Annotated in this window: 52 protein-coding genes (2 of these 52 cut by a window edge); 17 read left to right on the forward strand and 35 right to left on the reverse strand. The window is 44.4% G+C overall.

The annotated features are described in order from the left end of the window. Both tsaB and ffh read right to left on the reverse strand, forming a co-directional pair. Nucleotides 1–505, reverse strand: the 5' portion of a protein-coding gene (tsaB, locus tag ACTXGE_RS07940) for a tRNA (adenosine(37)-N6)-threonylcarbamoyltransferase complex dimerization subunit type 1 TsaB (RefSeq protein WP_443542896.1). 167 nt of this gene lie to the left of the window's left edge; the window shows 505 of its 672 coding nt (coding positions 1–505); it begins with the start codon at nucleotides 503–505; its stop codon lies beyond the left edge, outside the window. Between the two features lie 166 nt (nucleotides 506–671). Further along, complete coding sequence (ffh, locus tag ACTXGE_RS07945; RefSeq protein ID WP_443542898.1) at nucleotides 672–2,231, reverse strand: signal recognition particle protein; 1,560 nt, start codon at nucleotides 2,229–2,231, stop codon at nucleotides 672–674. A gap of 316 nt (nucleotides 2,232–2,547) precedes the next feature. Between ffh and ACTXGE_RS07950 the strand changes: the two genes are divergently transcribed. Next, complete coding sequence (locus tag ACTXGE_RS07950) at nucleotides 2,548–3,339, forward strand: cytochrome C assembly family protein (RefSeq protein WP_443542977.1); 792 nt, start codon at nucleotides 2,548–2,550, stop codon at nucleotides 3,337–3,339. Nucleotides 3,340–3,406: 67 nt separating this feature from the next. On the opposite strand, the gene purU is transcribed toward ACTXGE_RS07950, so the two are convergent. After that, entirely contained in the window at nucleotides 3,407–4,273 is an 867-nt protein-coding gene (purU, locus tag ACTXGE_RS07955) for a formyltetrahydrofolate deformylase (RefSeq protein ID WP_443542979.1), read from the reverse strand. 159 nt (nucleotides 4,274–4,432) lie between these two features. Next, a complete protein-coding gene (locus ACTXGE_RS07960) occupies nucleotides 4,433–6,712 on the reverse strand; it encodes an Ig-like domain-containing protein (protein WP_443542899.1) in 2,280 nt (759 codons plus the stop codon). A 460-nt stretch (nucleotides 6,713–7,172) separates the two neighbouring features. Between ACTXGE_RS07960 and rpmB the strand changes: the two genes are divergently transcribed. Further along, the gene (gene rpmB, locus ACTXGE_RS07965) at nucleotides 7,173–7,409 is read left to right on the forward strand and encodes a 50S ribosomal protein L28 (protein ID WP_317199079.1); all 237 of its coding nucleotides are present in this window, start codon (nucleotides 7,173–7,175) and stop codon (nucleotides 7,407–7,409) included. A 53-nt stretch (nucleotides 7,410–7,462) separates the two neighbouring features. Continuing rightward, the gene (rpmG, locus tag ACTXGE_RS07970) at nucleotides 7,463–7,618 is read left to right on the forward strand and encodes a 50S ribosomal protein L33 (protein WP_010201403.1); all 156 of its coding nucleotides are present in this window, start codon (nucleotides 7,463–7,465) and stop codon (nucleotides 7,616–7,618) included. Between the two features lie 96 nt (nucleotides 7,619–7,714). Here the strand turns inward: rpmG and ACTXGE_RS07975 are convergent, their stop codons facing one another. The 10 genes from ACTXGE_RS07975 to ispH all read right to left on the reverse strand — a co-directional run bounded on the left by ACTXGE_RS07975 (nucleotide 7,715) and on the right by ispH (nucleotide 17,474). Continuing rightward, complete coding sequence (locus ACTXGE_RS07975; protein WP_317199080.1) at nucleotides 7,715–8,026, reverse strand: hypothetical protein; 312 nt, start codon at nucleotides 8,024–8,026, stop codon at nucleotides 7,715–7,717. A 144-nt stretch (nucleotides 8,027–8,170) separates the two neighbouring features. Further along, nucleotides 8,171–8,482 carry a hypothetical protein gene (locus tag ACTXGE_RS07980; RefSeq protein ID WP_443542901.1) on the reverse strand — a complete coding sequence of 104 codons (312 nt, stop codon included), beginning with the start codon at nucleotides 8,480–8,482 and terminating at the stop codon, nucleotides 8,171–8,173. Between the two features lie 98 nt (nucleotides 8,483–8,580). Continuing rightward, a complete protein-coding gene (locus ACTXGE_RS07985) occupies nucleotides 8,581–8,997 on the reverse strand; it encodes a hypothetical protein (RefSeq protein ID WP_443542903.1) in 417 nt (138 codons plus the stop codon). A 73-nt stretch (nucleotides 8,998–9,070) separates the two neighbouring features. Then, nucleotides 9,071–9,757 carry a ribulose-phosphate 3-epimerase gene (rpe, locus tag ACTXGE_RS07990; protein ID WP_443542905.1) on the reverse strand — a complete coding sequence of 229 codons (687 nt, stop codon included), beginning with the start codon at nucleotides 9,755–9,757 and terminating at the stop codon, nucleotides 9,071–9,073. Nucleotides 9,758–9,807: 50 nt separating this feature from the next. Continuing rightward, on the reverse strand, nucleotides 9,808–10,038 hold the full coding sequence (locus tag ACTXGE_RS07995; RefSeq protein WP_317199273.1) for a TIGR03643 family protein: 231 nt from the start codon (nucleotides 10,036–10,038) through the stop codon (nucleotides 9,808–9,810). A 456-nt stretch (nucleotides 10,039–10,494) separates the two neighbouring features. Beyond that, nucleotides 10,495–11,385 (reverse strand): S-formylglutathione hydrolase, encoded by an 891-nt coding sequence (gene fghA, locus ACTXGE_RS08000; RefSeq protein WP_443542906.1) that lies wholly within the window; start codon nucleotides 11,383–11,385, stop codon nucleotides 10,495–10,497. Between the two features lie 48 nt (nucleotides 11,386–11,433). After that, nucleotides 11,434–12,885: a C13 family peptidase gene (locus ACTXGE_RS08005; RefSeq protein ID WP_443542907.1), complete on the reverse strand. Its 1,452-nt coding sequence runs from the start codon at nucleotides 12,883–12,885 to the stop codon at nucleotides 11,434–11,436. Nucleotides 12,886–13,122: 237 nt separating this feature from the next. Further along, nucleotides 13,123–15,105 carry a molecular chaperone HtpG gene (gene htpG / locus ACTXGE_RS08010; protein WP_443542909.1) on the reverse strand — a complete coding sequence of 661 codons (1,983 nt, stop codon included), beginning with the start codon at nucleotides 15,103–15,105 and terminating at the stop codon, nucleotides 13,123–13,125. A 289-nt stretch (nucleotides 15,106–15,394) separates the two neighbouring features. Next, a complete protein-coding gene (locus ACTXGE_RS08015) occupies nucleotides 15,395–16,210 on the reverse strand; it encodes a thioesterase family protein (protein WP_317199087.1) in 816 nt (271 codons plus the stop codon). Between the two features lie 307 nt (nucleotides 16,211–16,517). Next, on the reverse strand, nucleotides 16,518–17,474 hold the full coding sequence (gene ispH / locus ACTXGE_RS08020) for a 4-hydroxy-3-methylbut-2-enyl diphosphate reductase (RefSeq protein ID WP_317199088.1): 957 nt from the start codon (nucleotides 17,472–17,474) through the stop codon (nucleotides 16,518–16,520). 278 nt (nucleotides 17,475–17,752) lie between these two features. On the opposite strand from ispH, the gene gmk reads away from it, so the two are divergent. From gmk to ACTXGE_RS08060, 8 genes are all read left to right on the forward strand, one after another. Beyond that, complete coding sequence (gmk, locus tag ACTXGE_RS08025; protein WP_317199089.1) at nucleotides 17,753–18,379, forward strand: guanylate kinase; 627 nt, start codon at nucleotides 17,753–17,755, stop codon at nucleotides 18,377–18,379. Nucleotides 18,380–18,572: 193 nt separating this feature from the next. Continuing rightward, nucleotides 18,573–18,833, forward strand: coding sequence for a DNA-directed RNA polymerase subunit omega (rpoZ, locus tag ACTXGE_RS08030; protein ID WP_435949524.1), 261 nt, complete (start codon nucleotides 18,573–18,575; stop codon nucleotides 18,831–18,833). A 353-nt stretch (nucleotides 18,834–19,186) separates the two neighbouring features. Next, nucleotides 19,187–21,370: a RelA/SpoT family protein gene (locus ACTXGE_RS08035; RefSeq protein WP_317199091.1), complete on the forward strand. Its 2,184-nt coding sequence runs from the start codon at nucleotides 19,187–19,189 to the stop codon at nucleotides 21,368–21,370. A 36-nt stretch (nucleotides 21,371–21,406) separates the two neighbouring features. Further along, complete coding sequence (locus tag ACTXGE_RS08040; protein WP_443542911.1) at nucleotides 21,407–21,787, forward strand: RidA family protein; 381 nt, start codon at nucleotides 21,407–21,409, stop codon at nucleotides 21,785–21,787. Between the two features lie 114 nt (nucleotides 21,788–21,901). Beyond that, nucleotides 21,902–24,148, forward strand: a complete 2,247-nt coding sequence (locus ACTXGE_RS08045; protein WP_443542913.1) for a primosomal protein N' — start codon at nucleotides 21,902–21,904, stop codon at nucleotides 24,146–24,148. A gap of 98 nt (nucleotides 24,149–24,246) precedes the next feature. Further along, the gene (locus ACTXGE_RS08050) at nucleotides 24,247–25,416 is read left to right on the forward strand and encodes a cation diffusion facilitator family transporter (protein ID WP_443542915.1); all 1,170 of its coding nucleotides are present in this window, start codon (nucleotides 24,247–24,249) and stop codon (nucleotides 25,414–25,416) included. Between the two features lie 133 nt (nucleotides 25,417–25,549). Next, on the forward strand, nucleotides 25,550–26,254 hold the full coding sequence (locus ACTXGE_RS08055; RefSeq protein WP_443542916.1) for a hypothetical protein: 705 nt from the start codon (nucleotides 25,550–25,552) through the stop codon (nucleotides 26,252–26,254). 50 nt (nucleotides 26,255–26,304) lie between these two features. After that, nucleotides 26,305–28,221: a monovalent cation:proton antiporter-2 (CPA2) family protein gene (locus ACTXGE_RS08060; protein WP_443542918.1), complete on the forward strand. Its 1,917-nt coding sequence runs from the start codon at nucleotides 26,305–26,307 to the stop codon at nucleotides 28,219–28,221. A gap of 47 nt (nucleotides 28,222–28,268) precedes the next feature. On the opposite strand, the gene ACTXGE_RS08065 is transcribed toward ACTXGE_RS08060, so the two are convergent. After that, a complete protein-coding gene (locus ACTXGE_RS08065; RefSeq protein ID WP_443542919.1) occupies nucleotides 28,269–29,198 on the reverse strand; it encodes a pilin in 930 nt (309 codons plus the stop codon). Between the two features lie 373 nt (nucleotides 29,199–29,571). Between ACTXGE_RS08065 and trmB the strand changes: the two genes are divergently transcribed. From trmB to ACTXGE_RS08080, 3 genes are all read left to right on the forward strand, one after another. After that, nucleotides 29,572–30,387 (forward strand): tRNA (guanosine(46)-N7)-methyltransferase TrmB, encoded by an 816-nt coding sequence (trmB, locus tag ACTXGE_RS08070; protein WP_435949535.1) that lies wholly within the window; start codon nucleotides 29,572–29,574, stop codon nucleotides 30,385–30,387. An 896-nt stretch (nucleotides 30,388–31,283) separates the two neighbouring features. Continuing rightward, nucleotides 31,284–32,345, forward strand: a complete 1,062-nt coding sequence (gene recA, locus ACTXGE_RS08075; RefSeq protein ID WP_443542921.1) for a recombinase RecA — start codon at nucleotides 31,284–31,286, stop codon at nucleotides 32,343–32,345. A gap of 23 nt (nucleotides 32,346–32,368) precedes the next feature. Continuing rightward, the gene (locus ACTXGE_RS08080; protein ID WP_317199100.1) at nucleotides 32,369–33,451 is read left to right on the forward strand and encodes a regulatory protein RecX; all 1,083 of its coding nucleotides are present in this window, start codon (nucleotides 32,369–32,371) and stop codon (nucleotides 33,449–33,451) included. A gap of 92 nt (nucleotides 33,452–33,543) precedes the next feature. Here the strand turns inward: ACTXGE_RS08080 and ACTXGE_RS08085 are convergent, their stop codons facing one another. From ACTXGE_RS08085 to ACTXGE_RS08110, 6 genes are all read right to left on the reverse strand, one after another. Beyond that, nucleotides 33,544–34,260 (reverse strand): YidB family protein, encoded by a 717-nt coding sequence (locus tag ACTXGE_RS08085; RefSeq protein ID WP_435949537.1) that lies wholly within the window; start codon nucleotides 34,258–34,260, stop codon nucleotides 33,544–33,546. A 174-nt stretch (nucleotides 34,261–34,434) separates the two neighbouring features. After that, nucleotides 34,435–34,911, reverse strand: a complete 477-nt coding sequence (locus tag ACTXGE_RS08090; RefSeq protein ID WP_443542924.1) for a hypothetical protein — start codon at nucleotides 34,909–34,911, stop codon at nucleotides 34,435–34,437. Between the two features lie 48 nt (nucleotides 34,912–34,959). Then, nucleotides 34,960–35,241, reverse strand: a complete 282-nt coding sequence (locus ACTXGE_RS08095) for an FAD assembly factor SdhE (RefSeq protein WP_443542925.1) — start codon at nucleotides 35,239–35,241, stop codon at nucleotides 34,960–34,962. Nucleotides 35,242–35,295: 54 nt separating this feature from the next. Further along, complete coding sequence (gene folP / locus ACTXGE_RS08100; protein ID WP_443542927.1) at nucleotides 35,296–36,207, reverse strand: dihydropteroate synthase; 912 nt, start codon at nucleotides 36,205–36,207, stop codon at nucleotides 35,296–35,298. A gap of 131 nt (nucleotides 36,208–36,338) precedes the next feature. Further along, nucleotides 36,339–38,234, reverse strand: coding sequence for an ATP-dependent zinc metalloprotease FtsH (ftsH, locus tag ACTXGE_RS08105; RefSeq protein ID WP_317199105.1), 1,896 nt, complete (start codon nucleotides 38,232–38,234; stop codon nucleotides 36,339–36,341). Nucleotides 38,235–38,552: 318 nt separating this feature from the next. After that, entirely contained in the window at nucleotides 38,553–39,185 is a 633-nt protein-coding gene (locus ACTXGE_RS08110) for an RlmE family RNA methyltransferase (RefSeq protein WP_317199106.1), read from the reverse strand. Nucleotides 39,186–39,533: 348 nt separating this feature from the next. Between ACTXGE_RS08110 and ACTXGE_RS08115 the strand changes: the two genes are divergently transcribed. Then, a complete protein-coding gene (locus ACTXGE_RS08115) occupies nucleotides 39,534–39,845 on the forward strand; it encodes a YhbY family RNA-binding protein (protein WP_317199107.1) in 312 nt (103 codons plus the stop codon). 151 nt (nucleotides 39,846–39,996) lie between these two features. Next, nucleotides 39,997–40,677, forward strand: coding sequence for a DOMON domain-containing protein (locus ACTXGE_RS08120; RefSeq protein WP_443542930.1), 681 nt, complete (start codon nucleotides 39,997–39,999; stop codon nucleotides 40,675–40,677). An 83-nt stretch (nucleotides 40,678–40,760) separates the two neighbouring features. Here ACTXGE_RS08120 and ACTXGE_RS08125 read toward each other — a convergent pair whose 3' ends face one another. Further along, entirely contained in the window at nucleotides 40,761–41,480 is a 720-nt protein-coding gene (locus tag ACTXGE_RS08125) for a CHAP domain-containing protein (protein WP_443542931.1), read from the reverse strand. A gap of 246 nt (nucleotides 41,481–41,726) precedes the next feature. Between ACTXGE_RS08125 and ACTXGE_RS08130 the strand changes: the two genes are divergently transcribed. After that, nucleotides 41,727–42,242 (forward strand): hypothetical protein, encoded by a 516-nt coding sequence (locus ACTXGE_RS08130; RefSeq protein ID WP_435949544.1) that lies wholly within the window; start codon nucleotides 41,727–41,729, stop codon nucleotides 42,240–42,242. A 286-nt stretch (nucleotides 42,243–42,528) separates the two neighbouring features. Here ACTXGE_RS08130 and lpxC read toward each other — a convergent pair whose 3' ends face one another. The 13 genes from lpxC to ACTXGE_RS08195 form a co-directional block, all read right to left on the reverse strand. After that, nucleotides 42,529–43,446: a UDP-3-O-acyl-N-acetylglucosamine deacetylase gene (gene lpxC / locus ACTXGE_RS08135; RefSeq protein WP_435949545.1), complete on the reverse strand. Its 918-nt coding sequence runs from the start codon at nucleotides 43,444–43,446 to the stop codon at nucleotides 42,529–42,531. A 324-nt stretch (nucleotides 43,447–43,770) separates the two neighbouring features. After that, nucleotides 43,771–44,967, reverse strand: a complete 1,197-nt coding sequence (gene ftsZ / locus ACTXGE_RS08140; RefSeq protein WP_317199112.1) for a cell division protein FtsZ — start codon at nucleotides 44,965–44,967, stop codon at nucleotides 43,771–43,773. 153 nt (nucleotides 44,968–45,120) lie between these two features. Continuing rightward, the gene (ftsA, locus tag ACTXGE_RS08145) at nucleotides 45,121–46,413 is read right to left on the reverse strand and encodes a cell division protein FtsA (protein WP_317199113.1); all 1,293 of its coding nucleotides are present in this window, start codon (nucleotides 46,411–46,413) and stop codon (nucleotides 45,121–45,123) included. A gap of 107 nt (nucleotides 46,414–46,520) precedes the next feature. Further along, nucleotides 46,521–47,345, reverse strand: coding sequence for a cell division protein FtsQ/DivIB (locus tag ACTXGE_RS08150; RefSeq protein ID WP_443542934.1), 825 nt, complete (start codon nucleotides 47,343–47,345; stop codon nucleotides 46,521–46,523). Between the two features lie 290 nt (nucleotides 47,346–47,635). Further along, on the reverse strand, nucleotides 47,636–48,700 hold the full coding sequence (locus ACTXGE_RS08155; protein ID WP_443542936.1) for a D-alanine--D-alanine ligase: 1,065 nt from the start codon (nucleotides 48,698–48,700) through the stop codon (nucleotides 47,636–47,638). A gap of 18 nt (nucleotides 48,701–48,718) precedes the next feature. Beyond that, a complete protein-coding gene (gene murC, locus ACTXGE_RS08160; RefSeq protein WP_443542938.1) occupies nucleotides 48,719–50,158 on the reverse strand; it encodes a UDP-N-acetylmuramate--L-alanine ligase in 1,440 nt (479 codons plus the stop codon). A 67-nt stretch (nucleotides 50,159–50,225) separates the two neighbouring features. After that, nucleotides 50,226–51,311, reverse strand: a complete 1,086-nt coding sequence (murG, locus tag ACTXGE_RS08165) for an undecaprenyldiphospho-muramoylpentapeptide beta-N-acetylglucosaminyltransferase (protein ID WP_443542940.1) — start codon at nucleotides 51,309–51,311, stop codon at nucleotides 50,226–50,228. A gap of 259 nt (nucleotides 51,312–51,570) precedes the next feature. Beyond that, the gene (locus tag ACTXGE_RS08170; RefSeq protein ID WP_435949549.1) at nucleotides 51,571–52,011 is read right to left on the reverse strand and encodes a DUF2147 domain-containing protein; all 441 of its coding nucleotides are present in this window, start codon (nucleotides 52,009–52,011) and stop codon (nucleotides 51,571–51,573) included. A gap of 58 nt (nucleotides 52,012–52,069) precedes the next feature. Then, on the reverse strand, nucleotides 52,070–53,035 hold the full coding sequence (gshB, locus tag ACTXGE_RS08175) for a glutathione synthase (protein ID WP_443542941.1): 966 nt from the start codon (nucleotides 53,033–53,035) through the stop codon (nucleotides 52,070–52,072). A gap of 60 nt (nucleotides 53,036–53,095) precedes the next feature. Continuing rightward, the gene (gene pyrE, locus ACTXGE_RS08180; RefSeq protein ID WP_443542942.1) at nucleotides 53,096–53,782 is read right to left on the reverse strand and encodes an orotate phosphoribosyltransferase; all 687 of its coding nucleotides are present in this window, start codon (nucleotides 53,780–53,782) and stop codon (nucleotides 53,096–53,098) included. Nucleotides 53,783–53,848: 66 nt separating this feature from the next. Then, a complete protein-coding gene (locus ACTXGE_RS08185) occupies nucleotides 53,849–54,844 on the reverse strand; it encodes a hypothetical protein (RefSeq protein WP_443542943.1) in 996 nt (331 codons plus the stop codon). Between the two features lie 342 nt (nucleotides 54,845–55,186). Further along, nucleotides 55,187–56,032 (reverse strand): SDR family oxidoreductase, encoded by an 846-nt coding sequence (locus tag ACTXGE_RS08190; RefSeq protein ID WP_443542945.1) that lies wholly within the window; start codon nucleotides 56,030–56,032, stop codon nucleotides 55,187–55,189. Nucleotides 56,033–56,093: 61 nt separating this feature from the next. Continuing rightward, a protein-coding gene (locus tag ACTXGE_RS08195; RefSeq protein WP_443542947.1) for an Lnb N-terminal periplasmic domain-containing protein crosses the window boundary here: on the reverse strand, nucleotides 56,094–57,671 show its 3' portion. 519 nt of this gene lie beyond the right edge of the window; 1,578 of the gene's 2,097 nt are visible here — the last part of the coding sequence; its start codon lies beyond the right edge, outside the window; its stop codon occupies nucleotides 56,094–56,096.

Here is a 57,671-nt window from a genome sequence, read left to right on the forward strand (position 1 = left end):
GCAGGGTTAATAGTCCAGCGCCGTTACCCGCGATAGCAAAATTTAGCTCAGTCTGCGTGTCATAATCTAAAAGTTGCTCAGTTTCTGTAGAGACTGGCTGCATGATGTCGTCTACTAATGAGTATTGTCCAAAATAAACTTGCTGCATACGCGCATCAAGAGCGCTATAGACTGACTCGATACCATATTCTTGGTAGGCAGCTTGCGCGATTGCTTGCAAGCTAGATACCCCAACGCAAGGCAAATCATGCGCCACCGACAGCGCTTGCACCACAGCGGTATTAATACGGATACCGCTAAAAGCACCTGGCCCGCGATTAAACATCAAGGCTTGAATGTCAGCAAGTTTAAGCTGATTAGCTTGCAAAGCGGCGTCTATCATCGGTAGTATCTGCCGAGTTTGCTCACGCTTACCTTTTTCAGTCTGGCTAAAGATAACTTCACCGTCGCGGCCCAATATCGCAATTGAGCACTGATCAAATACCGTATCTATCGCTAAAAACATATGACCTCAGCTTTGGCTAGGAGCACCTAAAAATAGCGCCTATGATAACATTTAGTGTGCATACTATTTGCAAATTTGTTCTGGCGCATCTTCGAAAGCCATACTCATAAAAAGCCCCAAAACTGACATGAGCTTGGGGCTTATCAAAATGATATTTTCTTATCAACTAAAAGCGTTTTTTAAAGTCTTTTGGTGCTTTATTCTGCATCTCTTGCATCTGCTTTTGCATATCTTCCGCGCTTGGCATATTGTTGGGATCAAGTCCCATTTGCTTTGCCAGCTGCGCTTGATTCACGTCTTTCATGCCGCCTTGACCCTTAGCTTGACCACCACCGAATAAGGGACCACCACCACCGCCGCCGCCTGCAGCGCCGCCGCCCATCAGACCTTGCATAGATTTCATCATTTTACTGATGCCTTCAGGTTTTGAGATCATCTTCATCATTTTTGCCATCTGCTTGTGCTGCTTGAGCAAACGGTTAATGTCTTGAATCTCTCTTCCTGAACCTGCGGCAATACGGCGTTTGCGGCTTGGGTTGATTTTGTCAGGGTTTTTGCGCTCATATGGCGTCATCGAATTGATCAAGGCTTCCATCTCGCGCACCTTTTCTTCAGGCTTAGCGTCTTCAACCGCCTTTTGCATATCAGAGCCGCCCATACCTGGCATTTTATCTAAAAACCCTGCCATGCCGCCCATACTTTTCATTTGCTGAAATTGAGTCAGTAAATCCTCTAAATCAAAATCGCCACCTTTTTGCATTTTCTTAGCCATTTTTTCGGCTTTGTCGCGATCAATCTTTTGCTCAACTTCTTCAACTAGACTTAAGACATCACCCATACCGAGTATGCGCTGGGCAATACGCTCTGGATGGAATAATTCAAGGGCATCGAGCTGCTCACCGCGGCCCAAGAACTTAATAGGTTTACCCGTAATCGCACGTACGGATAACGCCGCACCCCCACGAGCATCGCCGTCAGTCTTGGTTAGGATAACACCTGTCAGAGGCAGCGCATCATTAAAGGCTTTGGCGGTATTGGCGGCATCTTGACCCGTCATCGCATCGACCACGAACAGCGTCTCTTGAGGATTGACCGCCGCAGTAAGCGCTTTGATCTCATCCATCATCATCTCATCAATAGCTAAGCGACCCGCCGTATCAATGATTAAGATGTCTTGATACTGAATCTTCGCCTCTTCTATGGCGCGGCGAGCGATATCAATGGGGTTCTCATCCGTCGTTGAATTGACAAACTTAGCACTTACTTGTCCGGCGACTTGCTCAAGCTGTTTGATGGCAGCGGGGCGATAGACGTCAGCCGATACCAGCATGACTTTTTTCTTTTGACGCTCCTGCAAGTATTTAGCCAATTTACCCGCAGTCGTCGTTTTACCCGCACCTTGCAGGCCCGCTAGTATATAAACGACAGGCGGCTTACCCGTCATCTCAAGCGCTTGATTAGCGCTGCCCATCATTTCGGTCAACTCATCATGGACAATCTTGACAAAAGCCTGCCCTGGGGCTAACTCTTTGAGCACTTCTGCGCCCAATGCCTGTTCTTTGACGCGTTTAACAAAATCACGAGCAACAGGCAAGGCAACATCCGCTTCAAGCAGTGCCATACGTACTTCACGCAGCGTGTCTTTGATATTGTCTTCAGTCAATTGACCGGTGCCGACGACATTACGTAGGCTCGATGAGAGACGTTCGGTTAAAGTATCAAACATATATAATTCTCGATTGGGAGTTAATTTTTTATTTAACTAAATGCTAAGTTCTAAGTTCTATTGTCATGATGAGATTTAGGAAGTCATTCATTTAATGAATATGATTCTCAATTGGCTTTCATTTTATGATAAATTGAACGATTATTCTAATCATATCATTTTAGCGCTTACTTGGCAGTGATTCTATTTTACGCTATGTTTCTTAAAGCTTTTATACCACTATAGCCATCTGTCACGGCGCTAGGTTTAGCTTGGTTTAAACAGCGATTAAGTGTCTGTCCTACCACCGCTATTGATAATTTATGAGGCACCATCTGTGTTACTTGCGTTTTTGATAGCTAGCCTATCTTATCTTGTGGTCAGTATTTATATTAGCTGGTCACTGACGACCAATAAGCCTATTCATAAAAGCATTACCTTGAGCTTACTGCTGATTGGTATGCTCGCGCACGTGCTGCTACTCTCGCCTGATATTGTCACTTTATATGGATTAAACTTTAACCTATTTAATACGATAAGCTTAATCGGTCTGTTATTTTTATTCTTCTATACTCTATTTTCGCTGTATCGACCTATTATCAGCCTTGGAATTTTAGCCGCACCTATTGCCTTTATCGGTGTCACAGTCGGCTATTTTGGACGTGCGCCTTATCGCCCGCTAACAGATATCGGTATTGGACTAGAGGCGCATATTATACTCTCCTTTGCCGCTTACTGCGTACTGTTCATGGCAGCGGTGCAAGCGCTATTTTTAAGACTGCAAAACCGCGAGCTTAAGCATCAGACCATTCATCGTTTTTGGGTCAATAAACTGCCGTCATTACAAACGATGGAAGGTCTGTTGTTCGATATGATCTTGGTCGGCTTTGTACTGCTCAGTTTTGCACTAGGCATCGGCTTTATCTATGTCGAGGACCTGATGGCGCAGCATATCGCGCACAAAACCGTTTTTAGCGTACTATCTTGGCTGTTATTTGGCGGGTTACTGATTGGACATTGGCGCGCAGGCTGGCGCGGCAAACGCGCGGCTAATATCACGATATCAGCCTTTGTATTACTAGCGATAGGGTTTGTAGGCAGCAAATTTGTATTAGAGCTGGTGTTATAGATCAAGATTAGCGCTTAGCACACTCGCTATACTGAGCGCTATTTCTTATTTATCATGCAAACGGCTGTCAGTTAAACACCACCGTCTTGTTGCCCGTAACGATAACGCGGTTTTGTACATGCCAGTTGACCGCGCGCGCCAGTACATTACGCTCGACATCACGGCCAATCGCTCGCAATTCCTTTACGCCTTGTCTATGGGTGACGCGGTGTACATCTTGCTCGATGATTGGCCCTTGATCCAATTCTGCTGTGACATAATGCGCCGTTGCGCCGATGAGCTTGACCCCTTTATCAAAGGCTTGTCTGTAAGGGTCTGCGCCAACGAAAGCTGGCAAGAACGAATGGTGAATATTGATCACTTGCATCGGCCAGCGCTCAATAAAGTCTGACGACAATATCTGCATATAGCGCGCTAGTACCAGTAGATCATTACCCGCCATCAACTCATGAATCTGCGCTTCGGCATCGCTCTTATTATCTTTGGTCACGGGCACATAATAAAAAGGAATACCGAAGTTTTCCACTGCTTGGCGCAAATCCTCGTGATTGCTAACCACTGTGGTAATCTGACAATCAAGCAAACCGCGCTGATGCCGCCACAATAAATCGAGCAGCGCATGATCAAACTTCGAGACCAAAATACCCACCTTCGTCTTAATCGCATTGTCATGTAACCGCCACGTCATCTCATAGCGCTTGGCAACGGTATGAGCAAAGCTTGCCTCAAAATTATCGATAATCTCGCTGAGACCTGCTAAGGCAAACTCCAAACGCATAAAGTACTGTCCGCCTTCATGTGCGGTTGAATATTGATCAAGCGCAATAATATTACCGCTATAGCGATGAATAAACTCTGATACGGCTTGAACGATACCCGCTTGATCGCGGCATTTGATTAGGAGGGTTGCGGTGTCTGACATAAGGTATCCAATTTAAAGATTAAATCTATAATAAGTTAAGATTGTCTGAGATATAGCCGGTCGGCTATTTTATTGTGTTTTAGCAATTGAGTTGGTGGTATTTCGTTATTAAAATTATGAATGCAAAAACCCCCAACACGTTGGGGGTTTTTAAATTTATGCGAGTTAAAGCTATCTTGATACAAACGTAATATTTTTAGTAGAAGTAGTAGCAGAGGGTGATGGTGTGGTCACTGATAGTTTCAGCTGATCGTTAGGACGACAGCCACTATAAGTAAAGGTATAGCTGACCGCGTTGTCTCGCACCTTACCAAATCTACCGTCTCCTATACTAACTCCAACACCTAGATCAACAATGTTTGGCACCGTTTCAAAACCAGATACTAGCTCAGCTTCGCATGTAGAGCTAGTATCTGCTACCGTTAATGACGCGTCTGCTGGCACATTGCCTCTTGGCTCCGAACCTATACCATCAGAGCCAATACCTACATTAATAGAAGAAGAACCTGCCTTTACGACAGCTGTAGTATTTGGCTCAGCGTTAGAAACGACAATTCTATCACCCGTAATAACAACAGTAGGAGAGAAACTGGTTTTATCTACAGCTGAAATACTGACACTCGTTCCTGACGGCATACTGACCGTTTGAGCGCCATTACCATACATTTTAAAATCCACCTTGATAGGTGTATCTAAATTATTTAGCGGATTCGCTCGAAGTTCGTCTCCTAATCTTGGGAATAAAGGACTATCAGACGCTAAACCTAGTACAACTTGAGAACGTAGTATAGCCTCAAGTTGGTTATCACAGGTTTGGTTGATATTAGGGAACGAAAAGAATGATGGACCACAAGATAAACTGCCAGCGTTGCGACGATATACAAATTCGCCTAAATTAGAATCGTACTGATTATTCTCATTATCATCTCTAAAGAAGTCACCGATATTTCTAATCAAGGAGTCAACGCCTGCGGTATATAAATTATCGCCATTAGTATCTCTATAGCTCTTATCACCCTCTACATAAGCGATAACAGAGATACGATTATCTACAGGACGTGGGTTTTGTGTGCTAAATTCAACACTACACTGACCGTTGTTAGTGGCGCAATTTGGAATCACTCTACCGCCTTCACTGATAAAACTGACCACTGTACCATTAGGCACAGGGTTTCCCACTCTATCGACCAATCTTGCGGTAATAGTAGCGGTATCTCCATCAGTACCGACTGCCAATACATTTTTGCTTAACGAAAGACTAAAACCGTTTTGTGTAGCACGTCCGGTTGCTACTGAAACATTTTTTGACAGTGCAAATATATTGCGATTTGATAGTAACGTTGCTTTTATTTCTACAGGACCAGGTAATGCACTAGGGTACAAGTCAACAACCACTCTACCTTGCGAGTCACTAGTTACTATCTCAGAATTTTGGTTGCCTAATCTCACAAAACTAAAATCGTTCGGTGCAAATACTTTACTAATCTCAACTCTTTGATTGGCAGCAGGTCGACCGTTGGCATAAACAGTGAACTCTATCTTTCCAGATCTAGATGATCCGCTATTATTTGCACCTAGTCTAGTCTCCTCCGTAGTGGTATACACTATAGAGTTTGCTTCTATACCTTCAATATTTACAGTAAGCGTTCTTTGCACATTGGGATTATTTGCTGAAGTTATAGTAATCGTTTGTCTACCCTCACACAAATTCCCATTACTATCTATTGCTTGGTAGTTAGCTATAACATCACCTTGATTACTTGAAACAACACTGTCGTTATCAAAACTACCACAACTGGTATCGAAATTTACTGCAATGTCATTCTGATTGGCATTGCTACTAGCATCTTTTGTTTTCAATGTGATGTTAGTATTGCCACCTGACTCTAAGTTGGTAGAAGATATAAAGATGTCAGCGAGCTGAACCTCTACAGACTGTAATGAAAAATTATAACCTGGCGTTGTATCTGTTAACCCATTAGCACTAACTGTAGCGCTAAGCTGATAGCTACCTGTTGTTGTGTTATCTAAAGGTTTAACCGATATACTAGCTTCGCCACTTTCATTAGTTAATATGGCAGCGTTACTAGTTCCAAATGCTACTCCTTCACCTCGAAAAGTCACTAAAGCATTATCAATAGGTGTATTCGTCTCATCAGTTACAACTACTTTAGCACTAACTCCAGCAGAGGTAATAGTACGAGTCACATTTCCATTAGTATCTGTCAAAGTTATAGGCGTTACATTGACTTCACTAACAGGCACTGTTGGCTCACCGTTGCCATCGCCATTATTTCCATCGCCGCCTGTACCTGGCTGCGTTACACCCGTATCAGGTTCTGGAGCAACAGTATCCGTACCACCTCCACCGCAGCCAGCTAAAGTCAGTGCTAAGCTTAGCGCTGTGAGCTGAAAAAATTTGGAAGTAGTGGTATGCAAAAGATATGACATGGTCTTGCTCCGCGTTAGCAGTATTTGTTTTTTGAGCCTTTCAAATAAGCATAAATGAAAAGTAAACAACTCATTGAAATAAGTTATATATTACAAACTGTATAAAATTTATGACAGTAACTTTACTGACTTTTATATTAACTTACAACTGTTAATTAATCTTTATCGTCAAATAATCAATCACATACGCCTGCGATTTTAGAGTATAATATGCGCCGTATACCGTAATAAATACGACAAAATAATTTGAGTATCTGCTCATTTTGTGGTATAAATGTCGGCTTTAAAATTTCTGAATTGATCGCTCTGTCATTTGCCTTTAGATGATGGAGATGTCAGCTCAACCTTCATATAGATTCGTTTGGTGCAAAACGACGATTGCTGTGTCCATGCCGCAAAAACGTCAATATGTCCAGACTGGTATGGGTAGCCCTCATACCTCACAGATTAGGAGTTCCCCATGGCTAGAGTTTGCCAAGTGACCGGAAAGCGCCCTATGGTGGGTAATAATGTTTCGCATGCAAACAACAAGACCCGTCGCCGCTTTTTACCAAACCTTCATAACCATCGTTTTTGGGTAGAATCTGAAAACCGTTTTGTTCGTCTACGTATCTCAACTAAGGGTATGCGTACTATCGACAAACTAGGTATTGATAAAGTATTAGCAGATATGCGCGCACAAGGCCAAAAAGTTTAAGTTTGACTTAAACTTGGGCTAAGTGCTCTGCCACCATTTAAAGGATCGTTGTCATGAGAGATAAAATCAAGTTGGTATCAACTGCTGGTACTGGGTATTACTACACCACTACCAAGAACAAGCGTACTATGCCTGGCAAAATGGAGATCAAAAAGTTTGATCCTAAAGTTCGCCAGCATGTTATTTTTAAAGAAGCAAAAATTAAGTAAGCTTTGTTTCTTTAAAACAAAAAAGGGTTTATCAGTAGATAAACCCTTTTTTTTACTTAACTTTTACTCAATAATGTTATTTAGCTATAGTATCATTTAGCTATAGTGCTTTGGCTCTTTATCGTACACATGCGCATGCCACTGGCTCATCTGCTTTTGCATGATGACTTGAATAGCGGCGTGTATCATGTGTTGACCGATTGCTTGAGTATCGCTACCTAGTAATTCTTTAAGCTTTTCTGAGAAGTCTATAGTCATCAGCGGCGCGCCCTCTTTTTCAGTATCGCGCAATAATAGTTTGCCATTATCGCCCTCCACCAACTCCAAGGTCGTCTCTTTAGCAAATCCGTTGAAATGATCGCTACTGTCATGATCCACTTCTATCTCATTATCACTATCATATGGCATTAATTAGTATCCTTATTATTCCCTGTAAAGTAGCCTCAATGTAACTGCTAACAACGCTAGGGAAAATCTATTATAGTCATACAATGGACGCTTTGACGCGTAATTTCAAGAGGTGTGACACAAGTCTTGTAAACGAGAAAGGTTTTAGCGCCAGTAACGTAATTTGGCTAAAGTAAATAAGAATGCCACAAACATCCCTAGATAATAGGCAAGCTTAAGCTCAAAAGTCGGATCACGAAGTTTAAAAGGAAGAACCAGAGTTGCTGTCGCGGTAGGCAGTATGATGAGCATTAAAAGCCAGCTCTCAAATACACCAAGCCAGCTTTGCAAGCCCTCACCATGACTCAGTGCTGACAGCCCTAATAATAAACAGGCAATGATCAAAGCGATGAACAGACCGTTGGGTAAGTCTTTTGGAAAAATAACATCGGTGATTTTAGTGCGTTGCTTTTGCATGCAAGTGTCCAGTTATGATGAGACTCACAACTTATTGAATAAAATAGAAATAGGAAGTATAAAGCTAGATAAAACTACATTATTAACGGTAAGCTTTATTAGCTGTAAGTACCCATCAGCCATAGCATAGAGACACAAGCCGTCAGCCAGCCAAGGCTCAGCGCGTTTCTCGTCTCAATATTCATGCCTTTGACCTTGTTCATCACGCGCGAACCGAGCCAAAATAATAAAGGAATGCCAAGTACAAAAGCAGGTACGACAATAGCAGCATGACGGAGTACGCTGCTAGGATTATCACCAATCATCAGGCGAAAGCCATAACCTGCCAAGCTCAGTACCAGGGCAAAGACTGCCAGACCAATAGTGATACCCTTAGGAACTAGGCTTCTAGATTCAAGACTTTTAGCAGATTGATTAGGCTCATAAGTATGCACGCTTTGCGATAAGGTTAAGTCATCACTTGGCGTTTGGGAGCTACTAGTTTGAGAGCTACTAACGGTATTTTGCGTATCCATATATCACCTCTTGCCATAATAGTTATGCTACTACAAATAGCATCTTACTTATTGTACCACCTATCGCTTTGCTCTATTTTTGTACTAACGCCAGCTCTTCACGCATAGCGCTAATAGCCGCAGCGTAGTCCGCTTGATTAAAAATCGCCGAGCCTGCGACAAACATATCAGCGCCCGCCTCAGCGATAGCACGGATATTATTTGCCTTGATACCGCCATCTACCTCTAATCTGATATCTCGACCACTAGCGTCAATACGCTGGCGCACTTCGCGGACTTTATCTAAGGTGCTGTCAATAAATGACTGACCGCCAAACCCTGGATTGACACTCATAAGTAGTATCTGATCGACTTTATCCATCACATAATCTAGATAATGTAGCGGCGTTGCAGGATTAAACACCAGACCACATTTAGCGCCGCCATCTTTGATCAATTGCAATGAGCGATCGATATGAGCACTGGCTTCTGGATGAAAGGTAATAATGCTCGCATCCGCCTGCAAAAACTGCTCAATCATACCGTCAACAGGCGATACCATTAGATGTACATCAATGGGCGCATCAATACCATAGTCTCGTAGCGCCTTACATATCATGCTACCAAAGGTCAGATTGGGGACATAATGGTTATCCATGACATCAAAATGAATGACATCCGCATCTGCATTCATTACATTCTCGACCTCCTCGCCCAAGCGCGCAAAATCAGCGGATAAGATTGAAGGAGCGATTAGGTACGGCTTAGCAGGACAGATCATAATAGATTACCTTTTGAGCATAATTTGATAAGATTTTTGGTTATTAATGACTATCGGGGTTTGTACTGAGTTTTGCAATAGGCACGGCCGATTTCAAAGCCGCGCTTGGCCTGATGCTTGGTATCACGCCCAGTGACGCGCTGACGCCACAAACGAAACGAGGACGGTTTAAGCTCTTTTCGCATCAAAGTAATCACATCAGCTTCACTAAGACCAAAACTATGCTCTATCGCTGAAAATGGCGTTCTATCTTCCCATGCCATCTCAATCAAGCGTGACATTTGCACTGCATCTAACGCTTTGCTACCTGACGCGTCTATCTCATTTAATAACAAATCAGATTGACTCTCTAGCGCCGCCTCATTTTGTTTTTGCTCGATTGCCTTATCCATATCTGCTTGCATAATCGCTAGCGATGAGTTGCCATCATCTATTTGAGTATCTGCTGATAATGATGAATGTTCTACCATAAAGATTACCTTTTTAAGCATCATAGTAAGTATGATTTTCAGTAGCAATCATAACGCGAATGACAAAAATCTGCCGACTTATCTAGCGACAGTGCAGTCATAAAAACACCCTTTAAATCTAAAAATAGGGTGATTTATCAATTAGATAGCCAGTTATAATAAAACACAAAGTTAGAATCAAGCGTCGCTGCAGTTATAAGACAATTTTGCCTAAGATATTGGTAAATACTTAGATGCTTAGATGCTTAGAGTCGCAGTTAGCAAAATTTAGGCAAGCTGCGCCATACGCCAATGATGCCAAATATGATCATTAATCACCGTTTGAATAAAGTAATAACTGTGATCATGACCCGCTTGATAGCGCAGGGTTAATGGCTGCTCAGCTTTTTTGCAAGCTTGCTGTAATTTTTCTGTTTGCAATTGATTTTGAGCTAAAAAATCGTCAGCTGCACCTTGATCAACTAAAATGCTGGCATACTGCTTGCCAACTTCGCTAATCGTATGCGCCGCGTCCGCTTGCTTCCAAAGCGCTTTATCATCGCCAAAGTATTCGGTATAAGCTGCCTGTCCCCAATCAGACTCACTAGCTGCGCAAACTGGCGATAATGCTGAGACACTGACAAACTTACCTGGAAACTTGAAACCAAGCAATAACGCGCCATGCCCGCCCATAGAGTGACCTGTAATACCGATACTGCTAATAGCAAACTCGCTACGCAGTAGATCGTATAGCTCATCGACAATGTAGCTTTGCATATTGAAGTTCTCCGACCAAGGCGCTGTTGTCGCATCGACATAGTAGCTCGCCCCCTGCCCCACAAAATAACGCTCATCGTTTGGCACCTCAACCTCATCGCTGCTACGAGGTGAGGTGTCAGGTGCGATAAATATCATGCCAAGCTCGCTACATTTTTGTTGAAAGTGGGCTTTGTGCGTGACGTTATCAGCATTACAAGTGAGTCCTGATAAATACAAAATTGCAGGGCAGCGTTGTCCTGCCAAGGCCTCATCTGGCAAATAAATACTAAAGGTCATTGGCGTCTTAGTTACCACAGACTCATGACGATAATAGTGCTGCTCGCCATCAAAACAGCGGTTCACACTGACTTGCGTCATCTGCGAGTTACTCGCCAATTTTTGTGCATAAGAATTATTCATAATAAGTATCCTTTTATTGTAGTTAGAAAAAGACTTGTTTATATGGTTTTATTTAACTATGGGCACTGTTTTAGACATACTATTTTCGATATCATCAGCACCGCTATTGTTATTATTGCTAAGCGCTGGACGCTGGTTGAACAAGGCTTGTTCAAACGCTGGCAAGGCAGTTTCCATCAAGCTACCGATCGCCATTTGCGGCTCTGAGGGCTCAAAACCCATAAAACTCTCACGCTCTTGTATGCGCAGGCTGGCGTCTTTAAATGCAGTTGCAAAGCTGGTGTTTTCTCGTAGACTCTCGGCGAAGAACGCTTGGCCAAAATAAGTCATCTCAGCGCTATTAGTACAGCCAAAGGACATCTTGTCCGTCGCTGATGCGGTAATCACTACCGTTGTCGGCGAAGCTAAATCATCGATAAAAGAGCCTGAATAACAGGCCGATATAATGATGACTCGCCAGCGAATACCTGCGCTATCTAGCGCCTCACGTAGCCATACAGCCTCCAAGCTGTCCATCTCAACAGGTGCGTTCTCAAGCTGAAGAATATCTTCGTTGCCATGAGAGGACAAGGTTAAGAGTAGCACATCTTCATCCGAGTTCATTTTTTGACCGATGGTTTTAAGGCTTTGTAATATACTAGTTTTAGTCGCGACAGGCTCATCCAGCCAGCTATAGGTATTGTTGATCAAGGATAATGAGCGCCCGCTAGTACCAAAGCGTACATCAAATAGCTCGCGCGCATGATTGATCTCAGAGCGAAACACATCTTGCCCCGCAAAACCTGCCACCCCCATAAAGTACCAGTCTGTCTGACCCAAGACGCTAGGGTCAAGGCTATCTAAGGCTTGCTGTAATAGACGCGGCTGCTCGTATAAAGCCGCCTCATTCAACACTGGCTGCATAAGGGTTTGCTTAAAAATAGGCTGATCTGCCACATTGTTTTGCCAAATCGTCAATAGTGCGACAGCGCCGATTAGTACAATAATACGCTCCCACCATGGCGCGCGCAGACGACGAGAGAATATCCAAAGCAGGGCTATGGTCTGCCACAAAAATAATAATAGAAACAGTATCGGTAGTAATGAGTAGCTCCATTCAGGCAGCCAGCCTTGATGACCAAAGAACTGTACTAAGCTTTGTAGTAGCGCTGATAAAGTATCGGCGACGAGCCACAGCACTACAGGGACAAATAATAGTCCTTGATTACCCAAGCGCCGCGCTAAGATAATGCCACCCAGCAAGATAATCACTGGCCAAATTAAATAGCTGACAAGCCCTTGCTCATTGAATACGCTACCGCTCTCGGCTGCTAGCCAAGAGAATAGTACGTTGCTACTAAGAGCAAGTGCTGCAAATAAAGCAAACTGAAAAAAAGTAGGCTTAACCCAAGAGAACGCCCGCGTTGAACCAACGAGCATCCATAAGGCTGCAATGATATTGGCCGCAAAATTAAGAGAGAAGCGTTGAAGCGAAGTGGTTTTTAGCGATGAGAGTGACAAAGATGGTGACCTCTATCGAGTAGATAATTGAACAATCATCAAAGCGATGGCTTTTTATAAGCGTCTAAATGGTTTGAAAAATCAGACTTTTGATGAATGAGTCTAACGCGATTGTAACGGATTGTCAGTGAAGACAATACTAGGATTTGTAAATACTTATAAAAACAGCGTTAAACACATATAAAAAGAGACCTTATATAAAGGTCTCTTTTTAACGAGTGATTGAAACAGTAGATTCTAGCGCATCAACAGCTCGTTGACGCGTTTGAGATACGCGGCAGGATCATCAAGCTGCCCACCATCGGCAAGTAGCGCTTGATCAAAAATGACTTGCGCAAGCTTATCAAAATCACCATCAGCCTGCTCGCTGGCCTCTAGCTTTTTGATCAGCGGATGATCAGGATTGACCTCCAAGATAGGCTGCGTCTCTGGCACTTCTTGACCCATTTGCTGCAGCATCTGAATCATCTGTGGTGACAGCTCGCCCTCTGCAGTAACCAGTATCGCAGGGCTATCAACTAAGCGATTAGAGACTCGTACGTCTTTGGCACGTGCGCCTAGAGACGATTTAAGCTTATCAACCACAGGCTTCATAGACTCTTGCGCCTTTTCAGCCTCCGCCTTTTCTTCTTCGTCTTGCAAATCGCCTAAATCTACTGCGCCCTTGGCAATGTTTTGTAGCGGTGTGTCGTCAAATGACGTCAAAAAGTTCATCGCCCACTCATCAACGCGGCTGGTCATCAAGATAACTTCGATGCCCTTTTTCTTAAATAACTCAAGCTGCGGGCTGTTCTTTGCAGCGGCTAAGTTATCAGCCGTTAGATAGTAGATGGCTTTTTGACCCTCAATCATGCGAGCTTTATAGTCCTCAAAGCTGGTCGCAACTTTATCATCAGTGCTAGTGGCATAACGCAAAAGCTTGGCAATACGTTCTTGATTGCCCATGTCCTCGCCCAGACCTTCTTTGATGACATCGCCAAACTCGCTATAGAACTGTGCAAACTTATCTTGCTTGTCACTATCTTCACTATTAGCAAGGCTTGCCAGCATGGTCAAGATGCGGCGCGCATTACCATCACGGATAGATTTGACATCGCGCGACTCTTGCAATAACTCGCGGCTGACGTTAAGTGGTAAGTCGGCAGAATCGATAACGCCTTTGACAAAGCGCAAGTACATTGGCAAAAGCTGTTCCGCGTCATCCATGATGAACACGCGTTTGACATATAGCTTAAGCCCGTGCTGCTGCTCGCGAGTATACAGATCCATCGGTGCTTTTTTGGGTACATATAACAGCTGAGTGTACTGTACGCGTCCCTCGACACGGTTATGCGTCCATGTGAGCGGGTCATCCATGTCATAGCTGATGTTTTTATAAAAATCAACGTACTCATCATCTTCAATCTCGGATGCTGAGCGCGTCCAAAGTGCACTGGCTTTATTAATGGTTTCCCACTCGTCAGTCAGTACCATTTGTCCACTAGCTGGCGTGTCGTCGCCTTCCTCAACCTCATCTTCTTGCCAGACTTCTTTACGCATCTGAATGGGCAGACTGATATGGTCTGAGTATTTATTGACCAGACGCTTGATCTTGGCGCGATCTAAATAATTATCGTCGCCATCGGTGTATTCTTCTTTTAGGTGTAAAGTGATACTCGTGCCGCGCGTATCCTTGGTAATAGGCTCAACGGTGAAGCTACCCGTGCCGTCTGATACCCAGCGTACGCCTTTATCCGCAGGCTCGCCCGCTTTACGCGATTCGACACTGATTGTGTCAGCGACGATAAAACCTGAGTAAAAGCCAACACCGAACTGACCGATCAATTGACCATCTTGCTTTTGTGATTCAGATAATTTGTCCAAAAATGCCTTGGTACCTGATTTGGCAATCGTACCCAAATTGTCAATGGCATCAGCTTCGTTCATACCGATACCGTTATCGATAAAGGTAATGGTTTTGGCTTCCTCATCAACGGCGATACGTATTTTGAGCTCACCGTCATCTTCGTACAGGCTGTCATCGTTAGTGGCTTCAAAACGCAATTTATCACAGGCGTCTGATGCGTTTGATACCAGCTCACGGACAAAAATATCAGCGTTTGAGTACAAGGAGTGCGTCACTAGATGTAGCAATTGCGCCACTTCCGCTTCAAACGTATGTTTTTTTAATTCTGGATTATTCTCATCAACTATTGGATTGTCGTTTTTTGATTCACTCATAAAAAACTCCTTTAATGTATGTCAAAACTTATTATTAAACAGCAGTCACTAAACCAAAATCGCTCAAATAAGCATAAGAGCGATTTGGTTTTAAATAGCGCTAGGCTGCTTATACTAATAGGGGCGCAGGTAAATTTTTCAAGCGTAAATAATAGATAGCGTCGAAACAAAAACACCGCCTAAGTTTTTTAAGCGGTATCATTTAATAAAGTAATGTATTGTGGCAATTTACCAATGGCAATTTTTCATAGGTACTGAGTCAATAGGCACTGGGTCAATAGGCACTGAGTTAATGCGGCATCGGACGTATCGTCAAGATCTGCTCGCTGCGACCAAAGGGTCCCTGCACATCATGAAGCACCGCACTGGTCACGCCAATACCATCTTCGCCGTACTGCTGCACCGCCTCGATTCCGAGCCAAGCCCCTTTTGGCTCTCGGTGCATGTGAATTTGCAGGTCAGTATTGGGGAACATCCATTCAAGCTTTGAGAGCCCAAGACCAAGCCTTGGCACCACGCCATTCGCCGTATCTACCATACCCAATAGATGCACCACATCACTTGTCGGTGTCCCCTCTACCATCTCTAAATCATTGGTGATCCAGACCATACCCCGACCTGCGCGGCGATTAGCATCAGAGACCAAGCTTACGGTTTTGATAAAACCGCCCGGCCAGCCTTTCATGCCATCCCAGCTCTGCAAATCTTCAGGCTGGTGTTTGGCTGGCGCGTCCTCTAACCCTGCAATGACGCTAGTGTCTTGCGTCATGAGTCGCCAAGCGCGGGCAATGATACAATCGCGACCACGGCTACTCATGACCGCCTCGACAAGCTCAATGGTTCTACCTGGACGAATACAGCGCGTAGTAATCGTAAAGTCGTCGAGCGGTATTAGCCCCAAAATATCTAAGCTAATACGCGCAACACGCATGTTGTCTTGCAGATTAAAGCCAATGAGCTCAGAGGTCAGCAGGCCTGTCGCTGGTGCCATATGCTGCTCATGCTCATTCCAAGCGCCTTGTGCATGTTTGGTGGGGCGATACTGCGCCACCGTGCTACCGTCTTTTTGCTGCTGACGGCCGATAAATTCATAATATGCGGCCATAATTAACCTTCATTTAATTGAGTGAGATCTTGTTGTCTCATTTTTAAAATTCTGCGAGCTTTGATAATAAAGAAAAGTAAAACCACCATAAGCAACGTTAGCGCGGCATAAAAAAGACTTTTTTCTCTGATAAAGTGGATCATATTGATACTTAGTACAAAGATAACCATAACAATTACAAATAGGTTTATCTTCAACTGTTTAGCAATCTGAGCACTATCAGCAGTAGCTAAGTCAAACTTTGTCCTATGTTTTTTCATGACGTCTTCTCTTACCCTTATTTCTCTTACTCTTGTTGCTCTAAGCGTTATCTACCTACTTGTGTGACTGGAATACGCAAGGCTTTTGGCAAGCTAAAAGTCACGTTTTCTTCGATACCTGCCAGCTCATTGGGTAGCTCCCCGCCCCAATCTTGCAATTGCTGCAATACTTCTTGAATGAGCACTTCAGGGGCAGAAGCGCCAGCAGTGACGCCTGCACTAGTGACGCCATCGAACCAGCGCTTATCCATCTCTTGCGCATTATCGATGAGATAAGCTTTGCAGTTCATGCGCTCAGCCAGCTCACGTAGGCGGTTGGAGTTGGAGGAATTGGGCGAGCCGACGACTAACACTACCTCACAGCGCGTTGCTAAATCTTTTACCGCGTCTTGACGGTTTTGAGTGGCATAGCAGATATCATCTTTACGCGGGCCTTGAATACTTGGGAATTTATGGCGCAGGGCATCGATAACGCGCGCGGTATCATCCATAGATAGCGTCGTTTGTGTAACAAAAGCGAGACGCTCAGCATCTTGTACCGTAAGTGCTTCGACGTCTTTTTCGTCTTCAACCAGATGAATCTCGCCGCCGTGTTTACGGTTGAAGCGCCCCATCGTACCTTCAACCTCAGGGTGACCGGCGTGACCGATTAAGATCGCATCCATACCATCTTGAGCGAATTTTGCCACTTCGATATGCACTTTGGTAACCAGTGGACAAGTGGCGTCAAACACCGTTAAGTCGCGGCGCTCAGCTTCATCCTCGACCGCTTTTGAGACGCCATGCGCCGAAAAGATAACGATCGCTCCATCTGGTACTTCGTGCAGCTCTTCGACGAATACCGCACCGCGATTGGCAAGATCTGAGACCACAAACTTGTTATGCACCACTTCATGGCGCACATAAATAGGCGGCTCAAAACGCATCAAAGCTTCGTTAACGATCGCAATCGCGCGATCCACACCAGCACAGAACCCACGAGGATTGGCAAGATAAATTTGCATAAGGTGACCTATCATTAGATAATTTACAGTCAAAGCTTAAATAGATAGCTTAAAACAAATGCCCTACTTTAGCATATTTTGCTTTTGCTGCGTTTTAACTTTTATGACCTCTAAAGAGGCTGAATACTTTTAGGTAAATACACAGACTCATAAAATCATTTTTAGTCGTCAAAAGCGGTTTATAATAAGGCGCTATTATTAGGGCATGTTTGATAATTCAACTACATTTTTATGATTTTGGCTAAATACTCATTACAACATTGACTTGGACACATGGTATGACAGGTTCCTTATTTATTATTACAGCCGCCTCAGGTACGGGCAAGACATCCCTTGTCAAGCAGCTGCTGGCAACCACCAATGATTTGACGGTTAGCGTCTCACATACCACTCGTGCGCCGCGTCCGGGCGAGATTGACGGTCATCACTATCACTTTACGAGTGTTGATAGTTTTGTCAGCGCTATTAATGACAATCAGTTTTTGGAGCATGCTGAAGTATTTGGCAACTATTATGGTACCTCAGAGTCGAGCGTACGCGCGCAGCTCGAGGCAGGCGTCGATGTGATTTTGGAGATCGACTGGCAAGGCGCTTTGCAAGTTAAAAAGATATTTACCGAGGCGACGATGGTATTTATCTTGCCGCCTAGTATCGCCACTTTGCGTCAGCGCTTATCCACTCGCGGTCAAGATAGCTTGGAGGTGATAGAAAAACGGCTCGCTGGCGCCGTGACTGAAATGGCGCAATATGTGAATTTTGACTTTGTCATTATTAATGATAATTTTGAGGTGGCATTGACAGAACTCAAAGCCATTATCGTCGCTGATAGACAAACGCTAAAACGCCAACAACAGCGCTATCATAGAACGATCAGTACTTTGCTTGCCAATGGCACTGACGACTGATACTGATACTGATACTGATACTTACATTTATACTTGTACCGAACACTTAACAACTAAACGGTATTGATAGAAAAACTCATGACGCCTGCGCACGAAAATGTTATGATAGTGGGTTATTAATTCTTATATATTTATTTTGTCGACCTTCTTTATCACAAGAGATGCGTTGAAAAGACAACTGAGGTAGCGAGCTATGGCACGAGTGACGATTGAAGATTGTTTGGATAATGTGGATAATCGCTTTGAGCTGGTTTTGGTTGCCAGCAAACGCGCCCGTCAATTGGCTAAAGGCATCGCCGAGCCTTTGGTTGAGGTCGATAACGACAAGCCAACCGTTTTGGCATTACGTGAAATTGCTGCGGGCAAAATCACCCGCGACATTCTCAATCAGCCTGAACATAATTTTGCAACTAGCTCTCTTGATTTAGCCCTATCAGGTGATCATGGTTTTTAAGCTTTATACCGCTTAGTATAAATCAAAGCCACCGTTTATACGGTGGCTTTTGTTATTTGCAGCATTCAAAATATATTTAGTCACGTAGCTAATTTGGTGTAGGAATAACAGCTGTTGATACCCATATAAGTACTATTAATACCCATATAAGCGCCGTTAATAAGTGCTATTTACTCCGTAGCAAGACGAATAGTTCAGTTTTTATGAATCCTAATCGCTTAACAGTTGACATCAAGTGCATTTTACGATTAATTAGAGGGTGGTTGCCGCGTTTGGTCGTGGTTGTCACTCTCCATTTATCTTGACCATAGTGAAATCGATGAGTCGTCATTATTTATTAGGATAATCCTTCTATGAGTCAAACCTTACCTAAACTTAGTCATCACTTGGTTGACGATGCCCAATATAACTTGCTGCGCTCAGTGGGTTATTTAAGTAGCGACGAGCGCCGCGATATCGTTGATGCTTGCGCATTTGGTGATATTGCTCATATCAAAGACAAGCGCAAATCAGGCGAACCTTATATCACTCATCCTATTGCTGTCGCTGAAATACTCGCAGGCTTTCGCTTAGATCGAGATACAATCATTGCCGCCATCTTGCATGATACGGTCGAGGATACTGAGGTTAGCGGCGAGCAGATTGAGGCGCGTTACGGTAAAGCAGTCGCAAGACTGGTTGATGGCGTCACCAAGCTCAAATCCTCAAACCATAATAAACAGCAAAATAAAGCGGCGACTTTTCACAAGATTTTGACCGCGACCCTCGCTGATCCCCGCGTATTGATTATTAAACTGTCCGATCGCTTACATAATATGTCGACGCTTGATGCCGTCAGTCCCAAAAAACAGCGCGATACCGCACAAGAAACCCTTGATTTTTATGTGCCGTTTGCCCGTCTTATGGGGCTTAACGATATTGCCGATTATATTGAGGTACTTTGTTATCGCAACCTTGATTTTGAGATGTACAACAAGTTATCTGATAAGTTGTTGCAACATGGTCTGGGGCGTAATTTTCAAAGAGAAGCCATTCACCGTTATTTGAGCATAGTGCTCAACAATTTAGATCTAAATGGCCATGTTAAAGTGCTGGATAATCGCGTCGTTATCTATCGGCAGTTTTTTCGTAACCGCGGCGAGATCAATTCGCTACTACGCCACTATGCCTTTGAGATTGTGCTAGATACTATCGAAGCTTGCGACAAACTTGCCTACTATCTAATCAAAAAATATCAGATCGAAGACGCTAATATTCAAGACAACATTCGCAGACCTTTGCCTGGTGGCAATCAGTCTTTGACCTTGATTTATGAGCGTGATAACGACATTATCAAAGCCACTATTTTGACCAAAAAGATGCAAAGTGCTGCCAGACTTGGCGTTATCGGTGCCGAGCATGCCTCAGACGTCAGCCAATCGGTCATTCAAGCGTCACTGCGTAACATGAAAGATTTGGTTGATGAAGATACTTTAGATGAAAACAGTACGGACTTTAGCGCTGCGGTATCAGCTATCAATGAGCTTATGGATTATCTGCACTCAAGCAAGATTCTTTGCTATAGCCCGCAGGGACGAGCGTATGAGCTACCACAAGGGGCTACAGCGCTTGACTTTGCTTATGCAGTTGGGCCCTTTGTAGGTAACGTCGCTGTTGGCGCCAATATCGATGGCAAACATGCCAAGCTCGGTACTGTGGTCAAAAACGGTCAATCGGTTGAGATTGAAACAGAAAAGCTTTCAGAGCCAAAGGCTGAATGGCTCGGATTTGTGGTCACCAACAAGGCTCGAGAGGAAATTCTACGTTGGTTTAAGGATCTATCTGTCGATGATAAGCAGCGTCACGGCAAACAAGCACTCGATCGCGCGCTTAAAACGTACCAAAAAAGTCTCGATGACATTCACGATTGCGAGTGGGACAATCTGCTTGAGTGGCGCGGCCTAAGTAGTAAAGAGGCCCTGTATGAACAGATAAGCTCAGGGACGCTACTGCCGCAGCTGGTCGTCTCGCGCCTGTTCAACGATGAGGTCAGCTTACAAACACAACAAAATAATCGCGAGATGGCGCAGCCGCAGCAATTAGTTGCCAATGCCGCAGGCGTCGAGTTTGACTTTGCCAACTGCTGCCATCCTATCTATGGTGACCCTATCGTCGGTCATCTATCGCGTCATGGTTTGGTTGTACATCGGCACAAATGCTTTTCGTTAGATGACATCCGCAAGGATAACCCTTACCAGGTGATTCAATTGCAGTGGCGAGATGATACGGCAGTCAGACAAAACGAATCAAATGAGTACGATAGCAAGATACGCTTCCCCGCTTATCTAAAAGTCTCTATCGTTCTAACTGATGAGCAAATTAGTGAAGTGATTTATCATCTGCGCCAGTTGAATATCGGCGTGGAAACCATAGATGTGCGTAGCGTAGATACTATCGTGCATATTATTGTACGTAGCCGTAACCATCTAGCCAAAGGTATCCGCGAACTACGTTCAGTGTTGGGCTTTCCTAACATCATGCGCTTGTATCAGTTATAATAGGGCGTGTTAAAAAACCAACCAAAAGGAATAAAAATGAGTCGTCACACTATTCAAACAGATAAGGCCCCAGCAGCCGTTGGTACTTACTCGCAAGCTATCAAAGCTGGTCACATGGTTTATGTTTCAGGGCAGCTGGGCTTAGATCCGCAAACGATGGAATTAAAAGAAGGTTTTGAGGCGCAGGCTAAGCAAGTTTTTGTAAACTTAAAAGCCATATGTGAAGCCGCTGGCGGCACTATTAATGATGTGATCAAATTCAACGTATCTTTGACTGATTTGAATGACTTTGCGGCTCTAAATGAAGTCTTTATCGCCAACTTATCAGAGCCTTATCCTGCACGTGCTGCGGTACAAGTCGCGGCGCTCCCTAAAGGCGGCGTGGTTGAGATCGAAGCCATTATGTATCTTGAGTAAAATAGTCAATAACCAATGATTGAATAAACAAGCCCAAATTATCCCATTTGGGCTTGTTTGCTTTAAACTTACTAACTCTACATTTACACTGCTAAAAGGTTGCGAGCGTCCTCTATGTTGGTACAAGTTGCCCTACCGGTTCCGCTATATCGCGTGTTTGATTACAGTGTACCAAGTGACACCCCGCAGCCTGTGATCGGTAGCCGTGTTGAGGTCTCCTTTGGTCGTCAAACCCTTATCGGTATTGTCGTCGCTTATACCTCACAAACTGCGAGTGACGTGCCTATTAGCAAGCTAAAACCTATCAATAAGTGTCTTGATAATGCGCCTATTTTGGGTACTACTATGCTTACATTGGCGCAGTGGCTTGCCCGCTATTACCATTATCCTTTAGGTGATGTGCTCTCTGTCATGCTACCGACCTTAGTGCGTCAGGGTAAACCTTTAGATTTGCTCATTACCCATTGGCGTATCTTGCCGCATGTCACGGATGATGACTTTCGCGCAAATGCGCTCAAGCAAAAACAGCAATTTAATATGCTCAAACTTCACGGCAGCCGCGGCGCAAGCGAAGACGTCTTATTGCTAGAAGGAATGCAGCGACCTTTTTTAAAAACGCTTGAGGATAAAGGTCTCATTGAGCGCTATATCGAACCCAAAGCGCTGCCCAAACCAGTCAGCTTAGCCAAGATGCCGCTTGATCTTAATGACGAGCAAAAGATTGCGGTTGAGGCGATTATCAGCGCGTATACGGCGCAGGAGTACACAGGATTTTTGCTTAACGGTATCACTGGTAGTGGCAAAACTGAGGTGTACTTGCAAGCTATGCAAGTCGTCCTTGAGGCTGGCATGCAAGTATTGATTTTGGTGCCGGAGATTGGACTTACGCCGCAGACGCGCGCACGCTTTGCCAGTCGTTTTGCTGCACAAATTGTCCTGCTACATTCTGGCATGACCAATACGTATCGCATGCAAGGCTGGCAAGATTGCCGTACGGGGCATGCGCAAATTATCATCGGAACGCGCTCAGCGGTGCTCTACCCTTTTGCCAATTTAGGTCTTATCATCGTAGATGAGGCACACGATAACTCCTATAAACAGCAAGATACTCTGCGTTATCATGCAAGTGATGTCGCCTTATACCGTGGTTATCAGCATAAGATTCCTGTGGTGCTTGGTACTGCCACCCCGACCCTTGAGCATTTAAAATTAGTCGACGATGGCAAATTGATAGAGTATCAACTCCGCACACGTCCAGGACTTGCCAAGCCCGCCACTATGCAGCTGATTGATGCGCGCTTGCAACCTACCCATCAGCAAACGCAAGATGACGGCGAGCGTTTTGATACGGGGCTTACCGATGCACTTATCAGTGCGATCAAGCAAACACTTGAGGCGGGCGATCAGGTGCTCATATTTTTGAATCGCCGCGGTTATGCGCCTGTGCTCTTGTGTGAGGCTTGCGGCTGGCAAGCGGACTGTCCGCGCTGTGACGCACACCTAACCGTTCATTATAATAGACACAGCTCTTATCTAAAGTGTCATCACTGCGACTGGCAAGCGTATATTCCAACGACGTGCCCTGATTGCGCCAGCCTCAATCTAGACGCCAAAGGTATGGGCACTACCCGTCTAAGCGACAATCTCCATGCGATTTTTGCCAATCCACAAACCAGCAAAGATATCTACCCTATTATCCAAATTGATCGTGATACCACGCGTCGCAAGGACAGCTGGGAGAAGATATATCAGCGCATTAATGAAGGCAAGCCTGCCATTTTGGTCGGTACGCAAATGGTCGCCAAAGGGCATCATTTTCCTAACGTCACTTTAGTGTGCTTGCCTAATGCTGATCGCGGTTTTTTGTCGGCTGACTTTCGCTCACCTGAGCATACCGCGCAGCTGATGATTCAGGTTGCAGGTCGCGCAGGTCGCGGGGACAAACCTGGACGGGTGCTCATTCAAACCCTGCAGCCTGACAATGCGCTGCTGTTAAAATTGGTCAAAGACGGCTATTTATCTTTTGCGCGTACGCTATTACAAGAGCGCAAAATGATGGGCTTACCGCCCTTTAGCCATGCAGCGCTCGTCCGCTGCGAAGGCAAAACCTTGGCGGCGACCACGCAAGCCCTGAATGATGCCGTTGCTAACTTGCCAAAACCGCATCATTTAGCCGTGCTCGGTCCTATCGATGCGCCTATGAGTAAAAAAAACAGCCGCTATCACTCGCAATTGTTGTTACTTGCCAAAGATCGCCAGCAGTTGCACCGCGTACTACAAGTATGGTGGCAACTTGTACTCGCTATGCCAAGCGCTAAGTATCTCAAGCTAACTTTAGATATCGACCCTGTGGGCTGGTAGTTTTGAGGGTTTACCTTATTTATAAGCGGTATGAATATGTTAAATTTAGAATAGTGTTATCCTTATTAACATTAATATAATCAACTTTGAGTATGGTTATGAATCAAAACAATCCTAATACTGATACTAACGCTAATACTGAACACGCCGATCACAGTGCACATGATGAGCACGATGGGCATAGCGATCATAATCATCAAAAAATCTATACCATCGATACCCAAGACAGTCACGATCATGACGAGCATCTAGAGCAGACTACGCCGCCGCGCGATACTAAAGGCTATCAACGTACTTTGCTCATTAGCTTCTTGATTATCACAGGCTACATGTTCATTGAAGCTATTGGCGGCTGGTTGACAGGCAGCTTAGCGCTTCTATCAGATGCAGGACATATGCTAAGTGATGCCATCGCTCTTGGTGCAACTTTGCTGGCTTTTAAGATTGGCGAGAAGACCGCGACCCATCAAAAAACCTTTGGCTATAAGCGTTTTGAGATCTTAGTCGCTATGGTCAATGGTGCCACTCTGGTCATTATTGCAGTGATGATTTTTTATGAAGCGGTCAAGCGCTTTAACACCCCAATTGAAATCGCCAGCCAAGGCATGCTGATTATTGCCACAATCGGGATGCTAATCAATATTTTGGTAGCGTGGTTGATGCATAGGGGTAGTAGCGGCTCAGACGATCACAACCACGGCGCAAGCGATAGTCAACCCTCTAACGCCAAAGAACCCGTCAATCTCAATATGCAAAGTGCGTATTTGCATGTCTTAAGCGATCTTTTAGGCTCAGTCGCTGCTATTATTGCTGCGCTACTGATGATAGGTTTTGGCTGGATATGGGCAGATGCGGTCGCCTCCGTCATCGTCGCAGTACTGATTTTAGTCAGTGGTTATCGCGTAGTGCGCGACTCTGTGCATATCTTGATGGAGGGTACACCTAGTAACATATCACTGGTCAATGTTGAGCAGCAGCTAGTAGCTCATCCGCAAGTACAAAAGGTACATGATCTGCATGTTTGGAGCATTACCAGTGGTCTCAATGCGCTATCTTGTCACGTGGTTGTCGACGGTGATATGAGCATCTCAGAGTCTAATCTACTCATTGTAGCGCTTGAGCAAAGGCTATTAGATTTAGGTATTCATCACGTGACCGTTCAAGTGGAGAGCTCATCGCATCCGCAAACAAGCACTCATACTGATGCCCTAGTGTGCGATATCTCAGAGCGCCCTGTTGATGTCAGTCATGCCGGGCATAATCATTGATGCTATATCCTTTGATTAATTTGGATAAAATCCACGCAGCATTAGGCGTCTGTGCTAGCATTATTTATTAGATAAATATTTATCAGACCACTTTTAGAGCTTTATATCTCATTCCAAACGGACCATTAAGACCATGTCTAGACGCTCAGCGCCCTTTGTCGCTCCCGACTACATTGACGACCCTGTCTCAAAGGACGGCAAAAAACAGTCTAAGGCTCTGCTATCCACACTGCAAGAGGACATCTCAAGCTTTCGTAATGAGCAGTTCCCGCCTTACATTTTGCGCCAAGTGCGTGACATGCCGATATTTGAAGGCAACCTAGCAGAAGTTCAAGCTTATCAGCAGCGTTGGCAACCCCTTATCGAGCGTGCCATGGCGTTTTATCCCGCCGCTTACCTGCCACCCGATCATCTGCCTCTGCCCGCAAGCCTTGAGATTCCACAATTTATCTATCATGTGCAGCGTTTGCATTTGACCAAAACGCGCGCCAAGGAATCCAAAAGCTTTGGCTCAGTCGGCGCTTTAATAGATAAGTGCGGCGAGTATAGCGCTGATGAATTGACACGTATGAGCGCAATTCTAGACGGTGACGATGAGGCCCGGTTAGTAGCGCATCGTGAGTTCATTGATTTGCGGGCTTATGTGTTTTGCCGCGATCAAAAGGGAGAGATGATGGAGCCTGAGCGCATACGATTTTATCGCACCGGTCTCATTGTTCACGCACTACCAGATTTTAAGATCGTTGATAGCAGACAGACCCCGCGCAAACGTCGCAACGATGCTTATAACGATCCTATTGCAGACAATGGTATTTGGAAAATTTACCGCAAAAAATAATAATCTACACTTATTGATATCATTACTTATATTCAAACAAAGGAACACCTATGTTCGCAGCCGCCGCGGGCTCACCGAATTTAATGTTACAAGCCACGATCTTTTTGGGTGCAGCCCTACTTTTTGTTCCCCTTGCCAAACGCCTTGGTATCGCTACCGTTTTAGGGTATCTGATTACTGGTTTGATCCTAGGCCCTAGTGTGCTGGACGTGGCAGGAGATGCTGAGAGTCTATTGCACTTCTCAGAGTTCGGTGTAGTCATGCTGCTGTTTATCATCGGTCTTGAGCTTCAGCCCTCGCGTTTGTGGGCACTGCGGCGCTCTATATTTGTATTGGGCGGTTTGCAAGTGGGTTTGACAGGCATAATACTGATGGCGATTATGTATCAGTTTTTCTCCTTAAAACTAGATACTGCCTTTATCGTCGGGTTTGGTTTAGCGCTCTCCTCTACCGCTTTTGTATTGCAGATACTCAACGAAAAAGAGCAGCTCTCAAGCACTCATGGGCGCGAAGCCTTTACTATTTTACTCTTTCAAGATATCGCTGTTATCCCGCTACTTGCGGTTATTCCCTTCTTATCAGGAGTGCGAGAGCAGAGCTATGATCTGATTTATTTTGGTAAAGTATTTGCCGTGTTCGCAGGTCTCATCCTTGCCAGCCGCTATGTTATTAGACCGTTTTTTAAGTTCGTCGCTTCAAGTGGTGCCTCAGAGCTTTTGACCGCTGTCGCCTTGTTTATTGTTATGGGCGTCTCTATTTTGATGGGTCAAATCGGTCTATCTATGGCATTAGGGGCGTTTTTGACAGGTGTCTTGCTCGCAGATTCTGAGTATCGTCACGAGCTTGAGGCCAGTATCGAGCCGTTCAAAGGCTTGCTGCTTGGCTTGTTCTTTATGTCAGTCGGTATGCTGACTGATGTAAAATTCATTATTGCCCATCCTATATTTATTATCAGCTGCGCAGTTGCACTGATGCTGATTAAGTTTACGGTCATCGCAGGTATCGCCAAAGCTTTTGGCAATCGCTGGCCGACTAGCATTCGTTTAGGGGTGACGCTCGCGCAGGGTGGTGAATTTGCCTTTGTCCTCTTTAACGTTGCCTCAACTCAAAATGTCCTAAGACCTGAGCTTGAAAACACTTTAAACCTTATAGTGACCATTTCTATGGCGCTCACGCCACTGGCGTTCTTACTGCTAGAAAAAGTCGGCGAGCCACTATTTGCTAAGAGTAAACCCAGCCGTGATTACGATACCATTCCAGATCACGAACATCCTGTCATTATCGCAGGCTTTGGGCGCGTCGGTCAGATCATAGGACGGGTACTGCGCATGCACAATATCGAATTTACCGCTATTGAACGCTCTGCCAATCGCGTAGATTTTGTCCGTAAATTTGGTAATCAAGTCTATTATGGCGACCCCAAAAACCCTGAGATTTTGCGAGCAGCAGGCATCGATAAGGCGCGTATCTTTATCATCGCTGTTGATGACTTGGAGCGTTCTATCACCACGGCTGAGTATCTGCATCACAACTATCCTGATCTTGTGGTTCTCGCTCGCGCCCGCGATCGCCAGCACTATTATCGCCTACGTGAAGTGGGCGTCCGTCATATTTGGCGTGAGACGTATCTGTCCTCACTTGATATGTCACGCGAGTCGCTACAATTACTTGGCATTACGCCCGAAAAGGCCCGCGAGACTATCCAAACATTCCGTGACTATGACGATGATTTGATTGAGCGTCAGCAAGCTATTTATGACGATGAAGCCAGTATGATAGCCTCAGCGAAGTCCGCTATGGCCGAGCTTGAGAGCTTGTTTGATGAAGATATCGGTCGCTCGCGCAAGATGGATTTGGGTGAGTTTGAAGAAGCCCTTAGAAGCCAAGCGACGCCTGTTGATGAAGACGATAGCGACAATACAGGTAACAACAATGAAGGCAATATTGTCATTCATCCTAATAAATAGTATCGTTATTTATCTTACAATAACTCTCAGTATCGAGATTTTGAAAGCTAGTTTGGAGAACAATTTACAGGCGCTAAGTCCTCATTTAGTGACGTGGTGCACTGCCAATTATCGCTCCCACTCTCATGATAAAACACTAGGGTATGGTCATTTAAATAGCGCAGTGGGAACCGTACATTTTGGATAGTAGCAATAATCGCGCAGTCCGTATTCGCAGCTCCTCCAGCCTCGGTCGCGATCTGTAGTTGTACTTGCGGCTCATCGATAGCCAGCGGTAGCTTGGTTGGACATTGCCCAGTTTGCGCATACAAAAGCGCCACTTTGTTTTGCGTGGTTTTGGCAATATCATAAGTATTAAACAGTACTTCGTTCTCCTGAGGTTTTGCAATAATAGGCAAAAACTGTACTTTGATGACCGTAAGCGCAAACACAAACAGTCCAAAACCTAGCAGTAAACCAAACAAGCTGACCCCGCCCTCACGTTTTAAGTGCGCCTTTTGCGCGGCCTCATCACGAGGATAAGCATCTAGCGCGTCTGCGATCTCACGCCTAGCCATACGGTAGTAATAAGCGTCCGTCCAGCGCCCCACCATAAAAGACCAAAACAGCCAAATAATGGCAGCAATACCTATACGAGTTACCATTTGATAAGCATCTGGCACAAAGGACATCGCCATAAACTCAAAAGTGACCAGTACAATCGCAATGTTTAGCTGAATAAAGGACCAGCCAGCTACGCTATAGACGATAGCGTCCATATAGCGCTTTCGATACAGCAGCCAAGGAAAAGTGATAAAAAACGCCGCCCAGTGCCATTTAGGCGAGAGATACCCTTGTTTATCAAACTGCTCAAAACGCTGTAGATAATATTTTTGTGTACGCTGACCGATAAACCACTGATCCAGCTGCCGACGGCGCGCTGGGGTTATCTTTTCTTGATAAAACGGTGGCGGTGAATCTGTTTCGATAAACAGCATAAGGATAGACTCTATTTAGGAGTTAAGAGCAGATGAGACCTATATAGTCGATCCACTATAAAATAGATACAGTGTTACTGAGATGAATTTTGCGCAGCGTTGAGAGATAGCAGCACACAAAAAAAACTTATATCAGCAGCACGCTGTAATAGCAGTAGTCTTTTTATTTGAGATAAACGGTATGAGGTCACCATTATTATAAGCCTGTATTCACAGCAAAAGTGCACTGATAACCAATTCTTATCAAACTCGCTCTAGCTTAGGTACACTGGTTATAAGCCCAGTAACCACAAATGCACCAGCGCAGGATAATCGTTCACACGGGTTCTGATTTCACCTATAATACGCTCATATTTTTAATGATATTAATCTTATGAGTCAATCTCCCATTAACGACGAATCTCTTGATAAACATCAAACTCTTAGTAGTGAGAGTACTGATAGTCAAGACCAAGCTCGCGTAAACCTTGAAGGCAATGACAAACATCTACGTATCGTCAATACCTTTATGAAGCGCCGCACTCACATGAACAAAAACGCTGAGCAGGCGCTTACCGATCCACAGTTTGCGCACTATTTAGTCAATAACAGCACCGGCGATGGCAACCTTGATGATATTGATGATTTGCGAGTGCTATTTCATGACACGCCTAACGGTAGCGCCGCGCCGCTAACCTTAGAGATCGGTTTTGGGTTGGGTGACTCGTTTATCGAGATGGCCGCCGCTGACCCCACTCGTAACTTTGTCGGTATTGAAGTTCATGAGCCTGGCATCGGTAAATGTGCTTATATGGCAGATACGCAAGGTTTGACCAACGTCAGAATTATCAACGGTGATGCTATTCAACTATTAAAGCAACTGCCAGAGCAGCACATCGATCGCATTCAGCTATACTTCCCTGACCCTTGGCAAAAAAAGCGCCACTACAAGCGCCGATTTGTCAGCGCCGAGCGCATGGCTATTGTCACACGTAGTCTCAAGTCAGGCGGCTGGTTCCATGCTGCAACTGATTGGGAGCACTATGCGTTTTGGATGTTAGAGGTGTTAGACCAAGTGCCAGGACTGAGCAATCAGGCAGGCGCCAATCAATTTACTTCACGTCCTGATTTTCGGCCTATGACCAAATTTGAGCGTCGCGGGATTGAGCGCGGACACGGTGTTTGGGATCTAATCTACGTCAAAGACTAACGCTTATTCTATAAAAAAGCGGTAGCTCTAACCATTGGAGCTGCCGCTTTTTTTGTTGGTACTTGTTTACTTTTGAAGTATCTCTACTAGTAAATGAAATATCATAAATCTACCTTGCAGTTATAAAATTATTTAAGACGTGAAACATCACTATTACTCATCATTATTTTGAATGTCAGTCTCATGAAACCATGACTCCTAGTTGGCCCCACTGTCTTAATAGTAGACGCAATCATAGACAGTATAAGGGGTGTAAGAGTTCTCCACAGTTGCTGTGGATAACCCTGTGGATAACTAGGGACTTGACAAGCAATTGCCTTGGTAGCTTAAAGGGTAAGGTAAAAGTGGTCACTTTTTATACAATTTATTTCTCTATTTGAATCAATTACTTACAACAAAATAGTAAAGCAATAAATTTATTTTCGATATTTTTAAAATATTTTTTTATCTTGTCAATGTTTCACAACTGCTCAAAAACAGCACTTTATTCGCTGTGGACAACTTGCAAAAATATTGACAAAGTCCTCTTATTTATATCTCAAAACTATCATTCAAATAGTACTCACTTATGTCTGCTTTAGTCGTTGATGTAGGCGACAATCATTGTCGTCTGCTCTACTCCAAAGCGCGCTAATGAGCTTGGAATTTGCTATAATTACCTCATCAAATAACTCTATAGGACGTTGAAAATTAGCAGTTTACTATCCTAGTTTTTAGCTTGATACGTCCGTTAACTTTATCTTATTTTACTGTATAGTAGACTGATAACTAAGCGTTATCCTCTATCTAAATACGAATGATTGGTTATCCTTAGCTGATCGAGATATTCAGCAGTCATGTTTTACCCTGACTGCCTCTTTGTTTTCAAATATTTTATTGATAAAAAGGAATCCATTATGGATGACAACAAAGCCAAAGCCCTAAAAGCGGCTCTAGGTCAAATCGAAAAGCAATTTGGTAAAAACACGATTATGCACTTGGGCGACGACTCTGCGGTACTTGATGTAGACGTTGTGTCAACGGGCTCTTTGGGCCTTGATATTGCGCTTGGCATAGGCGGTCTACCCAAAGGCCGTATCGTTGAGATTTACGGCCCTGAGAGCTCGGGTAAGACGACGATGACTTTACAAGCGATTGCTCAGTGTCAAAAGCAAGGCGGCGTTTGTGCCTTTATTGATGCTGAGCATGCTTTGGATCCTGTTTATGCGCGCAAGCTGGGCGTTAATACCGATGACTTACTCGTGTCGCAGCCTGACAATGGCGAGCAAGCGCTTGAGATTACCGATATGCTCGTGCGTTCAGGTGCAGTCGATATGATCGTAATTGACTCGGTTGCAGCCTTAACGCCGCGTGCTGAGATCGAAGGCGAGATGGGCGACTCACATATGGGCTTGCAAGCGCGTTTGATGAGCCAAGCATTACGTAAAATTACTGGTAACGCCAAACGATCTAACTGTATGGTTGTCTTTATCAACCAGATTCGTATGAAAATCGGTGTCATGTTTGGTAGCCCAGAGACGACGACTGGTGGTAATGCATTGAAATTCTACGCCTCTGTACGTATGGATATTCGCCGTATTGGTGCGGTCAAAAATGGTGATGAGATCATCGGTAACCAAACCCGCGTCAAGGTCATCAAAAACAAAATGGCACCGCCGTTTCGTCAAGCTGAGTTTGAGATCACTTACGGCGCGGGTACCAATCATCTAGCAGAAGTCATCGATCTAGGTGTTGAGATCGGTGCAGTCGGCAAAGCAGGCTCTTGGTACAGCTATGGCGATGAAAAGATCGGTCAAGGTAAAGCCAATTCTGTCCTTTATCTCAAAGAAAACCCAGCAGTTGCTGAAGAGATCGAAGGTAAGATTCGCGCTGAGAAATTAGGGTCGGTCAGCGATGCTATCGTTGAAGAAGATGATGATACGATGCTAGACGCGCCAGAAACTGACGCCGTTCAATAAACTGTAGTTATAACTATTGTATTATGCATATTAAAACATTAGCTGAAATATTGGCTGAGTCAGACACTGACTCGGCCTCTAGTGCTACGCCTAAACCAAAAAAAGCATCTAAAGAGCGCATTCAAAAAAACAAACCCTCCTCTCAAAATAAGCTTTCTGCCCAGAATCAGGTTTCTGATAGCAACGCTGAACCATCACAATCGAAGCGTACGCTTGCAAAAAAGAACAATGACACCAAACCTCGAAAAAAGCGTAAAAAACGCTTTCATCCCGCGGCTAGCTTTACCGCTGAACCTACTGATGCTGAGCTATATAAAGATCCTGACTCTCAAAGCATTCGCGATATTTTAGCTGAGGTCAAACGTGATGTGTCAGCTCACAAGCAGCATAGCGAAACGGCAGATAAAGAGCCCAACTCAAATAGCCATATTAATAATAACGTCAACTTAGAGCCTACTACCCATTTAACTTCGGATGCTAAGGAACAGCTTACTGCTACCGAACTAGATAATCTACCCTCTGCACTCAAAGCTTACTTGCGTACGCCAGAACAAAAGCAAAGCGAGCTTGATGCCATAAAAGCGGAGAGTCGCCTGCGCTGGCTGGCATTTTACTATCTATCGCGCCGCGAACATGGACGAGCTGAGCTCAAACAAAAGCTCATCGATAAAGAGCAAGATCCTGACAAAATTGATGCCCTACTCGATGAGTTTCGCGATAAAGGCTATCAAAGCGACTACCGTACGACCTTGATGCTCATACGAGAAAACATTCGTAAAGGGCGCGGGCGGGGGCGTATCAAACAAGCGTTTTATCAAAAAAAGATCGCTATGCCTGGCAACATCGATGAGCTTATCGACATGGCAAATAGCGAATCTGACGAGTTTAGAGAGTTTGTCGATGACGACGATGATAGTATGGTTGAGGGCGTTGATTGGCTCAAACTAGCCGTTGCCGCCCGTACCAAAAAGTATGGCAACGACATACCGACTGAGCAAAAGCAAAAAGCACGGCAAGTGCGGTTTTTGCAGTATCGCGGCTTTAAGAGTGATATTTGTTTTGCTGCTCTTGAATACACTCTTGAGACGTTAGATGAGCGCTTTTAGCACTAGTAATTAAAAGTAAACCAGAACCAAAAAAAGAGCACTTAAAGTGCTCTTTTTTAGTGACTAGGTTAAGCTGGCTCAAAGTCAGTACTTTATTTAAATGAACCCAAACGGTTTGATAGCTGACCTATGATTTGATCGATCTCCTGATTGGCCTCGGTCTCATCATCTAGATTGCCATGCGGGGTAAGCTGATTCATCACCTCTGGCAATAGCTCCGCTAGACCTTGACGCACTTCAGTCTCGTTAGCACCAGTACTCGCTGCTACTTGCTGAATTTCACTACTATCAAATAATCTATCAATCTCATTAGGATCTAAGTTGTCATTTGGCTCACTATTACTCATCCAAGAGCGTGCCTGCTGCTCATGACCCATACCTGTAATTTTAGATAAAGCGCCGCTTAAGCCCCCGTTACGCTTAATCCAGCTTAGCACCATAGGCATAAGCGCGGCAATTAGCATGCCTTTACCGCCAAAACCGCCTCGACTACGCTGACCACCGAGTACGCTCCCTAAAATATCACCTAAGCCGCCTGCGCCTGAACTCATGCCGCCGCGCTGATTGCCCCCTGTTAGGCCACCTAAAATATCATCTAGACCAAAGCCGTTGTCTGCTTGCCGGCGCTCATAGCGCTGCGGGTTATAGCCGCCTGCTTGCGTACCACCGCCAAGCACACCGCCCAAGATATCCCCTAAACCGCCTGTGCGACGTGGATTTATGCGCTGATTGACAGGGTTACGCTGTGCATCTTCTGGATCCATAGCTCTGCGCGCCACTTGCGATACCAAATTACCGAGTAAGCTCATAATTTATTCCTTTAATTATTTTAATTAAAACACATTTAGTTGACTGCTTTAAGCTAGATATTGACCGCTCTAACTGATAACAACAGTCGATTCAGTCAACAATATAGCAAATCTGATTCTCAATAGGGTTAGGTGTTTTGTTATGGTTGTTCAGATATAACGCCCAAAGACGTTTTAGTTGGTTTTATTCGGTAAAATGCTGGCAAGGATATTAAGCTTACGCCAGTCGTCCAAGCTGACTTGATCACGAAATATCGTTATACAGAGCTCACGCTGATAAGGGCTTGTCACCATAAAGTCAAAATGTATCAGTAGCGGATAGCGATGCGCCCCAATCAGTCCTGCTTGCCATAACTCATCTCCTCGTCCCATCCGCAGTAGTAATTGCCAGTGTCTATCAATACGCTGCTCTAAAGGGGGCTGAGTCAAATGCAGAAGTATAGGTTTTGATAATGTGATATAGCCAAAGGCTAATACGCTCACAAGCAATATCAAAACGTACTGCCACAATGATAACTGGGCCAACCAAGCCAGTACTAGCATTACTATAACTAAAGCCGTATAAAGCACCATGCTAATACGGCTAGTCGGCTCAACTACTGTATCAATACGCAGCGGAGTAACTAAGACGGGTATAGGTATCTCTTGCAAAGCAGGCGACTCTTTAATTCATTGAAAATCACAACTGTTTATTTGGGCTTATAGCTTGTCCTTAGCATGACGCCAAGTTTTTATTTTATTAACTAAGTCCCAAATTGCCTTGTCCTCAGGCTGGCTTTGATTGGTAAAGTAATCAAGCAAATCAGGGTCCTCACAAGTGAGCATTTGAGCAAAGGTATCTTGCTCGGTCTGCTCAGCATTTAGGTACAGCTCTTTAATATAAGGATCGATATAGAAGTCCAATTCTTTTAGACCGCGGCGCGCTTGATAAATAATACGGCGCTGCTCAATGGTTGGCTCTGGTTGCAATGGTGTGGTCATAGTAGATCTCTAATAGTCACTTGGTAGATGGGTATTAAGGGGTTATAAATTAGATTATTCTTTATTGGACATGCTGGCATTATACAAAGATAATTGCTGCCACAGAGCGCTAACCTGCTGCATCATGGCAACATTGTGCGTCCTTATAATGCAAGCGCCTTGCTGTATTGCTAATAACCCAGCTGCTGTACCGATCGTATCACGCTCAGTAGCTGGTGTCTGCGCCGCGCCGTTAACCCCACTTTTAGACAGCACCTGGGCCAAAAAGCGCTTGCGAGAGACGCCAAACATCAGGGGTAAACCCAGTGCTTGTAAATCGCTTAGCTGAGTCAATAGCGCGCGATGATGCTCATAGTTTTTGGCAAAGCCAAATCCTGGATCGATAATAATATTCTCTTTTTTGACCCCTAAATGCATGACCTCATCAATACGAGCCGTGAGCTCAGCACTAACCTCTTTGATAACATTATCATAATGCGCCAAGTTGTTCATCGTGGTCGGCTCACCGCGCATATGCATAAGCATAACCGGTATATCAAGCTCTGCTGCCATCTGTGCTGCGCCCTCTCGCTTAAGCGCACGGACATCGTTCCAGATATCTGCACCCGCCGCTACAGCTGACTTTATCACGGCAGGATTACTAGTATCGATGGAGAGCCATATATCACTGCCGCATTGCTCACGTATCGCCTTCGCAACGGGTATAACGCGCGCTATCTCCTCTTCACTCTCTACTGCTCTAGCATTAGGACGCGTAGATTCTCCGCCGATATCGATGATGGTTGCGCCAGCTGCGATCATCTCTTTAGCGCGCATGACTGCTTTATCAATGTCGTTGAATTGACCGCCATCTGAGAACGAATCTGGTGTCACATTTAAAATGCCCATGACATGCGGCTGTGACAAATCTAAAACCTTATGACGACTAACGATTTGATACACAGGTAGAGGTGAAAATAAGCTCATTAACTATCCATCAATTACTAAAATACTTGGAATTATCATACCAGTAAAGAGACCGCCTTTGCTGATAAAATAAAGACAATAAAAAAGCCCTTTATAAAAAAGAGCTTCTTTATATCAGTGTCGATAGTGTACTACATCGCTGGTAATGGTGGCGGCGTAGTACCTTCAGGCTTAGGTCTATCTTTAGATAAGTTCACTTCGTTAGACTGATAAACCTTTGGTGGACGTGGATCTTCACCTGCCAAGATATCTTGGAGCTGATCGCGGTCAATCGTCTCCCATTTCATTAAAGCATCTACCATTGCATGCATTTTATCTTGATTAGCTTCAATCAATTCACGCGCGATATCATACTGCTCCTCTAGCATACGGCGTACTTCTTCATCCACCTTTTGCTGAGTAGCTTCTGAAATCGTACGACCACCACCGCCAAAGTAACCTTGCGATTGATCATCGTCTTCATAAACCATAATACCTAGCGCATCAGACATACCGTATTTGGTGACCATTGCACGTGCCATTTTGGTAGCCCGCTCAAAGTCATTAGAAGCGCCCGTTGACATCTGGTCAATAAAGACCTCTTCGGCGATACGACCACCGAACAAGATAGCAATATCACTTAGCATTTTTGACTTATACATACTGGTCTGATCATGCTCAGGTAACTGCCAAGTGACGCCCAAAGCAAATCCACGCGGCATAATTGTCACCTTATGCACAGGATCTGTACCTGGCAATAGCTCAGCGACTAGCGCATGACCTGCTTCGTGATAGGCGGTAGCGCGGCGCTCCTCTTCGCGGATGACCATAGATTTACGCTCAGGACCCATGTACAGCTTGTCTTTAGCATCTTCAAAGTCATTCATGTCGACGCTACGCTTGTTACGGCGTGCTGCAAATAATGCCGCTTCGTTCACTAGGTTGGCTAACTGCGCCCCACTAAACCCTGGCGTACCGCGGGCAAGTGCACGAGCATCAACACTAATGGTATTTGGCAATTTGCGCAAATGCACTTTCAAGATTTGCTCACGACCCTTAATATCTGGCAAACCAACTTGCACTTGACGGTCAAAACGACCAGGACGTAGTAGCGCTTTATCGAGTACGTCAGCACGGTTCGTTGCAGCGATGACGATGACGCCTTCATTACCCTCAAAACCATCCATCTCAACCAATAACTGGTTTAGTGTCTGCTCACGCTCATCGTTACCACCGCCCATACCAGAGCCGCGATGACGACCGACTGCGTCAATCTCATCGATAAAGATGATACATGGCGCACTTTTTTTGGCTTGCTCAAACATATCACGAACTCGTGAAGCACCAACACCGACGAACATCTCAACAAAGTCAGAACCTGAGATTGAAAAGAAGGGTACCTTAGCTTCACCAGCGATGGCACGAGCCAGTAGGGTTTTACCGGTACCTGGCGGACCTACCATTAAGATACCGCGAGGAATCGTCGCGCCAAGTTTAGTAAATTTGTCTGGATCACGTAAGAACTCAACTACCTCAACGACTTCTTCCTTAGCCTCTTCACAGCCTGCAACGTCTGTGAAGTTCACTTTGATTTGGTCTTCGGTGAGCATTTTGGCTTTAGACTTACCAAAGCTCATAGGGCCACCGCCCTTGCCGCCTGCGCCGCCTTGCATATTACGCATAAAGAACAGGAACAAACCAATAATCAGCAGAATCGGGAAGCTGGCAATTAGTAATTGCATTAGTACACTTTGACGTTTTGGCGCGGTGCCTTCAACCTCAACTTGGTTTTCACGTAACAGTGGCATCAACTGTTCATCGGACACAGCAGGCCTAATGGTCTCAAAAGTTGAGCCATTCTTTTTCTCACCGGTGATCTGCTCGCCGTCGATCTCAACACTGGCTACTTGGTTCTCTGACACTGCGGTCACAAACTCAGAGTAATTGAGGTTGTCAGGCTCAGACGATTGGTCAAAGCCGCTAAACACCAGCACTAGAACGCCGATTACCACCAGCCACAATAAGGTATTTTTTACCATGTCGCTCACAAGCTTTCCATCCCTTACTTATTGGTGTGTCAAGGTGACACGTGACGCCATTAAAGCGTTATCTTATTGATTGTCTATATATCTTATGTGGTTGCGATTGACTGTTTTTGCAACCAACAATCTAGACTAAAACAACAATAAAGTAGGCTCTACTAGGCGACTTTGCTTAAATCTTAAATGAAAACAAAGCTAATATATCATGATATGTGGTTTTGAGAGTTACAATTCAAGCTTATATTGGGTTAACTAATGTAGCGGTTTGCTACTGATGTTCGCATATTAGTGATATTTAATACCTTAGAATATAACGTCTATTAACTACTTGATTGCTATCCAAAACATCTCTTTTGAACGCGCTCTTGAAGCCGCAGGTTTAATACTGCGTACTTTGCTAAAGTCGCTTTGCATCTGTTGGCGCAACTCTTGAGTACCTGCGCCTTGAAATACTTTCATAATCAGTGCGCCGCCGACAGGAAGCGTCGATAAGGCAAAATCAACTGCCAACTCGCACAAGTACATCATTCGCGGCTGATCCACCGCGCTATTACCCGCTGTGTTAGGTGCCATATCAGAGAGCACTACATCGACTTGATGCTCTCCGATTTTTGCCATAATCTTGTCAAAGATCTCAGCTTCGCGAAAATCGCCTTGAATAAAGGTCACATCAGGTAGAGCATCCATGGCTAAAATGTCTGAGGCGATCAAGGTACCACTATCCCCGACCAACTGGCTTGCGATTTGTGACCAGCTACCAGGCGCACTTCCCAAATCGACAACGGTCATGCCCTTTTTGATAATATTGGTCTTGTCATTAATCTCAAGCAATTTATAAGCGGCGCGCGCACGGTAGCCCTCTTTTTGCGCTTTTTGCACATAGTGATCATCTAAGTGCTCTTTCATCCAAGCGCGGCTACTTTTTGATAATGTTTTATTTTCAATACGCGTGGCCAAATGATGCTCCTATCACTTTATATAGTCGATTTACTATAAAACAAATACAGTGCTACTAAGAGAGGTTTTGCGCAGCATCTAGCAATAAAGACGCAGCACGCTAAAAAACTGCTACCTATAGTACGCTACAGCCTAGTTGTGCTTTTTTATTTAAAAGTAACGCGCTAATATTCTTATACTTTGCACAATCTCATGGTTTAAAACCTGCTTTATCATGCTATAGCGTTTATAATACCCTTATAGTCATAGTTTAGCATTTTCAGCAGCCAAAATCGTGCGATATAGACGATAATACTGATTAACTTTTTCAATCATATTCATACTTTTTAGATGAAATACAGGACAATTATGGAACTCGACAACGCAACAATCAAACGCCTAAAAGGCATTGGTCATGAGCTAAAACCTATCGTCATGATCGGCAACAATGGCGTGACCCCTGCTATCTCTGAGGAGATCGACCGCGCTTTGGATGATCATGAGCTGATTAAAATCAAACTACCAGCAGGGAGCAAGCACGACCGTGATGTGGTCAGTAGCGAGATTGCAAGAGCAGCTAAAGCGACGGTGATTCACACTATCGGTCGTATGGCCTTGCTGCTACGTCAAAACCCCAATGCTAACCCCAAACTCTCTAATCTAGCTCGTCACGCGCAGTAGTTGGGTTAGACTATGCTACAACGAAGCCGCAACACCTAAAGGGTTTGCGGCTTTTGTATATCATCTCTTTATATCTCTTGCGCCAAAATATATCTAGAAGCAAAATACATAGCACCGCAGCGACTTTATCCTTTATTAGTGTCTCTTTATTATGACTACGACCCAAAGTTTTACTCTTGGCCTAGCGATTAATACCTTAGATAGTGATGCCAGCGACATTGAAGTTAAAGCCCAATCGCTTAAGAAAATCCAGGTTGACGTCAATATTAGCGTTATTAAGCAGCCATTACCAAGCTTACAACTAGAGTATAGTATCAAGCTACCTAGTCAGGCTTTAGCAGCGCGGCTTGATTGGCCAGATTGGCAGCCGCAACATGTGCGTTTTCAAGATTATCTGTGGGAACACACTTGCCTTGAGTGCTTTATACAAGGCATAACCCACAATGATGATAGTCGCTATATTGAAATTAACGCTAGCCCAGATGGTCATTACGCATTCTATGAATTTCACGGTTATCGTCAGCCTGATAGTATGCCACCTGTCCCTTTAATCAAAAGAGACGATAAAGGCTATGCTAACATCGTTTGGACTGACAGTATTTGGACTGATACAGACGATACTCACCCTCATCTGTATCAGCGCAGCTTTACTATTGCTCTATCTCAGCTACCTAAATCTATATTTGATAAGCAAACGCTAACTATTAAACGTATCAATCCTTGCGTCATACTTTACTTTGACGACACCCCGTTATACTTTGCATGCCAACATGCTACGGCGCCTGATTTTCACGATCAGCGCTACTGGCTTGACTTTAACCCTGCTAGCTAACCTTTAATTCCTTAAAAAACAAAACCCCAGTAATGTCGTAATTACCGGGGTTTAATATCTAAGTGCGCATAACTAAAAGACGCTTAGTCAGCCATAGCAAGGTAGATACCACGATCTGAGGCATCATCAACATATTGTGAATCGCGCCATGTAGTATAAGTGTGGTTGCCACTATAAGGGCTGATACTCTTTTGACGGAAATCTGATACCCAGTCATTACCATCAAATATCTGGATATGACCGTGTGGGCGTCTTGAGGTGCGGTTAAAAACGACGACGTCGCCAACTTGCGGTGCCATGTCATTGCTGATTTTGGTAAAGCCTGCTTGAGTTAGAGTGCCACGAGAGGCGTACTGATAAGCTGATGGGTTCGGTGTGAACTCATAACCTGCAGCTTGTAGCGCTTTACGCACATAACGTGCGCAATAACCTGTACTTCTAGATAGTGCCGCTCTTGAGGCACGAGCCGCAGCGATAGCTGGCGCTGAATTGCTGTCAATAACTTTTTTCATTTGCTGCTTTTCATAAGATAAGCGGCTAGTTAGTGAAGCGAGTTGATATTCTTTTTGTTTTGCATGAGCACTTAGGTTGTCGATAGCTTGACTGATTTCGTCGTTGCTGTAGACATGGGCATTGCTATTGGTGCTATAAATGTTTCTGTTGGAACCATAGTTCGATGAAGCAGAAATATTGGTTATTGTTTGACTAAGTGTATTGTTGGTCTGAAAGGTCGTTTCAGCAGCACCACTAGTTTGTGCTATACCCATACCTAGTACTGACAAAATCAATAAAGCTTTTTTCATAAAATTTACTACCTATGTTAATGCAAGATTACTCGTCATCCGTAACGAAGTATCAATTAATTTATAGGATATTATTATCAAATAAACATGATAAAATCCTGAGTAAAGCGGCGTCCTATTTAGTCTACAGTCTACGACCTTGGCATCATTACCTTAATAGTCGCTGACCTCGTAAATCGGTTGCTATATGGTTTGTATATCGCCAATTAGAACATCGCTTTGATCCGATAAAGGGGAATCAAGTTAATGTCAAAAAAACAGCCTAATCGGCTTGCTACACTGATTGATCATCAAGCTTTTGCCGGTAGCGCACTACCTTCAACCTTAGCTGACAACATGCAGCTCTATACTAAAGCTACTAAAGAGATAAAGATGCTTTTGGTAGATTGTCTACCTCAAGAGATTCTCGATACCTGCTTAGTCGTTGGTTTAACATCTGAGCAAGTGACGCTCAGTGTTGGCTCAGTGACTGCAGCCAACCATATTCGCTATTTACAGAACGCTTATCTAAAAGTGTTAAAAGATCAATCGATTACATTTAAACAACTCAAGCATATACGTATTGTAGTCACGAGCTATGATGCTAAAAATACTGGGTTTAACACTCAATCTAGCCTGCAAAAAACAGTATTAAAACCTGTTCAAGCCATTAACAATCAAGTGCTTAGCCAAAACACAAAGCGGACTATATCACAGGCCGCTAGTCATGTCACGGCGGACAAAAACCTCAAACTAGCGCTTTTACGGTTACTAAATGACTAAAAACTAGGTGATTACAATGTAATCTTATGTAAATAAAATTATAATTTTTCCATAATAAGGTCTTAATAATCTTGTTAACAAAAACAAAAAAGCTGTCTTGTTAAAAAATTCATAATTTGAATTCATTAACAAGACAGCTTTTGAAGTTCTGGAGCCTAGGTACTACTTAGCATGAAATATATTCATATATTATAATATAAAGAGCCAAATAAATTTTTGGCTTTGAAACCTAGCGATTTATGTAATATTGCGTAATTGTTTCGATACATCATGTATATCCGTGTACTTAACCTTCGACGGTATAGTCATTTATGGCTAGATAATCGATTGGACAAGTTACATTGTCATCAAATGTTACAATTTCAAAGTTATCTGAATCGGATAGTATTTCACGAACAAGTAGATTATTAAGTGCATGACCTGACTTGTAAGCGTTGAAACGACCCAAAATAGGATAGCCAATCAAATATAAATCCCCTAACGCATCTAAAATCTTGTGACGAACAAACTCATCGCTAAAACGTAGGCCCTCAGCGTTGAGTACACGCGCGTCATCGATAACGATAGCGTTGTCCATACTACCCCCTAAAGCGAGGTTGTTATTGCGTAGCGTCTCTATATCACGTAAAAACCCAAAGGTACGTGCTGAGCTTAATTCTTCAATAAAGTTCTGGGTTGAAAAATCAAGCTGTGCATACTGATGATCTTTATCAAAAGCAGGATGATCAAAATCAATCTCAAAATTTAGCTCAAAACCATCATAAGGATTCAGCTCTGCCCACTTATCATCAACCTCGACTCGAACGGGTCGCACAATCTTTAAGAATTTTTTGGGCTCATCTTGCTCGCGAAAACCTGCTTGCAAGAGCAATCCGATAAATGGTGCTGCACTACCATCCATAATAGGAATCTCTGAGGCAGAGACACGTATTAGCATGTTATCAATACCAAGGCCTGCTACGGCGCTTAGTAAATGCTCTACTGTACCTACGCGAGTACCACCAAATACTAGGTTTGATGACATCATAGTATCTTGTACTAAAAACGCGCTGGCTGGAATCGGTGCTGAACCTGTAATATCTGAGCGCTCAAAAACAATACCAGTGTCACAAGGCTGAGGATGAAACTCTAGGTCAACAGGCTTACCGCTATGTAGACCGGTACCTGTTACCGCTATAACGGTTCTTATAGTTCTTTGATTCATGGCAGTTTCCTCACATATTTTGTTACAATTGCCCTAGTGTATCATTAGTTGTCCTAAGTTCGCTATAGTAGGGATAGGATAAATTATCAATAACATTGATAAGCTGGCCTTATCATCATTGATGGCTTTGTTTATTTTAGTTAATAAAATTTAAATAATGGTATTAAAAACATAGGGTTGAAGACGTGATTTATACTGCTGTCGATGAGTCATTATTATTATGACTTAGTAGTGCATCAAACAAACTGCCACAAAAAAGCCAGCATCTTAGTGCTGGCTTTAAATAGTTCTGATTTATATTAGACTAATGACACTATCAGTAGACTACTTATTTTGTTGGCGCTTGAGGTAGTCTTGAATGCTATTGGTTTTGGTCTTTTGCTCTTCTTGCGGTACTGCACTGCGCACTGTATTGTCTTGATACGTTTTAGTCTGTGCTTGTTTTTGGCTATTTAGAGCGCTGGTATGCACGCTTGGATCAACGGACTGCGTACTATTAACAGAAGGTACAGGTGCCTCAGCGGCTTGCTCTTTACCTGCGTTTTCATCTAGTGTTAGACCTGTTGCGATAACCGTGACATGCAGATCATCACCCATTTTTTCGTCTATGACTGAGCCATAGAAAATATGAGCATCATCGATGTCGGTGATCTCATCAACGATAGCACTGATCTTGCTCATCTCATCTAAAGATAACGACTCAGAGGATATAACGTTAACGAGTAGACCTTTGGCGTTTTCTAATAACAAGTCGTCAAGGAGTGGCGATCTAATTGCTTTTTCAGTGGCTTGGCGAGCACGGTCGTCACCGCTAGCACGGCCAATACCCATCATTGCATGACCTTTGGCCGTCATAGCCGTACGGATATCGTTAAAATCGATATTGATAACCCCTTCGCTAGCAATGGTCTCAGCAATACCTTGTACCGCATGAAGTAGAACATCATCTGCCTTTTTAAAGGCGTCTTGCATAGAGATATTGCCGTACACGCTCATCAGCTTATCATTAGGAATAGTAATAATAGAGTCAACGAAGTTGGTTAATTGCTCAATACCCGCTTTAGCTGCCTTGATGCGCTTACCGCCTTCAAATTTAAACGGCGTGGTAACAACGGCGACTGTGAGCACTTCAAGCTCTTTTGCAATACGAGCGACGACAGGCGCGGCTCCCGTACCTGTACCGCCGCCCATACCAGCGGTGATAAACACCATATCAGAGTTTTCAAGCAATTCACGAATTGCATCTTCTTCACTCTCAGCCGCTTCGCGTCCCACTTCAGGATTAGCGCCAGCACCTAGGCCGCGATTGGTTTTGGCACCTAGCTGCAATTTATTAGGCGTCGTTAGGCGATCAAGTGCTTGTCTATCGGTGTTGGCACAAACAAAAGTAACCCCTCTAATGCCTTGTTGCACCATATGTTCAACCGCATTACCACCGCCGCCGCCAACGCCGAATACAGTAAAGCGTGCTTGGCCATTGTCATGAACTTGGCTATCATCTGGCATGGTATATTTTGACATAATAAAGGGTTCTCCAGTTGCATATAGTCTAAATATCATATAACAACGCACTTACATAGCGTGCTATCGACTTACTATTTATGAATGTGTTTAAATAAAATAAAGGGTGAATCATTATCTATCTTTAACAGTATTTTTAGGCTTAAAAAAGTCCTATAGAATCTTTTTGAGCACTTTAGATAAGCGCTGTCCTGCGCTTTGAAATACGCCTTTTACCCGAGCTTGCTGAATGGCTTCAGGTTCGCTTTGTTCACTATGACGAAACTGCTCGCTTTGACTATATAATAAGGTACCAAAAGCGGTATGAAAAGCGCGATCATTAATTTGTGAATTAATATGTTTAAAGACTTCATCATTGTCAAAATGATTGTATGCACTAATAGCGGGATGCATGTTAGTCATCACTACACGCATTTTTAACAGCTTTTTCGCAAACGGTATCATGCCTTTTATTGCACTACCGCCGCCTGTCAGTACAATGCCGCGATCGATATAACCTATCAGATCTGCTTCGTGTAATTGACGCGCCACTTCAGTAAAAATACGCACATAGCGCGCTTCAATAATGCGCGCTAAATTGTATATATTGACGTTAATGTCGTCATTTGGTCCTTGCGGTTTAAAGGTAAAAAACGAGCTTGGGTCTATACTATGAATATCGGCGGTACCGTGAGATTTCTTGAGCCTTTCAGCATCTATCATAGAGATACCAAAATCTGCTGAGATGTCCATAGTCACCTCATGACTACCTGTCGCTAAGCAGTGGGTAAAAATCAATTTGTTTTCTTTATAGACGCAAATACTCGTCGTACTAGCGCCAATGTCTACCAGACAAACCCCTTGCTGGCGCTCCTCTTTAATCAAGCTGTATTCAGCGCTGGTCACTGCATCAAAGACGATATGATCGATGCCAACGTCGCAGCTTTGCAGTAGTTTTTGGATGTTTTGGCGGCTGGCGACTGGCATCATCATCATGTGGTACATGACATTGATTTTGTCAGCGACCATCTCGATAGCATCATCGACCATAAACTCTTGATCATCGATATAGATACCTTGCTGGCAGCAGTGCATCAAGTAGTAATCAGAAGAGAGATCTTGCGATTTGGCATTAGACAAGGCTTGTACCATGTCTTTGGCACTGACGACGTCGTCCTCCACGCTCACACTGCCTGCGCTGTTCTTGCTGGCAAGCTCTGGCGTTGCAAGTGTTAACCAAACACTATGCACGCGGCAGTTTGCCGTATCTTCTGCTTCTTGGATGGCTTGTTTAATCGCTCCTTGCAAGCGTTCACGGTGCTTGATTTTGCCTTGATAAAAGTCGCTATTTTTGACTTGTCCAACACCCATAATACGGATGTCTGTTGCAGAGTATACACTGCCAATAACGACATACACTGCCGTGGCGCTTAGATGAACAACAACCAGATTTTCTGTATTTTTCATGGTACCAAACAAATTATCGCAAGACAGGAAACTAAATGATGCTTCCATTAAATCATTAAAATAGACACTACAATCCTTGCAGCGCTATAGAATAAACAGGTACTACATCAAGGTGCTAGAGGCTCAGGTGCTGACTGATTATCTAAAGGGTCAACAGGCATCTTATCCATATTCCATGCTAGGGTAAAACCGTTTTTATAACGTAAGTCTATAGCCTGAATATCATCACGCTGCGCGCTTAACTGGTTACCTAGCAATTGGCTTAAACTTAGCAATTTTTGCGCGGTGTTTTCATTATCCACGATGACTCGAAGACCATTATCAAAGCGGATAAGCCAAGTCATACGTGGCGATAATATAATGTCCTCAACATAAATATCAAGCGGCGCGTACCAGTCATTAATCTGTTGCATTTGCTGCATAATAACTGGTGCTTGTGCTATCTCTCCTTGCAAAGTTGCAAACTGCGTCTGGTTTAAATCTTTGCTATCTACAGGAACGAATACCACGCCTTTGGCATCGACTAAACGCTCGGTACCAAATTTGGCAACCGCTTGCCTTGGTAGAGCCTTTATGACAATGCCGCGTTGCCAATCACGAGTCACACTGACTTGATCGACCCACGGCATACTCATAGTGATATCTCTCAATGCTTGTAGGTCAGAAGTAAAGAAACTACTGACAGCCTGCTGACTCATCACTTGTCTTAGCGCTTGATGCTGCATAGTACTTAAATCTTTGCTACTCACATATATAGTAGCGGGAGGCGCCGCTCGAAGTGCTTTACCACCCATAATCAAGATCAGTAACAGTAATCCTAAAACGACAATTATAAAAAAGTATCTGACAACAACAGGCAGCTCAAACTTAGACTTTGCATGGCGGGTCTTATCACTCATCAAGCCAGTTGTATCATTAATAGCCTGAGCCATAGTAACCTTCGTCCTCAACTATCTTAGTTAGTCCATAATAAGTATATAGATCGCCATCACGATTAGCATATTAATAAACGATATAAAATAAATATCTCTTATATCAGTTATAACTCTAGCTTATCAGTAAACAAATCGTCCATATTTTTTACGATATTAACGTATTTTACTAATAAACAATAGCCTAACCTATATTACTAACATCGAATTTACACAAGTTTACATGATGTTGTGCTATAGCAGGTATATAGATACATTATATCTCTGGTGATTTTGTATCAAAATAATATCTAAAGCGTTTGCGCTAATATGTGCCAGCATAGACTCTCAAAGTCCATACCCTTAGCTTTGGCTGCCATAGGCACCAAACTATGGCTAGTCATACCAGGTACAGTATTAATCTCAAGCAGCCAAAAGTTACCAGCCTCATCTTGCATGGCATCAACGCGCCCCCAGCCTTTAGCATCTACAGCACGAAAAGCAGCTAAACTTAAAGCTTGTAAGTGCTCTTCGTCTTTGACGCTTAGACCACAGGGTATATAGTATCCAGTATCATTGCGGTTGTATTTGGCCTCAAAGTCATAGAAATTTGAGATGTCAGCAGGCTCTAGGCGAATAATAGGATAAGCTTCGTCATCGATAATGACGATAGTAAATTCGCGCCCTGTAATCCAGCATTCAGCCATTACTGCATCGCCGCACTGCACAGCAGTAGTATAAGCACCAGGCAGCTCATCAAGATTGTTGACCTTGGTCATACCTATGCTCGAGCCTTCATGAACTGGCTTGATAATTAGTGGTAGACCGAGTGTATTGACCACTTGCTGCCAATCAGTATTTGCCGTTAACAGTGAAAATGGTGCGGTTGCAAGACCACATCCTTGCCATAGTTGTTTAGTGCGTACTTTGTCCATACCCAGTGCTGAGGCTAATACGCCAGAACCGGTTTGCGGAATACCCAGCCATTGCAAGACGCCTTGCAAAATACCATCTTCACCGCCGCGACCATGCAAAACATTAAAAACACGGTCGTAATCGCGCAGTTCAGTGATATCTTGATCTTTGGGATCAAAATGAGTGGCATCAACGCCTTTATTTTTTAGGGCTGATAATACTGCCGCGCCGCTATCTAGAGACACGCTACGCTCATTGCTACTGCCGCCATAAACGACAGCTACTTTGCCAAAAACAGCAGGGTCTTGTACTTGGTTTATATCCTTACTCTTAGTCTTTTTTGAGGTTGTAGACTCATCGTCCTGCTCGACGTACGCAGCAGCTAACGCAGGCTCTGGGTTATCAATAGTCTTTTGCTCATTGTCTTTTTGTATGCTGTCTTGTTGATTATGAGTAGTCATATATCACTCCAAAAATACTTACTTAAGATACAAATCATTCGCTGCCAAATCTAGAGCTATCTGACCGACATTCCCTGCGCCTTGGGTGATAAGCATATCGCCCGCCTTTAATAGCCGTTGCATGACAGGCGCTAAATTATCCTTGTCTACAACCGTCGGCTCAATCTCTCCGCGCAAGCGAATGCTGCGAGCAAGTGATTTGGTATCAGCGCCTGCAATCGGACTCTCTCCTGCTGAATAAACTTCTAATAATAATAACTCATCAACCGATGACAACACATCGACAAAATCATCGTAGCAGTCACGCGTACGACTATAGCGGTGCGGCTGGAATAGCATAACTAAACGGCGCTCAGGGAAGCTTTGGCGAGCGGCTTTTATGGTCGCATCAACCTCTTTTGGATGATGACCATAATCGTCTATCAAGATAACATCACCGCCCTCAACGCTGACTGAAGCATGCTGCTCAAAACGGCGACCGACTCCTGCAAATTTTTGTAATGCACGTTTAATTGCCTCATCATCCACGCCTTCATCGGTCGCCATGGTAATCGCAGCGAGCGCATTATAAACATTGTGCGTACCCGGGATATTGAGCGTTAAACGCAAAGGTTCGTTATCACGGCGCAAAACCGTAAAGTGGGTTTTAGTACCTTCAACGACCAAATCGACAGCTTGCACATCGTTAAATGGCTCCAGACCAAAGGTCAGAACAGGACGTCCGATGTCATCAATCATCGCGTACAGCTCAGGGTCGTCACCGCAAACAACTGCCAAGCCATAAAACGGCATGTTTTGTAAGAACTGAATGTAGGCAGCTTTTAATTTATCAAAGCTGTTTTCATACGTTTCCATATGATCTTGGTCGATGTTGGTAACGATAGCCGCCATCGGATGCAAAGATAAAAAGGAGGCATCAGATTCATCCGCTTCAGCGACCAAATAGCGACTACTACCGAGCGCTGCATTCTTGCCTGAGGCATTAAGCTTACCACCGATAACGTAGGTTGGATCAAGCTTACTTTCTGCTAGCATCATAGTAAGCAAGCTAGTCGTCGTAGTTTTGCCATGAGCGCCTGCTACCGCAATGCCGTGACGATAACGCATCAGCTCGCCTAACATATCGGCGCGGCGTACGACAGGCAGGCGTGCTTTAAGCGCCGCTTTGATCTCAGGATTGCTACGATCTATCGCGGAGGACACCACGATAACATCGGCATTAGCGATGTTTTTGGAGTCATGACCGATAAATAGCTCTATACCGATGTCTTGTAAACGCTGAGTTACAGGGCTTTGAGCAATATCAGAGCCACTGACTTGATAGCCTTGATTGCTCATGACTTCAGCGATACCGCACATGCCTGAACCGCCAATACCCACAAAATGCAAATGCTGAATACGGCGCATCTCTGGAATTTCAATCAAGCGTTTGGGTAGTACTTTGGTCGATGTCGGCATAGATCCCTCTTATAATGCGCTCGTGAATAAAAATAAAAGTAGTCCGTAGAATGATAACTACAACGTCTTAAAGTGCTTGCCAAATGATATCGGTCACGTGCGCGCTGGCACTACGATTAGCTAGCGCATGACCTTTTTGCGCCATGTTTAAGCAAGCTTGCCTATCAAGTACCGCAAGCTCATCGCTCAAGCGCTGCGCAGTGAGCTCGCTTTGCGGTAATAAAATTGCTGCGCCCTGTGAAGTCAAGGTTTTGGCATTGGCTGTCTGATGATCATCAACCGCATGCGGTAGCGGCACAAATATAGCGGCGATACCGACATTTTGAATCTCAGTGACTGTCAGCGCGCCCGCTCGGCAAACGACCACATCGGCCCAATCATAAGCCGCTGCCATATCGTCGATAAATGGCTGCACGGTATACTGATGGACACTTAGATCTTCACGCTTATAGGCTGCAACAGTCGCAGATTCGTTATTGCGCCCGCATTGATGACGCACCTCAAATGGACTCTCTAGCAGCGCGAGTGCTTTTGGTACGTTTTCATTGAGCACTTGTGCGCCTAGTGAGCCGCCAACGATAAGCAAGCGTAGCGCTGATTTATCGCTAATGTCATAACGAGCCGACGGCGCTGCAACCCCTGTGATAGTCTGACGTACTGGATTGCCCACAGTGACAATCTTGCTATCGCTTTGACTACCAGCAAACGTATTATCAAACGCTTGGAGTACTTTAATAGCGATTTTGGATAAGTAGCGATTACTCATGCCCGCTATCGCATTTTGCTCATGAATAATCAGCGGCGTGCCTGTCATGCGCGCGGCAATGCCGCCAGGCGCACTGACATAACCGCCAAACCCAACTACGATATCGATCTGATTGCTTTTGATAATTTTGATTGTCGCCATCGTCGCTGATAGTAGTGTTACTGGCAGCTTTAATAGTCGACCAACCCCTTTACCGCGCAGTCCTTGCATATCAATGGCATGGAAGGTATAACCTGTAGGCTTAACCAACCCATTTTCCATACCACTTGGCGTACCAAGCCAATGAATTACCGCGCCGCGCTGAGTCAACTCTTCAGCGACCGCAAGTGCTGGGAATACATGCCCGCCAGTACCAGCAGCCATCATCAGTATATGCGGTGTTTTCATGAGACGACCTATGTAATTCTATGAATGGATAAAATTTTTAAAACAGTCTAACCTAAAGCACAAAGTAACCACACCTTAGGTCATAAAGCTCGCTAGTATAAAACAAATCATTCTCTAACCGATACTGTTTTTAATAGCGTTTTTAATAGCTTGATCGCCCTATTTAGGCACCTAATTTATAATACTAGTATTTTTCTTATTTTAAACCAGAGTGTGTTATAAAAGCGGTCAAAGAATGATAAAACTCCTAAATGAGAAGTCACAAACGTTTTAAAACGTGAGTTTTGCCCAAAAATGACACGCCTTTGTAGCCACGCAGTTTAAGAGTGTCGCCCTCAAGCTTGGCTTTGCCAGAAAAAGTGATTCCTGTCTTTGGGTCGATACCTGTGCCGTTATCGTAGACATTAGGATTACTCGCATCTGGCTCCAGATCCCAAATAAGAGTAGCGCCAACCAAAGGTTTGTTGTGGTACTTACCTTTGCATTCGTCGCACTTGGTCTTGTTTTCAGGATTGATCAGCACCTTTTCGACCTTGGCTGAGAGCTTGCCGCCGCGCTCTACAAAACGCAGCACTGCGTTGGGTTTACCGTCTTTATTGAAGTTGACCCATTTGGTGTTGTTCAGCTGGTCTGTTGCATTAGCACTAAAGGCTACTAGCATGCTAGCGCTCAGTAAAAATGACTTTATAAATTTAGCCATGGGCAATTCCTATTCTCTATAGTGTCATGACAGCATCGACTGGTATCGTATAACCGACTTATTTGCTATCGAGCTTGTGCTCAATTGCTATGATAAAGTCAGTTGCGATGTCAGTACCACACTGATCGTCAATCTCGCGTACGCACGTTGGACTGGTGACGTTAATCTCAGTAATGCGTCCGCCAATTAAGTCGAGTCCAACGAACATCAGCCCCTTTTCTTTGACAATGGGTGCGACCACTTCTGCCACCTGACGCTCGATATCGGTGAGTGCCATAGCCACACCGCTGCCGCCTGCGGCTAGATTGCCACGGGTCTCGCCTTTGGTTGGAATGCGCGCCAAGCTAAAATCAACAACAACGCCATCGACGATCAACACGCGCTTATCACCCTCAACAATCTCTGGTAAATAACGCTGCGCCATAATAGGCAAAGTCTCAAGCTCGGTTAAAATCTCTAAGGTCACGCCGATGTTAGGGCTGTCAGCGGTCAAACGAAAAATACCCGTACCGCCCATACCATCTAGCGGCTTGACGATAACATCTTGTTGCTCGCTAATAAACTCACGGATGTGCGCCTGTTTGCTCGTGACTATCGTTGGGCTCATATAATCGCTAAACCAAGTGGCAAATAGTTTCTCATTACAGTCGCGAATCGCTTGTGGGTCATTGACGACCAATACGCCAGCCGCTTTGGCATGATCGAGCATGTAGGTGGCATAAATAAAGCGCATATCAAACGGCGGATCTTTACGCATTAATATCACATCATAAGCGCTGACAGGTGCTGTCGATTTGTCGCCTAGAGTATAAAAATTCTCAGGGTCGCGGTGGACACTGACTGGCTGCGAATCTATCATCAGCGCGCCGCGATCAAGCCATAAATCATGAATCTGACAATAGCCCAGGGTGTGACCACGGTCTTGCGCCGACCACATCATGGCTAAGGTGGTGTCCTTTTTATAATTAACCCGCGCAATGGGATCCATAATAACTAGTATGTGTAATGATTGTTTGTCACTCATGATAGGGCTCACTTTTGTATTATTATTAATATAACGAGACAGTCGCTCATAACAGAAGCACTAAACGCCATATTGCTCACGGTATTGCTGCATTTTTGCCAGTTGAGTCGCGTCTTTGTTTTGACTATTGTCATCGGCTAGGTATTCGATTAAATTATCAATATCGACAAGCGCAAGTACGGGCACTTGCAGGTTGGCCGCCAGCTCCTGAATCGCTGAGCGCTCGCTCTGACCTTTCTCTTTTCGATCTAAGGCGACGATAATGCCCGCCACACTTGCCTCTGCTTGCTCTAATATCTCAACGACTTCGCGCATTGCTGTGCCTGCGGTAATTACATCATCGAGCACCCACACCGCCTTGCCATTGACATCAGCGCCAACTAGATTGCCGCCCTCACCGTGAGTTTTGGTCTCTTTGCGGTTATAACCCCATTTGGCATTGATACCATGATGCTGCCATAGAGCTTGTGCGGTGGCAGCTACAAAAGGTATGCCCTTGTAAGCGGCACCAAAGATAACCAGCTCTTGCTCCTTGTTGCCATTATCTCCAGCAGTGGCTAGGGCATCCGCGTAACCACGCGCCAATAACGACAACATCTCTCCTGTCGCCAGCAAACCTGCATTAAAAAAGTAAGGACTAACCCGTCCAGACTTTAAGACAAACTCACCAAACTTAAGGACTTGATTGTCCAAAGCCAGTTGAATAAAAGCTTGTGATGAGAAAGAAGCAGGTTGTGCGTTTGACATGAAGCATTCCTATAAACGATGTAGTTGAAAAGATGAATCGGTAACGAGGCTAAGCGATTTTATGAGTTATTGGCTTGACCAGCCATTAATGTAATAATCATCCATATTAGGATAACGCGTGAGCAAACGACAGCGCGATGACAGATTGAAATAGCAATCGCCCGTATCAGAGACTTGAATATCCCATCCCAAATAGTGCGCAGCCACTATGATATGCCCTGCAAACAGACGTATTTGACGGTATTGATGCCGCTGCATAGGTGCAAGTGACAGCTGGCTGAGCAAGTAACTGCGCACATAATTGCAGATTTGTTCAGCGCTATAGCTTTGGTTGACGCTTTTGCGCGTCGTGCACTGTTTTAGAGCGTGAACTGCTACGCTACAGGCCATGACATCTGTTGCCAAGTTGCCCGCACCCATTTCAAACTGCTGCGGCTGCAAAATCACTTGCCAATCCTCAGCGTATAAACTGTTCAATAATTCGTCAGGATCGTACTGATTGTTTGTACTTTTATGATGTTGTAAGACTTTTTTGTCTGGTGATTGAAGGCTTTTTGATGTTGATAAAGGCTTATCATCTGCTATAAAACCATAGCGATTCAATTTAGGATAACGACTCATTGTTCGCCTAATATCTGCCATATCGAGCAAAACCATGTGCTCAAGCGAGGATAATAGTGGCTGCTCACTGTAATTATGATAAAAGCTGTCAGGTAGCGCGATAAGCTCAGCCGCTTCAAGCAGGGCTAAATGCTCAGCGAGCGCCTCAGAACCAATGAGTCGCCACTTAGATAGTGCCCTCTCGTTTGGCACAAAAAACCGTACAGATTTACCGTATAGACGGCGTAATTGGCTATTAATCTGGCGCGTGGGCTCTGGAATATCGTTAAGCGGACGCGCAGGATCGAGCGGCGTTTGCTTGGGATCAAAATTAGGATGCACGATTGCAGGTTGCTCGCTATCTGGTAAGGAGGATTTCTCAGCGCTATCTTCAAGGCCCTCACCTAACTCTGACAATAAGAGGTTAGATAAGTGATTGTCAGACATAAATGGCTGGGTCATAACGTCTCCACAGACTTAAAATAAAATTAACTACTATAAAACTAACTACTACCAGTAAACACTTAGGGCGTGTTGAACATTCAACCATGGCACTGCTGATCGCTAAAATGGTTCCAGACACGGCGCAAGTTAAAGATAATGTCTAGACCTTAGCTTGACTTGCAACACAGTATGGGGCAATTTTAGCATCAGCCTGAAAGGACAGGACTCTTTTTTGCCGCTACTTTGATAAAAATAGACGCTTAGAATAACTAAACTTACTATTTTTATCTTTGAATCGACTAAAAAATAGTCTCTGTCAGTGCGTATTTGTGAATGTTCAATACGCCCTAAAATCTTTTATTATTGCAACCCTTCATGATGCAAAATATCACGGTAGCCTACCTGCCAATCAGGATAATCAAGCCATGCTAACGGAATGTTGCTATGTAGGCGCTTCCCCGTAACTGCCGTTTTACTCTTATCGATAGCAGGCGGCATCTCCCCTACTTGCTCACTTAGCCAAACGCTTAATTCAAACGTCGTCACGGGTCTATAGTCAGTCGCAATATACAGCGGCTTTGGCGCATCACAAGTCAATACCTTTGTAATAATAGTCACCAGATCGCGATCCATAATGCGATTACTCCAGTGCTGCGCTGCTACTGATTTTTTTTGTGGCTCGCGCACTTTACGCAGTCGCATAAGCCGCTCGCGTCCATAGATACCGCTTGGGCGAATGATAATGGCGCGAGCATCAAAGCCTTGTTGCAATACTTGTTCTGCTTGCAAAATAACCTTCGAGGCATCGCGCTCAGGCGTAATCGGCGCGGTCGTGTCATCCACCCATTCGCCACTATCTTGTCCATAGACGCCTGTTGAGGAGATAAAAACTATGCGCGAAAGCTTATGCAGTTGATCCGCTAAGCTTGCCAAGTGTCGATTAATCGCCAAATAGCTACCCTCATAACCGCTGGTAGAATATTCATCGGGGGTTACGATAATGGCAATATGAGTAAAATCTTGCAACTGCTCAGCGCTAAGTGTCAACGCATCGGTTTGCATAAACTTTGCATTGTCGTCCAAATCATAGCGCTCACGTTCACTGCGAGCAAGGCCAGTGACTGATAATCCATCATAAGCGAGCTTATTGGTTACAGGCAGTCCGATATCGCCTTGACCGATGATCAGTATATGTGGCGTACTCATAATGCATCCTTTGATTTCACACTTACAATAAAAACAGAGTTATCTACTTTAACAATAAACGCTAAAAATACCGTCTGTATGCCAGTTTGATATCGTCATTAGCATCGACGCGATCTTGCCAGTCATAACTGGCGTCAAGTCGTAATGCTTGGGTGCGGTCAATATCATATTGCATCCCTAGCGTCGTTATCGGTTGCCAATAGTGACCTTTAGTATCAGGCGTACTCGTGTCGCCATGATACCAATAAGGTAGCTCTAGTTGTGCCTGCGCACGTAACTGATTGTTAATCTGATAATGACAGCCAGCGTTCACGCCTGCGCCAACCCGAAAACCTTTATTCAGACCACGTCCGCCCTGAGCGGTTCCTGATAACAAAGCATAGCACAGCTGCGGCGGCATCTCGCCAGTACCTAATCTTGGGGTGCCAAACGCCCATGACCAGCCTGTCTCGTAGCCGACATTGCCCACTAGATGATCGCGCCCTTCAACTTGTGAGCCATCATCAACGCGCGTCGCCTCAACGTTGACGCCCCACGTTTTGCCCCTTTGTGCACTGTTGACTGGGTTAAACGAGCGTCCGCGCAGGATTGTGATATTCTCTAGCACCACATTATCAGGCTCATTGTCGTTACTGTCCGTATCGTAAAAACGCACGGTAGCAGCTAGGGCTTCTAAATTAAAAAACTGCGAAAATCCCATGGTGCGATCTAGCATGTCATGAAAGCCTGCGCGCACGCCAACATCGATATAGCCGTTGTCACCGCGCTGACCGATACCCATTTGAGCCATTTGGAAGGGATGGCGATCTGTGGGGTTATTATTTGAGGCAACAATGCCATGATCTACGATGGTTTTGCCATCTGCTGATATGCTCGATGCCGCATTGCGCTCGGCGGATTTGATCGCTTGCGCATCGTTTTTACTTAATGATATATAACCAAGTTCGGCCGCTACTTTGGCTTTGTTCAGCTCAGCCTGACGCACGGTACTATCAGATGGCGTAAAACGGGCATCTGATAGTAAGTCCTCATCGTTTAACAGTTGTACCACATCAGAGGGGATGACCACGTAAGGCAATTGACTAAGCAGGTTTTGCTGAGGGCGCACCACATCAATTAAACGCAGAATCTCAGAGGCGCAGTTATCGGTAGTAAAATAATAAGGAATATCTAAATCTTTGGTCTCCCAAACGTGCAAGATAATCTGCTGTACTTCAACAGGCGTCAAATCAAGCTGATAAGTCCACGCATCGCGCTCATCGTCCTTGAGATACTTAGCTAGCTTTTCGTGATAAGGGTCAATCTCAATTCTGTTATTGTAACCGCCACTCGTTGATTTGATAGCGTAAATGGCAAAAGCATCGTCAGGGTCGCCATCGACGGTATCGTTTAGCGCATAAGCATGATGTATTAGGTTAGGATTTGCCGCGCTTATTGGCGAGTCGATACGCAGCAAGGTATGAGCAAAAGCGGAAATCGGATTATCGAGATACTCTTCAGCAAACATAATTGATAGCTGTTCGGGGTTTAGCATTTTCATCCAAGAGCCAAGCTCTGGGCAGTCCGCTTGCAAGCGCGCACCGTCAATGCCTAGAGTATCTGTGAGCCACTGCGTACGTGCAGGAAAACGGCAAACCGC

Source organism: Psychrobacter sp. T6-4 (assembly GCF_052258425.1).
Taxonomy (GTDB): domain Bacteria; phylum Pseudomonadota; class Gammaproteobacteria; order Pseudomonadales; family Moraxellaceae; genus Psychrobacter.

What these genes read in the sequence shown, in the direction of transcription:
- ffh (WP_443542898.1), bottom strand. Translation starts at nt 2,231, where the DNA reads ATGTTTGATACTTTAACCGAACGTCTCTCATCGAGCCTACGTAATGTC.
- ACTXGE_RS07960 (WP_443542899.1), bottom strand. Translation starts at nt 6,712, where the DNA reads ATGTCATATCTTTTGCATACCACTACTTCCAAATTTTTTCAGCTCACA.
- rpmB (WP_317199079.1), top strand. Translation starts at nt 7,173, where the DNA reads ATGGCTAGAGTTTGCCAAGTGACCGGAAAGCGCCCTATGGTGGGTAAT.
- rpmG (WP_010201403.1), top strand. Translation starts at nt 7,463, where the DNA reads ATGAGAGATAAAATCAAGTTGGTATCAACTGCTGGTACTGGGTATTAC.
- ACTXGE_RS07975 (WP_317199080.1), bottom strand. Translation starts at nt 8,026, where the DNA reads ATGCCATATGATAGTGATAATGAGATAGAAGTGGATCATGACAGTAGC.
- ACTXGE_RS07980 (WP_443542901.1), bottom strand. Translation starts at nt 8,482, where the DNA reads ATGCAAAAGCAACGCACTAAAATCACCGATGTTATTTTTCCAAAAGAC.
- ACTXGE_RS07985 (WP_443542903.1), bottom strand. Translation starts at nt 8,997, where the DNA reads ATGGATACGCAAAATACCGTTAGTAGCTCTCAAACTAGTAGCTCCCAA.
- rpe (WP_443542905.1), bottom strand. Translation starts at nt 9,757, where the DNA reads ATGATCTGTCCTGCTAAGCCGTACCTAATCGCTCCTTCAATCTTATCC.
- ACTXGE_RS07995 (WP_317199273.1), bottom strand. Translation starts at nt 10,038, where the DNA reads ATGTCACGCTTGATTGAGATGGCATGGGAAGATAGAACGCCATTTTCA.
- fghA (WP_443542906.1), bottom strand. Translation starts at nt 11,385, where the DNA reads ATGAATAATTCTTATGCACAAAAATTGGCGAGTAACTCGCAGATGACG.
- htpG (WP_443542909.1), bottom strand. Translation starts at nt 15,105, where the DNA reads ATGAGTGAATCAAAAAACGACAATCCAATAGTTGATGAGAATAATCCA.
- ACTXGE_RS08015 (WP_317199087.1), bottom strand. Translation starts at nt 16,210, where the DNA reads ATGGCCGCATATTATGAATTTATCGGCCGTCAGCAGCAAAAAGACGGT.
- ispH (WP_317199088.1), bottom strand. Translation starts at nt 17,474, where the DNA reads ATGCAAATTTATCTTGCCAATCCTCGTGGGTTCTGTGCTGGTGTGGAT.
- gmk (WP_317199089.1), top strand. Translation starts at nt 17,753, where the DNA reads ATGACAGGTTCCTTATTTATTATTACAGCCGCCTCAGGTACGGGCAAG.
- rpoZ (WP_435949524.1), top strand. Translation starts at nt 18,573, where the DNA reads ATGGCACGAGTGACGATTGAAGATTGTTTGGATAATGTGGATAATCGC.
- ACTXGE_RS08035 (WP_317199091.1), top strand. Translation starts at nt 19,187, where the DNA reads ATGAGTCAAACCTTACCTAAACTTAGTCATCACTTGGTTGACGATGCC.
- ACTXGE_RS08040 (WP_443542911.1), top strand. Translation starts at nt 21,407, where the DNA reads ATGAGTCGTCACACTATTCAAACAGATAAGGCCCCAGCAGCCGTTGGT.
- ACTXGE_RS08045 (WP_443542913.1), top strand. Translation starts at nt 21,902, where the DNA reads ATGTTGGTACAAGTTGCCCTACCGGTTCCGCTATATCGCGTGTTTGAT.
- ACTXGE_RS08050 (WP_443542915.1), top strand. Translation starts at nt 24,247, where the DNA reads ATGAATCAAAACAATCCTAATACTGATACTAACGCTAATACTGAACAC.
- ACTXGE_RS08055 (WP_443542916.1), top strand. Translation starts at nt 25,550, where the DNA reads ATGTCTAGACGCTCAGCGCCCTTTGTCGCTCCCGACTACATTGACGAC.
- ACTXGE_RS08060 (WP_443542918.1), top strand. Translation starts at nt 26,305, where the DNA reads ATGTTCGCAGCCGCCGCGGGCTCACCGAATTTAATGTTACAAGCCACG.
- ACTXGE_RS08065 (WP_443542919.1), bottom strand. Translation starts at nt 29,198, where the DNA reads ATGCTGTTTATCGAAACAGATTCACCGCCACCGTTTTATCAAGAAAAG.
- trmB (WP_435949535.1), top strand. Translation starts at nt 29,572, where the DNA reads ATGAGTCAATCTCCCATTAACGACGAATCTCTTGATAAACATCAAACT.
- recA (WP_443542921.1), top strand. Translation starts at nt 31,284, where the DNA reads ATGGATGACAACAAAGCCAAAGCCCTAAAAGCGGCTCTAGGTCAAATC.
- ACTXGE_RS08080 (WP_317199100.1), top strand. Translation starts at nt 32,369, where the DNA reads ATGCATATTAAAACATTAGCTGAAATATTGGCTGAGTCAGACACTGAC.
- ACTXGE_RS08085 (WP_435949537.1), bottom strand. Translation starts at nt 34,260, where the DNA reads ATGAGCTTACTCGGTAATTTGGTATCGCAAGTGGCGCGCAGAGCTATG.
- ACTXGE_RS08095 (WP_443542925.1), bottom strand. Translation starts at nt 35,241, where the DNA reads ATGACCACACCATTGCAACCAGAGCCAACCATTGAGCAGCGCCGTATT.
- folP (WP_443542927.1), bottom strand. Translation starts at nt 36,207, where the DNA reads ATGAGCTTATTTTCACCTCTACCTGTGTATCAAATCGTTAGTCGTCAT.
- ACTXGE_RS08115 (WP_317199107.1), top strand. Translation starts at nt 39,534, where the DNA reads ATGGAACTCGACAACGCAACAATCAAACGCCTAAAAGGCATTGGTCAT.
- ACTXGE_RS08120 (WP_443542930.1), top strand. Translation starts at nt 39,997, where the DNA reads ATGACTACGACCCAAAGTTTTACTCTTGGCCTAGCGATTAATACCTTA.
- ACTXGE_RS08125 (WP_443542931.1), bottom strand. Translation starts at nt 41,480, where the DNA reads ATGAAAAAAGCTTTATTGATTTTGTCAGTACTAGGTATGGGTATAGCA.
- ACTXGE_RS08130 (WP_435949544.1), top strand. Translation starts at nt 41,727, where the DNA reads ATGTCAAAAAAACAGCCTAATCGGCTTGCTACACTGATTGATCATCAA.
- lpxC (WP_435949545.1), bottom strand. Translation starts at nt 43,446, where the DNA reads ATGAATCAAAGAACTATAAGAACCGTTATAGCGGTAACAGGTACCGGT.
- ftsZ (WP_317199112.1), bottom strand. Translation starts at nt 44,967, where the DNA reads ATGTCAAAATATACCATGCCAGATGATAGCCAAGTTCATGACAATGGC.
- ftsA (WP_317199113.1), bottom strand. Translation starts at nt 46,413, where the DNA reads ATGAAAAATACAGAAAATCTGGTTGTTGTTCATCTAAGCGCCACGGCA.
- ACTXGE_RS08150 (WP_443542934.1), bottom strand. Translation starts at nt 47,345, where the DNA reads ATGGCTCAGGCTATTAATGATACAACTGGCTTGATGAGTGATAAGACC.
- ACTXGE_RS08155 (WP_443542936.1), bottom strand. Translation starts at nt 48,700, where the DNA reads ATGACTACTCATAATCAACAAGACAGCATACAAAAAGACAATGAGCAA.
- murC (WP_443542938.1), bottom strand. Translation starts at nt 50,158, where the DNA reads ATGCCGACATCGACCAAAGTACTACCCAAACGCTTGATTGAAATTCCA.
- murG (WP_443542940.1), bottom strand. Translation starts at nt 51,311, where the DNA reads ATGAAAACACCGCATATACTGATGATGGCTGCTGGTACTGGCGGGCAT.
- ACTXGE_RS08170 (WP_435949549.1), bottom strand. Translation starts at nt 52,011, where the DNA reads ATGGCTAAATTTATAAAGTCATTTTTACTGAGCGCTAGCATGCTAGTA.
- gshB (WP_443542941.1), bottom strand. Translation starts at nt 53,035, where the DNA reads ATGAGTGACAAACAATCATTACACATACTAGTTATTATGGATCCCATT.
- pyrE (WP_443542942.1), bottom strand. Translation starts at nt 53,782, where the DNA reads ATGTCAAACGCACAACCTGCTTCTTTCTCATCACAAGCTTTTATTCAA.
- ACTXGE_RS08185 (WP_443542943.1), bottom strand. Translation starts at nt 54,844, where the DNA reads ATGACCCAGCCATTTATGTCTGACAATCACTTATCTAACCTCTTATTG.
- ACTXGE_RS08190 (WP_443542945.1), bottom strand. Translation starts at nt 56,032, where the DNA reads ATGAGTACGCCACATATACTGATCATCGGTCAAGGCGATATCGGACTG.